Source organism: Pseudacidovorax sp. NFM-22, assembly GCF_021401245.1.
Classification (GTDB): Bacteria; Pseudomonadota; Gammaproteobacteria; order Burkholderiales; family Burkholderiaceae_C; genus Xenophilus.
This window is the reverse complement of record NZ_JACBFY010000002.1, coordinates 1,118,754-1,169,932: the sequence shown is the minus strand read 5'-3', so window position 1 is coordinate 1,169,932 and position 51,179 is coordinate 1,118,754. Positions and strand designations below refer to the sequence as shown.

39 protein-coding genes (1 of these 39 only partly in view) are annotated in these 51,179 nt (G+C 71.4%); 19 read left to right on the top strand and 20 right to left on the bottom strand.

Translation table 11 applies throughout. The annotated features are described in order from the left end of the window. Positions 1-419: 419 nt before the first annotated feature. Entirely contained in the window at positions 420-2,666 is a 2,247-nt protein-coding gene (locus L0984_RS10915; RefSeq protein ID WP_234193699.1) for a TonB-dependent siderophore receptor, read from the bottom strand. A 195-nt stretch (positions 2,667-2,861) separates the two neighbouring features. On the opposite strand from L0984_RS10915, the gene L0984_RS10910 reads away from it, so the two are divergent. Further along, entirely contained in the window at positions 2,862-3,875 is a 1,014-nt protein-coding gene (locus L0984_RS10910; protein ID WP_234193698.1) for an LLM class flavin-dependent oxidoreductase, read from the top strand. Positions 3,876-3,925: 50 nt separating this feature from the next. Here the strand turns inward: L0984_RS10910 and L0984_RS10905 are convergent, their stop codons facing one another. From L0984_RS10905 to leuS, 5 genes are all read right to left on the bottom strand, one after another. After that, positions 3,926-4,837, bottom strand: coding sequence for a hypothetical protein (locus L0984_RS10905; protein WP_234193697.1), 912 nt, complete (start codon positions 4,835-4,837; stop codon positions 3,926-3,928). Between the two features lie 211 nt (positions 4,838-5,048). Further along, on the bottom strand, positions 5,049-5,774 hold the full coding sequence (locus L0984_RS10900; protein WP_234193750.1) for a 5'-methylthioadenosine/adenosylhomocysteine nucleosidase: 726 nt from the start codon (positions 5,772-5,774) through the stop codon (positions 5,049-5,051). A gap of 38 nt (positions 5,775-5,812) precedes the next feature. Beyond that, entirely contained in the window at positions 5,813-6,859 is a 1,047-nt protein-coding gene (holA, locus tag L0984_RS10895) for a DNA polymerase III subunit delta (protein WP_234193696.1), read from the bottom strand. 13 nt (positions 6,860-6,872) lie between these two features. Continuing rightward, positions 6,873-7,436 carry an LPS-assembly lipoprotein LptE gene (locus L0984_RS10890; RefSeq protein WP_234193695.1) on the bottom strand — a complete coding sequence of 188 codons (564 nt, stop codon included), beginning with the start codon at positions 7,434-7,436 and terminating at the stop codon, positions 6,873-6,875. Continuing rightward, complete coding sequence (gene leuS, locus L0984_RS10885) at positions 7,433-10,087, bottom strand: leucine--tRNA ligase (RefSeq protein ID WP_234193694.1); 2,655 nt, start codon at positions 10,085-10,087, stop codon at positions 7,433-7,435. The genes L0984_RS10890 and leuS overlap by 4 nt, the downstream gene beginning before the upstream one ends. Before the next feature lie 206 nt (positions 10,088-10,293). Here leuS and glgB point away from each other — a divergent pair, with 206 nt between their 5' ends. Genes glgB through L0984_RS10850 form a run of 7 tightly spaced genes read left to right on the top strand, consistent with a single transcriptional unit; the run spans position 10,294 to position 20,343 of the window. After that, positions 10,294-12,462 carry a 1,4-alpha-glucan branching protein GlgB gene (glgB, locus tag L0984_RS10880; RefSeq protein ID WP_234193693.1) on the top strand — a complete coding sequence of 723 codons (2,169 nt, stop codon included), beginning with the start codon at positions 10,294-10,296 and terminating at the stop codon, positions 12,460-12,462. Then, complete coding sequence (locus L0984_RS10875) at positions 12,455-12,733, top strand: hypothetical protein (RefSeq protein ID WP_234193692.1); 279 nt, start codon at positions 12,455-12,457, stop codon at positions 12,731-12,733. The genes glgB and L0984_RS10875 overlap by 8 nt, the downstream gene beginning before the upstream one ends. Then, positions 12,730-12,915, top strand: coding sequence for a hypothetical protein (locus L0984_RS10870; protein WP_234193691.1), 186 nt, complete (start codon positions 12,730-12,732; stop codon positions 12,913-12,915). Before L0984_RS10875 ends, L0984_RS10870 begins: the two co-directional genes overlap by 4 nt. 8 nt (positions 12,916-12,923) lie before the next feature. Continuing rightward, positions 12,924-14,963, top strand: coding sequence for a glycogen debranching protein GlgX (gene glgX / locus L0984_RS10865; RefSeq protein WP_234193690.1), 2,040 nt, complete (start codon positions 12,924-12,926; stop codon positions 14,961-14,963). 57 nt (positions 14,964-15,020) lie between these two features. After that, positions 15,021-16,340, top strand: coding sequence for a glucose-1-phosphate adenylyltransferase (gene glgC / locus L0984_RS10860; protein WP_234193689.1), 1,320 nt, complete (start codon positions 15,021-15,023; stop codon positions 16,338-16,340). Further along, positions 16,340-17,815 (top strand): glycogen synthase GlgA, encoded by a 1,476-nt coding sequence (glgA, locus tag L0984_RS10855; RefSeq protein WP_234193688.1) that lies wholly within the window; start codon positions 16,340-16,342, stop codon positions 17,813-17,815. The genes glgC and glgA overlap by 1 nt, the downstream gene beginning before the upstream one ends. A 59-nt stretch (positions 17,816-17,874) precedes the next feature. Then, entirely contained in the window at positions 17,875-20,343 is a 2,469-nt protein-coding gene (locus tag L0984_RS10850; RefSeq protein ID WP_234193687.1) for a glycogen/starch/alpha-glucan phosphorylase, read from the top strand. A 21-nt stretch (positions 20,344-20,364) separates the two neighbouring features. Here the strand turns inward: L0984_RS10850 and L0984_RS10845 are convergent, their stop codons facing one another. The 4 genes from L0984_RS10845 to L0984_RS10830 all read right to left on the bottom strand — a co-directional run bounded on the left by L0984_RS10845 (position 20,365) and on the right by L0984_RS10830 (position 23,124). Further along, a complete protein-coding gene (locus tag L0984_RS10845) occupies positions 20,365-20,829 on the bottom strand; it encodes an ExbD/TolR family protein (protein WP_234193686.1) in 465 nt (154 codons plus the stop codon). A gap of 66 nt (positions 20,830-20,895) precedes the next feature. Further along, complete coding sequence (locus tag L0984_RS10840; RefSeq protein ID WP_234193685.1) at positions 20,896-21,597, bottom strand: MotA/TolQ/ExbB proton channel family protein; 702 nt, start codon at positions 21,595-21,597, stop codon at positions 20,896-20,898. A gap of 38 nt (positions 21,598-21,635) precedes the next feature. After that, positions 21,636-22,475: a 4-hydroxy-tetrahydrodipicolinate reductase gene (dapB, locus tag L0984_RS10835; protein WP_234193684.1), complete on the bottom strand. Its 840-nt coding sequence runs from the start codon at positions 22,473-22,475 to the stop codon at positions 21,636-21,638. Between the two features lie 94 nt (positions 22,476-22,569). Next, on the bottom strand, positions 22,570-23,124 hold the full coding sequence (locus L0984_RS10830; RefSeq protein WP_234193683.1) for an outer membrane protein assembly factor BamE: 555 nt from the start codon (positions 23,122-23,124) through the stop codon (positions 22,570-22,572). Positions 23,125-23,240: 116 nt separating this feature from the next. Here L0984_RS10830 and fur point away from each other — a divergent pair, with 116 nt between their 5' ends. Next, complete coding sequence (gene fur, locus L0984_RS10825; protein ID WP_076505370.1) at positions 23,241-23,657, top strand: ferric iron uptake transcriptional regulator; 417 nt, start codon at positions 23,241-23,243, stop codon at positions 23,655-23,657. A 317-nt stretch (positions 23,658-23,974) separates the two neighbouring features. On the opposite strand, the gene hprK is transcribed toward fur, so the two are convergent. The 3 genes from hprK to hpf form a co-directional block, all read right to left on the bottom strand. Then, entirely contained in the window at positions 23,975-24,928 is a 954-nt protein-coding gene (gene hprK, locus L0984_RS10820) for an HPr(Ser) kinase/phosphatase (RefSeq protein ID WP_234193682.1), read from the bottom strand. 94 nt (positions 24,929-25,022) lie between these two features. Further along, entirely contained in the window at positions 25,023-25,490 is a 468-nt protein-coding gene (locus tag L0984_RS10815) for a PTS sugar transporter subunit IIA (protein WP_043119112.1), read from the bottom strand. Between the two features lie 144 nt (positions 25,491-25,634). Further along, positions 25,635-25,964 carry a ribosome hibernation-promoting factor, HPF/YfiA family gene (hpf, locus tag L0984_RS10810; RefSeq protein ID WP_017757964.1) on the bottom strand — a complete coding sequence of 110 codons (330 nt, stop codon included), beginning with the start codon at positions 25,962-25,964 and terminating at the stop codon, positions 25,635-25,637. Between hpf and L0984_RS10805 the strand changes: the two genes are divergently transcribed. Beyond that, positions 25,963-26,115, top strand: coding sequence for a hypothetical protein (locus tag L0984_RS10805; RefSeq protein ID WP_234193681.1), 153 nt, complete (start codon positions 25,963-25,965; stop codon positions 26,113-26,115). The two genes, hpf and L0984_RS10805, sit on opposite strands and share 2 nt — an antisense overlap. Before the next feature lie 103 nt (positions 26,116-26,218). Here the strand turns inward: L0984_RS10805 and L0984_RS10800 are convergent, their stop codons facing one another. Continuing rightward, entirely contained in the window at positions 26,219-28,339 is a 2,121-nt protein-coding gene (locus tag L0984_RS10800) for an ATP-dependent helicase (protein WP_234193680.1), read from the bottom strand. A 250-nt stretch (positions 28,340-28,589) separates the two neighbouring features. On the opposite strand from L0984_RS10800, the gene corA reads away from it, so the two are divergent. Further along, the gene (gene corA, locus L0984_RS10795; protein WP_234193679.1) at positions 28,590-29,576 is read left to right on the top strand and encodes a magnesium/cobalt transporter CorA; all 987 of its coding nucleotides are present in this window, start codon (positions 28,590-28,592) and stop codon (positions 29,574-29,576) included. A 305-nt stretch (positions 29,577-29,881) separates the two neighbouring features. On the opposite strand, the gene L0984_RS10790 is transcribed toward corA, so the two are convergent. Continuing rightward, entirely contained in the window at positions 29,882-30,949 is a 1,068-nt protein-coding gene (locus L0984_RS10790; protein ID WP_234193678.1) for a homocysteine S-methyltransferase family protein, read from the bottom strand. A 64-nt stretch (positions 30,950-31,013) separates the two neighbouring features. On the opposite strand from L0984_RS10790, the gene recC reads away from it, so the two are divergent. From recC to L0984_RS10750, 8 genes are all read left to right on the top strand, one after another. Beyond that, entirely contained in the window at positions 31,014-34,706 is a 3,693-nt protein-coding gene (recC, locus tag L0984_RS10785; RefSeq protein WP_234193677.1) for an exodeoxyribonuclease V subunit gamma, read from the top strand. Positions 34,707-34,875: 169 nt separating this feature from the next. Next, the gene (gene recB / locus L0984_RS10780) at positions 34,876-38,688 is read left to right on the top strand and encodes an exodeoxyribonuclease V subunit beta (protein WP_234193676.1); all 3,813 of its coding nucleotides are present in this window, start codon (positions 34,876-34,878) and stop codon (positions 38,686-38,688) included. Then, positions 38,685-40,958, top strand: coding sequence for an exodeoxyribonuclease V subunit alpha (gene recD, locus L0984_RS10775; RefSeq protein ID WP_234193675.1), 2,274 nt, complete (start codon positions 38,685-38,687; stop codon positions 40,956-40,958). Before recB ends, recD begins: the two co-directional genes overlap by 4 nt. A gap of 161 nt (positions 40,959-41,119) precedes the next feature. Further along, a complete protein-coding gene (locus L0984_RS10770) occupies positions 41,120-41,308 on the top strand; it encodes a hypothetical protein (protein WP_234193674.1) in 189 nt (62 codons plus the stop codon). Next, entirely contained in the window at positions 41,305-42,027 is a 723-nt protein-coding gene (locus tag L0984_RS10765) for a response regulator transcription factor (protein ID WP_234193673.1), read from the top strand. The genes L0984_RS10770 and L0984_RS10765 overlap by 4 nt, the downstream gene beginning before the upstream one ends. A 10-nt stretch (positions 42,028-42,037) precedes the next feature. After that, on the top strand, positions 42,038-43,885 hold the full coding sequence (locus L0984_RS10760; protein WP_234193672.1) for a sensor histidine kinase: 1,848 nt from the start codon (positions 42,038-42,040) through the stop codon (positions 43,883-43,885). A 140-nt stretch (positions 43,886-44,025) separates the two neighbouring features. Further along, a complete protein-coding gene (locus tag L0984_RS10755) occupies positions 44,026-45,222 on the top strand; it encodes an AAA family ATPase (RefSeq protein ID WP_234193671.1) in 1,197 nt (398 codons plus the stop codon). After that, positions 45,222-45,797 carry a DUF4276 family protein gene (locus L0984_RS10750; protein ID WP_234193670.1) on the top strand — a complete coding sequence of 192 codons (576 nt, stop codon included), beginning with the start codon at positions 45,222-45,224 and terminating at the stop codon, positions 45,795-45,797. The genes L0984_RS10755 and L0984_RS10750 overlap by 1 nt, the downstream gene beginning before the upstream one ends. A 20-nt stretch (positions 45,798-45,817) precedes the next feature. On the opposite strand, the gene L0984_RS10745 is transcribed toward L0984_RS10750, so the two are convergent. From L0984_RS10745 to L0984_RS10725, 5 genes are all read right to left on the bottom strand, one after another. Continuing rightward, positions 45,818-47,218, bottom strand: a complete 1,401-nt coding sequence (locus L0984_RS10745; RefSeq protein WP_370645928.1) for an FAD-binding oxidoreductase — start codon at positions 47,216-47,218, stop codon at positions 45,818-45,820. After that, entirely contained in the window at positions 47,215-48,039 is an 825-nt protein-coding gene (hutG, locus tag L0984_RS10740) for an N-formylglutamate deformylase (protein WP_234193669.1), read from the bottom strand. Before hutG ends, L0984_RS10745 begins: the two co-directional genes overlap by 4 nt. Positions 48,040-48,310: 271 nt before the next feature. Next, complete coding sequence (locus L0984_RS10735) at positions 48,311-49,780, bottom strand: formimidoylglutamate deiminase (RefSeq protein WP_234193668.1); 1,470 nt, start codon at positions 49,778-49,780, stop codon at positions 48,311-48,313. Beyond that, complete coding sequence (hutI, locus tag L0984_RS10730; RefSeq protein ID WP_234193667.1) at positions 49,777-51,003, bottom strand: imidazolonepropionase; 1,227 nt, start codon at positions 51,001-51,003, stop codon at positions 49,777-49,779. Before hutI ends, L0984_RS10735 begins: the two co-directional genes overlap by 4 nt. A gap of 65 nt (positions 51,004-51,068) precedes the next feature. After that, positions 51,069-51,179, bottom strand: partial view of a HutD/Ves family protein gene (locus tag L0984_RS10725; RefSeq protein ID WP_234193666.1) — the end only. 465 nt of this gene lie beyond the right edge of the window; only the last 111 of its 576 coding nucleotides appear in the window; the start codon falls outside the window, past its right edge; its stop codon occupies positions 51,069-51,071.

Below are 51,179 nucleotides of genomic sequence, written 5' to 3'. Positions count from 1 at the left end.
AGGCCCTGGTGCCGGTGAGGGCGTGGCGGCGCGCCTGTGGGGCGCCGAGGAGCGCAGGGCGGACGGGCTGCGGGCCTGCCGAAGGACAGGCCCGCTTCGTGAACTGACTCGCGGCGTTTGTCTGAGCGCAGCGCGAAGCGCGTAGCGAGTTATGCCGCGGCCCGTCTGCCCGAGCACCGCAGGGAAGTCGGCGCGCAGCGCCGACCGCCCCACTGAAGCGCCGCCACGCCCTCACCGGCACCAGGGGCGGACCACCGGGCACTTGCACTTGCGCAGCGCGCAGGCACAAGGCACAAGGCACAAGGCACAAGGCACAAGGCACAAGGCACAAGGCACAGAACAGAGAGAGCCCCTGAGCCCGGAGTTCAAGGGCTCAGGGCTCAGGGCTCAGGGCTCAACAACTCGGCCCCAACAAGCCCTCAGAACTTCGCCCGCAAGGTCAGCATGATGTTGCGCGGATCTGCATAGTTGGCGTAGTCCAGGTTGGCCCAGTACTTCTTGTTCGTCGCGTTGTTGATGTTCAGCGTCGCGCTCAGCCGCTCGTTGAACTTCCACGTCGCCCGCAGGTTCAGCACCGCCACCGGCGGATCGGTCACCGTCACCGTGCCCAGGATCGGGTGCGGGATGTTGAAGCCCTCGATCTTGGTCTGCCACTGCAGCCCACCGCCCACCGACAGTGGCGCCAGCGCCCCGCTCAGCTGGTAATCCGTCGACAACTGCAGCAGATATTCCGGGAAGTTGGCGTAGATCAGGTCGCTCGCGTTGCGCTCCACCTTCGTGCGCGTCAGGCCCGCACTCACGCGCCAGCGCGGCGTCACGAAGCCGGCCAGCTCGGCCTCGAAGCCGTACGAGCGCGTGCCGTCGACCGCGCGGTAGGCCGAGCCGCCATCGGGCAGCGTTCCGGCCGGCACGCTCGTGTCGCGCACGCCGAAGTTGTCCTGCTTGGTCTCGTAGAGGGCGAAGCTGCCCGTCAGGCGCCCGTCCAGCAGGTTGCCCTTGATGCCGAGCTCGGCATTGCTGCCCGTCACCGGCGCCAGCGGGTTGTTGTTGGCGTCGCGGTAGTTCTGCGGATTGAAGATGCGGCCGTAGCTCGCGTAGATGGACGCATCAGGCGTCACGTCGTACATCAGGCCCACGAAGGGCGTGCTCTTGCGCTCCACCTTCTGCACGCCGGTGGTGCTGACGTACTGGCCCGCGGTGTTGAAGCTGCTCGTCGCCCGCTCCCAGTTCGTCAGGCGCACGCCGGTCATCAGCGACAGCGCATCGGTCAGCCGCCAGCGGCCCGAGGCATACAGGCCGGTCTGGTCGGTGGTCTGCTCGTTCCAGGCGCCCGTCTTGCGGTAGTAGGGCTGCGGCGCATAGCCATTCCAGGCATAGATGTTGGGAATGTCGTAGCGCCAGCTCGACAGCGAGGTGTAGCCATCGGTGCGTGTCACCGTGTGGTAGTCGGCAATGCCCAGCACCACATCGTGCGTGCGGCCGCCGATGTGCAGCTTGCCCGACAGGTAGGTGTCGATGGCGTTCTGCGTCTCGGTGCCGCCGCCCACGGCGCCGTACAGCGTGATGCCAGCGCCGGTCAGGCGGTTGATGAAGGGCGCCGACAAGGTGGTGCGTCCGTAACCATAGGTGCGCAGGCTGAAGGTTTCGCCCTCGGTGCGGGCGATGCTCGCGCGCAGGCTCCAGTCGTCGTTGAACTGGTGCTCCAGGTTGGCATACAGCGTCTCGGACTCGCGGCTCCAGCGCGTCCACGATGGCGAGAAGCTGGTGGAGACCGGCAGGTCGATCTTGCCGCCGTCCGTGGCAAAGCGGGGGATCGTCCCCCAGATGGGCGCCTTGGGGTCGTTCTTCTGCCGCTGGTAGCCGATGGAGGCAACCGTGCTGCTGCCCAGGTCGGCCTCGACCACGGCCAGCATGGCGTTCTTGTCTTCCGAGTAGCGATCGCGGAAGGAATCCTTCTTCTGCGGCGCGATGACGAAGCGGCTGCGCACGCTGCCGTCGGCGTTGAGCGGCACGTTCAGGTCCAGCTCGGCGCGCTTGAAGTCCCACGAGCCGGCCGACAGCGACACCGAGCCGGCGAACTGCCGTTGCGGCCGCTTGCGCGTCAGGCTCACCGTGGCCGAAGGCGTGCCCACGCCGGTCAGGATGCCGTTGGCACCGCGCACGACGTCGATGCGCTCGTACAGCGCGGTGTCGAACTCCTGGTTGGTGGTGCTGCTGTAGCTGGGCAGGCCGTCGATCTGGAAGTCGGTGATCTGGAAGCCGCGCGCAAAGTACAGCGGCCGCTGCGTGTCATAGAAGCTCACGGCCACGCCGTTCACGTTGCGCAGCACGGCGTCGATGCTGGTGAGCGACTGGCGCTCGATCTGCTCGCGCGTGACGCTGGTGACGGACTGCGGCGTCTCGCGCGCCGTCAGCGGCAGGCGGGTGGTGGCGCTTTCACGTGCGCCCTGCACCGTGACCGCGTCCAGCGACTTCTGCGCCGAACGCCGCGCCGCAGGTGCCTCGGCGGCTTCGGCGGCCGGTTCCGCGGTCTCCGCGGTCGTCTGCGACCAGGCCGGCAACGCACCCAGCGCGAACACGGCCAGGGCCAGCGGGCGCAGCGGGAGACGCGGGGAGAAGCAGGAAGAAGAAGGGACGGCCGAGCGCGACCGGCGGCAAGCAGGCATGCAGATGCTCCTGGGGCAGGAATGAAAGGGCTGGCTGGCAGCGCTTTCCCCACAGGGACGCACAGCTTGCTATGGCGAAAAACGGCAGATTGTAAGAAGCCGTGCCAAGCCCCCACGGCGGGGCCGGTGGGCCGGCCTCCGACGCGCAAGGGCCCACGCCGGCAGGATCAATCCGATCGGTTCATGATCGGCGCCATGTCCGATTCGCAGCCGTTGCCCCTGTCCATCCTCGACCTGTCCCCGATCCGCGACGACGGCGATGCGGGACAGTCCTTCCGCCACTCGCTCTCGCTCGCCCAGCATGGCGAGGCGCTGGGCTTTCGCCGCTACTGGCTGGCCGAGCACCACGGCATGCCGGGCATCGCCAGCGCGGCCACCTCGACCCTGCTGGCCTACATCGGCGCCGGCACCCGGTCGATCCGCATCGGTGCCGGCGGCGTGATGCTGCCCAACCATTCACCGCTGGTCATCGCCGAGCAGTTCGGCACGCTGGAGTCGCTGTACCCCGGCCGCATCGACCTGGGCCTGGGCCGCGCACCGGGCTCGGACCAGCGCACCTCGCGCGCGCTGCGGCGCGACCTTGCCAGCGATGCCGACCAGTTTCCGCAGGACGTGCTGGAGCTGATGGATTTCATGAGCCCCGAGCCGCGCCAGCCCGTGCTGGCGGTGCCAGGCCGCGGTCTGCAGGTGCCCGTGTGGATCCTGGGCAGCAGCACCTTCGGCGCGCAACTGGCGGCGCACCTGGGCCTGCCCTATGCCTTCGCCTCGCACTTCGCGCCGCAGCAGCTGATGCCCGCATTGCGCATCTACCGCGAGACCTTCAAGCCCTCGGCCCAACTGGCCAAGCCCTATGCGATGGCCGGCTTCAACATCTTCGCGGCCGACGACGAAGCCCAGGCGCATCTGCTGGCCAGCTCGTGGCAGCAGTCCTTCGTCAATCTGCGCAGCGGCCGGCCGGGACGGCTGCCGCCGCCCGTGGCGGGCTACCGCGAGCGCATCGGCCCGTCCGAGAACATGCTGCTCGACAGCGTGCTCTCCTGCGCCGCCATCGGCACGAAGGAGACGGTGCGCGCAGGCCTGCAGGACTTCATGGACCGCACCGGCGTGCAGGAAGTGATCGTCGCCAGCGGCATCTACGACCATGCCGCACGGCTGCGCTCGTACGAGATCGCGGCCGAGGCCGCGCGCGAACTGCGCCGGCCCGCCTGAGGCAGACCGCGAAAGGCGGCGGCGCCTTGTGGAGCCGCCGCCGCGCCCGATCAGAAGCGGGCCTTGACCGCCGCGACCGGGCCCTGGAACTTGATGCGCAGCCCCTGCAGGCCGGGGTCGTCGCGCTTCAGGTCCACGTCGGTGACGGCATAGGCCAGCGACACGCCCACGTTGCGCCACGGGAACCATTCCGCACCCAGCTGCGCGTTGTAGATGCTGCCGTGCACACCGCTGCTGCCGCCCTTGCGGATGCCCGAGGCATCGAAGAACAGGCGCAGGTCGGGCGAGATGGCATGGCGCACACCCACTTCCAGCATCGGCGCCACGGCGTCGTCGCTGTCCTGGCGGCTGTAGTTGCCATTGCTGCCGTAGAAGCCCAGGCCCGGCAGGTTGGCGCTGGCGGCCGCGAAGGCGTTGGTCTCCAGCTTGACCTTGTAGTAGCCGATGCCGGCGCCGATGCCGAACACCGTGTTGCCCGAGCCGAACCAGTAGCGGTAGCCCAGGCGGGCCACGTCCAGGTCGAAGTTCAGGTTCGGGCCGGCCGTGCCGGTGACGCCGAAGGGGCCACTGGTGTAGCCCGCGGTGCCGGCGTTGGCGTAGTTCTGGCTGTAGCGGAAGGCCTCGAAGGAGATGCCGTGGTTGTCGCCCAGCAGGATCTCGCCGGCGATGCGCGGCAGCGCCTTGCGGTCGGCGGTCACGTCGCCGGTATTGAAGGAAGCGAAGGAATTGCCCACGGTCGCGCTGACCTTGGGCTCGGCATAGAAGGCACCAACCGACAGGCTGATGCGGTCCAGCGCGGGCGAGACCGTCGGGCGCAGGGCCGGATCGGTGGCCATCGTCGCCGTCTGCTGCTGGGCCAGGGCGGACAGGGGCAGCAACACGGAGCCGGCCGCCAGGGCCAGGGGCACGCCGGCGCGGCGCAGCGGACGGGGCGAGGGAGTGGAGGGCGAGAAGCGGGGCATGGTGCCGGTTCCTTCGACGGAAAGGGAAGACGAGCGCGGAGGTGCGGAAAGAAGGAGCGGACGGAAGCCGCCCGACCCCCGCGGTGCCAGCAGGGCCGGGACATGCAAGCCGTCCACTCGAATGCAGCCTATCGGTCGCGAGGCCGTGGCCAAGCGGAACGCGTCTTTCCTCGGTGTAGGACGGCCGCTGAGCCGCGTCCGTCCGGCGCGGTCAGAGCCTGGCGAGCGCCCGCCGCACGATGGCCGCGCTGAAGGGGCTGGCGACGCGTGCGACGAAGCGGCCGAAGTCCGCGTGGGCCGCGTCGTCGGCCCGGTCGGAGATGGTGCGCACGGCCGCGAAGGGCACGCCCCAGTCGTGGCAGACCTGGGCCACGGCGGCGCCTTCCATTTCCACGGCCAGCGCGTCGGGCAGCGCGGCGCGCAACGCGGCACTTTCGGCCGCTGTGGCGACGAAGCGGTCGCCGCTCACGATCAGGCCGCGGTGCAGCCGCGCCTGCGTCAGCGCGAACTCGGCCTGCACCTCGGCCGGCAGGTGCGTGGGCAGCGCGGCCAACACCTCCTGCGCTGCGGCGGCCAGGGCGTCGGCCAGCGCGGCGTTGGCGGGAAAGCGGGCGATGCCGGTCAGTGGCACCTCGTGGCGCGGAAAGAGCGGCGAGGCGTCCATGTCGTGCTGCAGCAGCTCGCGCGCCACCACCACGTCGCCCACCGCCACGCCGTCGCCCAGGCCGCCGGCCACGCCGGTGAAGAGCACGGCCCGCACGCCGTAGCGCGCCAGCAGCACGGCGGCCGTGGTGGCGGCGGCGACCTTGCCGATGCGCGAGAGCACCACGACCACCGGCCGGCCCTCCAGGTGGCCACGCCAGAACTGGCGGCCGGCGACCGTCTCGGCCTGTTCGTCGGGCATGGCGGCAAGCAGGGCCGCCAGCTCCTCGTGCATGGCGCCGACGATGGCGATGGGGGCGTCTTCTGCGGCGCTCACGCGCACAGCTTCGCCGTCATCAGCCCCAGCCGCTGCAGCGCCTGCCAGGGATCGGCGGGCCAGTCGGGCTGCTTGAGGCCCTTGACGATGCCGTCGGTGACATGCGCGGCGCGCAGCAGGCGGGCCAGCGCGCGCGGCGTGAGGCGCGGCAGCACGCGTTCGAAGGCGCGCTCGCGCGGGCCCCAGATGCGGTTCTCGCGCAGGGCCATGGGCAGGGGGCGGCCCGCGTCCATGGCGTCGCGCACGCGCTTGAGGGCGCGGATGTCCTCGGCCAGCGTGTAATGCACCAGCACCGCCGCCTCGCCCTCGGCCTGCAGGCCACCGAGCATGCGGGCGACGCGCGTCGCATTGCCCGAGAGCACCGCGTCGGACAGCTTGAACACGTCGTAGCGGGCCACGTTGTTGACGGCGGCCTCGACCTGTTCCCAGCCCAGCTCGCCGGGCGGGTGCAGCAGCGCCAGCTTCTGGATCTCCTGGTGGGCGGCGAGCAGGTTGCCCTCCACCCGGTCGGCGAAGAACTGCAGCGTGCGCTGGCCTTCCTCGCCGGCCTTCACGCGCTGGCCCTGACGCGCCAGGCGCTGGGCGATCCACTGCGGCAGCGCGCCGCGCTCCACCGGGTCGACCTGCAGCGTGACGCCATGCGACTCCAGGGCGCCGAACCAGGCGCCGCTCCTGGTCATCTTGTCCAGCCGCGGCAGGAAGACCAGCGTGAGCGTGCCGTCGCTGGCCGATGCGCCCTCGGCGATCTGCTGCAGGGCGGTGCTGCCGTCCTTGCCGGGCTTGCCCGACGGGATGCGGATCTCGATCAGCTGCCGGTCGGCGAAGAGGCTGAGCGAGCCGCCCGCGGCCAGCACGCTGCTCCAGTCGAAGTGGGCGCCGGCCACGGTGAAGCTGCTGCGCTCGGTGTAGCCGGCCGCGCGGCCGGCGGCGCGGATGGCATCGGCCGCCTCCTGCACCAGCAGCGGCTCGTCGCCGTGCACGGTGTAGAGGGTGCGCAGGCCCTTGGCCAGGTGCGCGTCGAGCTGGGCGGCGGCCAGTTGCATCGGGACGACGGACTCAGGACGCGGCGGGTGGCTTGGCCGCCGCCAGGCGGCGCACCAGCTGCTGGGCCATGTCCTGCATCATGTCGCGGTACAGGAAGTTCTGTTCCGCTTCCTTGGCCAGCACGGTGTTCTCGTTGTAGCTGATGTCGCGCGACAGCGTGATCGAGGTCTTGGGGATCAGCTCGCGGCCGTCCTTGGTGCGCAGCCGGTAGCTGATCTGCAGCGTGATCGACAGGTCGCGGGCCTGGCCCGTGGAATTGGTCGACAGGATGGCGCTGTTGCGGGATTCGTCGCTGAGCTCACAGATGGCCTCGGCCTCGGCCACCGGGTCGGTGTTGGCCAGCACCTTCAGGTCGCCCTGGCCGCGCAGCGCGCGGCGCAGCTCGGCGGCCACGCCCGGCACGCCGGTCACGGCGATGGAGCGGAAGGGAAACTGCGCGGCCCCGCGCAGCCGGAAGCCGCAGCCGCCCAGCAGCGCGGCCACGGGCAGCATGGCCGCGCCCGCCAGCAGGCCACGGCGCGAGACGCGCTGCGCCGTGTCCGACGGCCGCCCGGCAAGGCGCGCGCCCGTCGTCATGCCACCACCACGTTGACCAGGCGGCCCGGCACCACGATCACGCGCTTCACGGCCTGGCCGTTCGCATGCTTGGTGAAGGCCTCGCTGGCCACGGCCAGGGCCTCGATCTCGGCCTTGTCGGCACTGGCCGGCACCACCACGGCGCCGCGCAGCTTGCCGTTGATCTGCAGCATGAGTTCGACCTCGTCCTGCGCCAGCGCGCCTTCGTCCACCACGGGCCAGGGGGCGTCGAGCAGCACGCCCTGCGCCTCGGCATAGCCCAGCTGCTTCCACAGCTGGTGCGTCAGGTGCGGCGTGACCGGGTAGAGCACGCGCAGCAGGATGCCGAAGCCCTCGCGCAGCGCAGCCACGCCGCCTTCCTCGCCCTCGGCCTTGAAGCCTTCGAGCGCATTGAGCAGCTTCATCGCGCCGGAGACGACGGTGTTGTACTGCATGCGCTGGTAGTCGTAGTCGACCTGGCGCAGCACGGTGTGCACCTCGCGGCGCAGGGCCTTGGCGGCCTTGCCGGGCGCGGCGCCATCGGCGGCGGGCATCGCGGCCAGCGCCTGGCCGAAGTTCCACACGCGGCGCAGGAAGCGGAAGCTGCCTTCCACCGCCGCGTCGTTCCACTCCAGCGTGGCCTCGGGCGGGGCGGTGAACATGGTGTACAGGCGCGCGGTGTCGGCGCCGTACTTCTCGATCAGCTCCTGCGGATCGACGCCGTTGCGCTCGCTCTTGCCCATCTTGCCGACGCCGCCGTACTCGACCACCGTGCCGTCGGCCGTGGTGCCGCCGGTGATGCGGCCCTGGGCGTCCAGGGTGGGCGTGACCTCGGCGGGCGGGAAGTAGTCCTTGCCGCCCTTGGCATTGCGCTTGTAGTAGATGTGGTTGAGCACCATGCCCTGCGTGAGCAGGCGGGTGAAGGGCTCGTCGATCGTCACCAGGCCCAGATCGCGCATCACCTTGGTCCAGAAGCGCGCGTACAGCAGGTGCAGGATGGCGTGCTCGATGCCACCGATGTACTGGTCCATGCCGCTGCCGCCGGCGGCATCGCCCTGGCCACGCATCCAGTAGCGCGCGCCGTCGGCCACCATGGCCTGATCGTTGGCCGGGTCGCAGTAGCGCATGAAGTACCACGAGCTGTCCACGAAGGTGTCCATCGTGTCCGTCTCGCGGCGGGCCGGCTTGCCGCAGGTGGGGCAGGTACAGGCCAGGAAGTCCTCGCGCTTGTTCAGCGGATTGCCGCTGCCGTCGGGCACGCAGTCGGTGGGCAGCACCACGGGCAGGTCCTGCTCGGGCACCGGCACCGGGCCGCAGTCGGGGCAGTGGATGATCGGGATCGGCGTGCCCCAGTAGCGCTGGCGGCTGATGCCCCAGTCGCGCAGGCGCCAGGTGGTCTTCTTGGCGCCCAGGCCCTTTTCTTCCAGCACCTGCGCCACGGCGTCCACGGCCTCGTGATGGCGCATGCCGCTGAAGTTGTCGGAGTTGATGGTGACGCCGCGTTCCTTGTCGGCGTACCAGTCCTGCCAGTGGTGGAAGTCGAAGTGCGGCTCGTCGTCCACCAGCACCACCTGCACGATCGGGATGCCGTACTTGTTGGCGAAGGCGAAGTCGCGCTCGTCGTGCGCCGGCACGCCCATGACGGCGCCGTCGCCGTAGCTCATGAGCACGTAGTTGCCGACCCAGACGGGCACCTGCTCGTCGGTGATCGGGTGCGTGACGGTGAGGCCCGTGGGCACGCCCTTCTTCTCCTGCGTGGCCAGCTCGGCCTCGGTCACGCCGCCGGCCTTGCATTCGGCGATGAAGGCGGCGACCTCCGGGTTCGACGCCGCTGCGTGGGCGGCCAGCGGATGCTCCGGCGCCACGGCGCAGAAGGTCACGCCCATGATGGTGTCGGCGCGCGTCGTGAAGACGTACATGCGCCCGTCCTGGATCGGCGCGCCGTCCGCGCCGCGGATGCCGTGCGTGAAGGCGAAGCGCACGCCGCTGCTCTTGCCGATCCAGTTCTCCTGCATCAGCCGCACGCGCTCGGGCCAGCCGGGCAGCTTGTGCTGCACATGGTCGAGCAACTCTTCGGCGTAGTCGGTGATCTTGAGGTAATAGCCGGGGATCTCGCGCTTCTCGACCGGGGCGCCGGTGCGCCAGCCGCGGCCGTCGATCACCTGCTCGTTGGCCAGCACGGTCTGGTCCACCGGGTCCCAGTTGACGACCTGGGTCTTGCGGTAGGCGATGCCCTTCTCGAGCATCTTGAGGAACAGCCACTGGTTCCACTTGTAGTAGCTGGGGTCGCAGGTGGCGACCTCGCGGCTCCAGTCGATGGCCAGGCCCATGGCCTGCAGCTGGCCCTTCATGTACGCGATGTTCTCGTACGTCCACTTGGCCGGCGGCACGCCGTTCTTGAGCGCCGCGTTCTCGGCCGGCAGGCCGAAGGCGTCCCAGCCCATGGGCATGAGCACGTTGTAGCCGCTCATGCGCAGGTAGCGCGCCAGCATGTCGTTGATGGTGTAGTTGCGCACATGGCCCATGTGCAGCTTGCCGCTGGGATACGGCAGCATGGAGCAGGCGTAGTACTTCTTCTTGCCCGCGACTTCGGTCACGCGGTAGACATCGGCGGCGGTCCAGTCGGCCTGGGCGGCGGACTCGACTTCACTCGGTTGGTAGGTGGGATTCATGGGCTTGGCACAGGCACCCGGCGCAGGGCGGGCCGGGGACCGGCGATTATCAGGGCTCGGCGCAGGCCGCACGGGGTGGCCCGTTTCTCGCTTGCGGCGCGGGCGACCACCGGGACCGGCCTGGCCTCCAGTCCCGCCGGACGGCCCAGGGTATTCGCTACATTTGGAACCCCTGCGGCGTCCTCTTCGCCATCCCCCTTTTCCGAATGCTTTCCGACGGCGAAATCCAGTCCCTCATGCGGACCGAGCATGGCGACCCCTTCGCCGTGCTCGGCCCGCACCGCGTGGCCGGCGGGCTGCGCATCGCGGCCCTGCTGCCGGGGGCACGCCAGGTCGCGGTGCTGCATGCGGCCTCGGGCGATCCGCTGGCGGTGCTGCAGCGCCAGGGCGACTCGGATGTCTTCGCCGCCCTGGTGCCCGCCGCCCCGGCCGAGCTGGGCTACCTGCTGCAGGTGCAGTGGGACGACGGCCATGCCTCCCGCCTGCACGACCCCTACCGCTTCGGACCCGTGCTGTCCGACCTGGACGTGTGGCTGCTGGCCGAAGGCACGCACCTGCGGCCCTTCGAGGTGCTGGGCGCGCATCCGCGCGTGCAGGCCGGCGTGCACGGCGTGGCCTTTGCCGTCTGGGCGCCGCATGCGCACCGCGTGTCGGTGGTGGGCGACTTCAACACCTGGGACGGCCGCCGCCACCTGATGCGGCGTCGGCCCGAATGCGGCGTGTGGGAGATCTTCGCGCCGCATGTGCAGCCCGGCGATGCCTACGAATTCGAGATCCTGGCCGCGGACGGGGCGCTGCTGCGCAAGGCCGACCCCTACGCCTTCGGCGCCCGCCTGCGGCCCGGGACCGCCAGCGTGGTGCGCGAATTGCCGCCGCCCCTGCCGCTGCCGCCCGAGCGCGCCGCCGCCAACCGGCGCGACGCGCCCATCAGCATCTACGAGGTGCACCTGGGCTCCTGGCGCCGCAAGAACGGCCACGAATGGCTCAGCTACCGCGAGCTGGCCGAGACGCTGGTGCCCTATGCCGCCGGGCTTGGCTTCACCCACCTGGAGCTGCTGCCGATCAGCGAGCACCCCTTCGACGGCTCCTGGGGCTACCAGCCGATCGGGCTGTATGCGCCGACCTCGCGCTTCGGCACGCCGGAGGACTTCCGCCATTTCGTGCAGGCCGCCCATGCCGCCGGGCTGGGCGTGATCCTGGACTGGGTGCCGGCGCACTTTCCCACCGACGCGCATGGCCTGGCGCGCTTCGACGGCACCGCCCTGTACGAGTACGAAGACCGGCGCGAGGGCTTCCACCGCGACTGGAACACGCTCATCTTCAACTGGAAGCGCACCGAGGTCTGCAACTACCTGGTCGGCAATGCCCTGTACTGGCTGGAGCGCTTCGGCATCGACGGCCTGCGGGTGGACGCCGTGGCCTCCATGCTCTACCGCGACTACAGCCGCCCGCACGGCGAGTGGCTGCCCAACGAACACGGCGGCCGCGAGAACCTGGAAGCCATCGCCTTCCTGCGCCGCATGAACCAGGTGGTGGGCACCGAGCGACCCGGCGCCGTCACCTTCGCCGAGGAATCGACCAGCTTCCCGCGCGTCACCCAGCCGCCCGAAGCCGGCGGCCTGGGCTTCCACTACAAATGGAACATGGGCTGGATGAACGACACCCTGGCCTACGTTCACACCGATCCGCTGCACCGCCGCCACCAGCACCGGCAGATCACCTTCGGCCTGATGTACGCCCACAGCGAGAACTTCGTGCTGCCGCTCTCGCACGACGAGGTGGTGCACGGCAAGGGCCCGCTCATCGACAAGATGGCCGGCGGCGACGACTGGCAGCGCTTTGCCGGGCTGCGGCTGCTGTACGGCTGGCAATGGGCCTATCCGGGCAAGAAGCTGCTGTTCATGGGCGGCGAGTTCGCCCAGACGCGCGAATGGAGCCACGACCGCAGCCTCGACTGGCAGCTGCTCGACCACGCGCCGCACCAGGGCGTGCAGCGCCTGGTGCGCGAACTCAACCGCCTGTACCGCCACTTTCCGGCCCTGTTCGAGCAGGACTGCGAACCCCAGGGCTTCGAATGGATGGTGCACGACGACGAGGCGCAGTCCGTTTTCGCCTTCGTGCGCCGCGCACCCGACGGCGCCCTGCTGCTGGCGGTGGCCAACTTCACGCCCGTCGTGCGCCACGACTACCGCGTGGGCGTGCCCCGGGCCGGTGCCTGGCGCGAGGTGCTCAACACCGACAGCGAGCTGTTCGGCGGCAGCGGCGTGGTCAACGGCATGGCCAACACGGTGCCCGAGCCGATGCACGGCCAGGCCCAGCACCTGGCGATCACCGTGCCGCCGCTGGCGGTGACGTGGTGGGTGGCCCATGGCTGAGCCCAAGATCGTCATCATTGCCGGCCCGAACGGAGCGGGAAAAACCACTTTCGCCCGCGCCTTCCTGCCACAGGAAGCGCAAGTGCTGCGTTTCATCAACGCGGACCTGATCGCAGCGGGGCTGTCGCCCTTCGCCCCTGAAGCCGCGGCCATCCTTCAGGCCGGCCGTGACAATTTTGATCGGCGCTATCGTCAGGCGGTCGATGCCTGGGCGCTGTATGACAACTCGGGCGACGAGCCCACGCTGATCGACTGGGGAGAAGCACCATGAGCGCCAGACCCATTTCCCAAGCCAAGGACCGGGACCTGCCCGCCTCGCTGGCAGCCTTGCGGCGGGCTGCCGCAGCGGCGCGCGAGACCGCTGCGCGGACCGGAACCGCCGTGGTCGTGGTGCGCAACCAGAAGGTCGTGCGCCTGAGCGGCCCCGCACTGAGCCCTACCCGCGAGCACTGACCGGCCACATGCTGGCTGACGGCCGTCCCTTTCCCCTCGGCGCCACGCTCCTGCCCGGCGGCGGCGTCAACTTCGCCCTGGTCGCGCCGCGGGCCGAGGCGGTGGAGCTGTGCCTCTTCGACGCCACGGGCCGGCAGGAGCAGCAGCGCCTGGCGCTCACGCACTGCACCGACGGCATCTGGCATGGCCTGCTGCCGGCGGCGCGCGCCGGGCTGGTCTACGGCTGGCGCGTGCATGGCCCCTGGGCGCCGCACGAAGGCCATCGCTTCAACCCGGCCAAGCTGCTGCTCGACCCCTACGCCCGCGAGGTGGTCGGCCAGTACCGCGGCGAAGACCTCTTCCTGGGCCATGTCCCGGGCCAGCCCGGGGTGCGCGACACGCGCGACAACGCCGCCATCGCCCTCAAGGCCCGCGTGACCGCCCCGCTGCCGCCCCTGGCCATGCCGCGGCCGCGCATCGCTGCGGGCGAACGGGTGCTCTACGAGCTGCATCCCAAGGGCCACACGATGCTGCACCCGGCCGTGCCGCCGGAGCACCGCGGCCGCTATGCCGGCCTGGCCCAACCCGCGGTGCTCGACCATCTGCATCGCCTGGGCGTGACCACGCTGAGCCTGATGCCCGTGCAGCACCGCGCCGACGAAGAGCGCCTGCAGAAGCTGGGCCTGGCCAACTACTGGGGCTACAGCCCCATCGGCTGGTTCGCGCCCGAGGCGCGCTATGCCAGCGAAGGCGGCAGTCCCGTGGCCGAGTTCCGCGCCCTCGCCGAGGCGGTGCATGCGCGCGGCATGGAGCTGGTGATCGACGTGGTGTTCAACCACAGCGCCGAGACCGACGAGCTGGGCCCGACGCTCTCGCTGCGCGGCATCGACAACGCCCTCTACTACCGCCTGCGTGCCGACGACCCCGCCTTCTACGAGAACTGGAGCGGCTGCGGCAACTGCCTGGACTTCTCCGAGCCGCGCGTGGTGCAGCTGGCCATGGACGCCCTGCGCCACTGGGTCACCGAACTGGGCGTGGACGGCTTCCGCTTCGACCTGGGCCCGATGCTGGGCCGCGGCGCGGATGGCGGCTTCGACGCCCGTGCCCCCTTCCTCGCCGCCTGCCTGCAGGACCCGGTGCTGTCGCAGGCCCTGCTGATCGCCGAGCCCTGGGACATCGGCCCCGGCGGCTACCAGCTGGGAGCCTTCCCGCCCGGCTGGCTGGAGTGGAACGACCGCTTCCGCGACACGCACCGCGCCTTCTGGCTGCACCGCGCCGTGGGCCGGGGCGAGTTCGCGCACCGGCTCGCCGGCTCCAGCGGCGAGTTCCACCACGACGGCCGGGCGCCCACGGCCAGCGTCAACTTCATCACCGCGCACGACGGCTTCAACCTGCGCGACCTGCTCAGCTACAACGAGCGCCACAACCTGGCCAACGGCGAGCAGGGCCGCGACGGCCACGCCCACAACCTCAGCCACAACCAGGGCGTGGAAGGCGACACCGACGACGCGGCCGTGCTGGCCCGCCGCCAGCGCCTGGCGCGCACCCTGCTGGCCGCGCTGATGTGCGCCCAGGGCACGCCCATGCTGCTGGCGGGCGACGAGCTGGGCCACAGCCAGGGCGGCAACAACAACGCCTACTGCCAGGACAACGAGACCACCTGGATCGACTGGACCCGCGCCGACGCCGCGCTGGTGGACTTCACGGCACGCCTCACGGCCCTGCGCCGCCGGGCCGCGCCGCTGCGACGCGCCCGCTGGTGGTCGGCCGAGCCGGCCGCGGGCGAGCCCCGCCTGCGCTGGCTGTCGCCCGAGGGCCGCGCCATGGAGCCGGCCGACTGGGAACGGGGCCAGGCCCACGCCATGGCCGTGCGCTTCGAGGGCGAGGCCGGCGACGGCGACTGGCTGCTGCTGGTCAACGCCGAGGAGGCCCCGGCACCGTTCGTGCTACCTCCCGGCGACTGGCACCTGCACCTGGCCACGAACGACGAGACACCCACCGCGCCGCGGCGCCTGTCGGTCCACGAGACGCTGCCGCCCGGCACGCTCTGGCTGGCAGGGCCCGCCTGACGACTGCCGACTTTGCCTTCCACAAGACCGACACCGACCCCACAGGAGACTCACGGGATGGACCATTCCCTCGAAACCCATCAGCTGGTGCGCCGAAGCATCGCCCTGGTCCTGGCCGGCGGCCGGGGCTCGCGGCTCAAGCAGCTGACCGACCGCCGCGCCAAGCCGGCCGTCTTCTTCGGCGGCAAGTTCCGCATCATCGATTTCGCCCTGTCCAACTGCATCAATTCCGGCATCCGCCGCGTGGCGGTGGTCACCCAGTACAAGTCGCATTCGCTCATGCGCCACCTGCAGAGCGGCTGGAACTTCCTGCGCGCCGAGTTCGGCGAGATGGTCGAGGTGCTGCCCGCCCAGCAGCGGGTGAGCGAAGACCACTGGTACCGCGGCACGGCCGACGCCGTCTACCAGAACGCCGACATCATCCGCTCGCGCTCGCACCGGCACGACTACGTGGTGGTGCTGGCCGGCGACCACATCTACAAGATGGACTACTCCCTCATGCTGCGCGACCACGTGGCCAACGGCGGCGGCTGCACCGTCGGCTGCATCGAGGTGCCGCGCGAGGAGGCCACCGCCTTCGGCGTGATGGCCGTGGACGAGGCCCGCCGCGTCACCGCCTTCATCGAGAAGCCCGCCGACCCGCCCCCGATGCCCGGCAAGCCCGACGTGGCGCTGGCCAGCATGGGCATCTACATCTTCGATGCCGAATACCTCTACCGGCTGCTGGAGGAGGATGCCGACAACCCCGCTTCGGAGCACGACTTCGGCAAGGACATCATCCCGCGCGCCGTGGCCGAAGGCCGGGCGCTGGCGCATCCCTTCGGCATGTCCTGCGTCAGCCGCGTGCAGGACGCCGTGCCCTACTGGCGCGACGTGGGCACCATCGACGCCTTCTGGTCCGCCAACCTCGACCTGGCCTCCATCACGCCCGAGCTGGACATCTACGACGACGACTGGCCGATCTGGACCTACCAGCGCCAACTGCCGCCGGCCAAGTTCGTGCCCGACCGCGACGGCAACCCGGGGCAGGCGGTGAACATCATCGTCTCGGGTGGCTGCATCGTCTCGGGCTCCGGCGTGCGCAATTCGGTGCTGTTCTCGGGCGTGCGCGTGCACTCCTTCTGCGACATCGAGGAGGCGGTGATCCTGCCCGACGTGACCATCGGCCGCGGCTGCAAGCTGCGCAAGGTGGTGATCGACCGCGCCTGCGTGCTGCCCGACGGGCTGATCGTGGGCGAGGACCCGGTGGCCGACGCCGAGCGCTTCGAGCGCACGGCCGGTGGCGTGGTGCTGATCACGCGCGAGATGCTGCGCCGCCTGGGCCTGCAGCAGCCCGTGGAGAACCTCGCCAGCTACGGCAAGGGCGGCTCGGCCTGATGCGCATCCTGCAAGTGAGCGCGGAGCTCTTCCCGCTGCTCAAGACCGGCGGCCTCGCCGACGTGACCGGCGCCCTGCCCCTGGCCCTGGCGGCCGCGGGCGCCGACGCCCGGGTGCTGCTGCCCGCCTTTCCGGCCATCGCGGCCGGCGTGGCCGATGCACGGCCGGTGGCGTCCTTCCATGCGCCCTGGGGCGAGCCCGCCCTGCTGCGCTTCGGCTACATCGATGGCGGTGCGGGGCGGCTGCTGCCCACCTACCTGATCGATTCGCCCGCCCTGTACGACCGCCCGGGCAATCCCTACGAAGGCCCCGGCAAGCAGCCCTACGGCGACAACCACCGCCGCTTCGCCATGCTGGGCTGGGCCGCCGCGCTGCTGGCCCAGGGGCTGGACCCGCTGTGGCGCCCCGAGCTGCTGCATGCGCACGACTGGCACGCCGGCCTGGCGCCGGCCTACCTGGCTTTCGCGCGCCAGCGCGGCCAGGGCGCGGACGTGCGCAGCGTCTTCACCATCCACAACCTGGCCTACCAGGGCCAGTTCGGCGGCTGGGCCTTCGCCGAGCTGGGCCTGCCGCCCGAGGCCTTCCAGGTCGAGGGGCTGGAATACCACGGCGACGTCTCCTTCATGAAGGCGGGCCTGTTCTACGCCGACCGCATCACCACCGTCAGCCCCACCTATGCCCAGGAGATCCAGACGCCCGAGCAGGGCTTCGGCCTCGACGGCCTGCTGCGCGCGCGCAGCGGTGCGCTGCACGGCATCCTCAACGCCGTGGACGAGACGGTGTGGAACCCCGCCACCGACAGCCACCTGGCGCAGCGCTTTTCCATGCCCGAGGGCCGGCGCATGGCGGGCAAGGCCCGCTGCAAGGCGGCGCTGCAGCATGAGCTGGGCCTGGCGGTGGACGAGCGCGCACCGCTGTTCATCGTCGTCAGCCGGCTGACCGAGCAGAAGGGCCTGCATCTGGTGCTGGGCGGCATCGACGCCCTGCTCGAACGCGGCGGCCAGCTGGCCGTGCTGGGCAGCGGCGACGCCTGGATGGAACAGGCCTTCCGCGAGCGCGCGGCCGCGCAGCCCAAGCGCATCGCCGCGCGCATCGGCTACGACGAGCCGTTGGCCCACCGCCTCTTCGGCGGCGCCGACGTGGTGCTGGTGCCCTCGCGCTTCGAGCCCTGCGGCCTGACGCAGATGTACGGCCTGCGCTACGGCGCCCTGCCGCTGGTGCACCGCGTGGGCGGCCTGGCCGACACGGTGGTGGACTGCGCGCTGGAGAACATGGCCGAGGGCACGGCCACCGGCTTCGTGTTCGAGCGCTTCGAGGGCGAGGACTACGCCCGCGCCCTGCGCCGGGCCTTCGCCCTGTACGAGCGACCCGCCGACTGGCGCCGCGTGCGGGCCACCGCCATGCGCCGGCCGGCCGACTGGGGCACCGCCGCCGAGCACTATCTCACGGTCTACCGGGAGGCCCTGGCCCATTAAATGCTGGGGAACCTTCGGCGCCGGGCCCCTTCCCATCCACGAAAGCTTTCAAGAACGCCATGACTCCAGCCGACTTCGAATACGACCATCCCGATCGTGACGTTGCCGCCTTCAAGCGCTCCGTGGCGACCAAGCTCATGTACGCCGTCGGCAAGGACCCGGTGGCCGCCAGCCAGGACGACTGGCTCGCCGCCACCGCCCTGGCCGTGCGCGACCAGCTGGTCGAGCGCTGGATGGCCACCACCCGCGCCAGCTATGCGCAGGACGTCAAGCGCGTGTACTACCTGTCGATGGAATTCCTCATCGGCCGCACCTTCACCAATGCGCTGCTGGCAGTCGACCTGTACGACACCGTCAAAGCCGCCCTGGCCGACTTCGACATCGACGTCAGCGCCCTGGCCGAGCGCGAGCCCGATGCGGCCCTGGGCAACGGCGGCCTGGGCCGGCTGGCGGCCTGCTTCCTGGATTCGATGGCCACGCTGGGCGTGCCGGGCATGGGCTACGGCATCCGCTACGAATACGGCATGTTCCGCCAGCGCATCATCGACGGCCAGCAGGTGGAGACGCCCGACTACTGGCTCACGCGCGGCAACCCGTGGGAGTTCCAGCGGCCCGAGGTCAAGTACCGGGTGCGCTTCGGCGGCCATGTGGAAGGCCGCCAGGCCTACGGCGCCGCCAAATGGGTCGGCACGCACGACGTGCTGGCCATCGCCTACGACACCATCATCCCGGGCTACGGCACCCAGGCCACCAACACGCTGCGTCTGTGGTCCGCCCGCGCGACCGAAGAGATCGACCTCTCGGCCTTCAACCGCGGCAACTACTTCGAGGCGGTGGAGACCAAGAACCACTCCGAGAACGTGTCGCGCGTGCTCTACCCCGACGACTCCACGCTCTCGGGCAAGGAGCTGCGCCTGCACCAGGAATACTTCTTCTGCAGCGCCAGCGTGCAGGATCTGGTGCGCCGCTACCTGCGCACGCACACCGGCTTCGACCAGCTGCACGAGAAGGTCAGCATCCACCTGAACGACACGCACCCCGTGCTGGCCGTGCCCGAGCTGATGCGCCTGCTGGTGGACGAGTACAACGTCGGCTGGGACGAAGCCTGGGCCCAGACGCAGAAGGTCTTCAGCTACACCAACCACACGCTGATGCACGAGGCGCTGGAGACCTGGCCGGTGGAGATGCTCGGCCGCGTGCTGCCGCGCCACCTGCAGATCATCTTCGACATCAACGCGCGCTTCCTGGGCGAGGTGGCCGCCGAGGTCGGCCAGGACACCGACCTGATGCGCCGCCTCTCGCTGGTGGACGAATCGGGCGAGCGCCGCGTGCGCATGGCCTACCTGGCGGTGCTGGCCAGCCATTCGGTCAACGGCGTGTCGGCGCTGCATTCCGAGCTGATGAAGCAGTCGATCTTCGCGGACTTCGCGCGGCTCTTCCCCGATCGCTTCAACAACAAGACCAACGGCGTCACGCCGCGGCGCTGGCTGGCGCAGGCCAACCCGCCGCTGGCCGCGCTGCTGGACAAGCGGATCGGCCGCGGCTGGCGGCGCGACCTGTCGCAGCTGGAGGCGCTCAAGCCCATGGCCGAGCAGCCCACCTTCGTGCGCGCCTTCCGCCATGCCAAGCGCGAGAACAAGCTGCGCCTGGCCAACTGGATCGAGCAGCACATGGGCGTGGTGGTGGACACCGACGCCATGTTCGACGTGCAGGTCAAGCGCATCCACGAGTACAAGCGCCAGCTGCTGAACGTGCTGCACGTCATCACACGCTACCACCGCATCCTGGACGATCCGCATGGCCACCACGTGCCGCGCGTCGTCATCTTCGCGGGCAAGGCGGCCTCGGCCTACTTCACGGCCAAGCAGGTGATCCGGCTCATCAACGACGTGGCCGCGGTGGTCAACGCCGACGAGCGCGTGGGCAAGCTGCTGAAGGTGGTCTTCCTGCCCAACTACTCGGTGAGCCTGGCCGAGATCATCATGCCGGCGGCCGACCTGTCGGAGCAGATCTCCACCGCCGGCACCGAGGCCTCCGGCACCGGCAACATGAAGTTCGCCATCAACGGCGCGCTGACCATCGGCACGCTGGACGGCGCCAACGTGGAGATGAAGGAGAACGTCGGCGACGACAACATCTTCATCTTCGGCAACACCACGCCGCAGGTGGCCGAGATCCGCGCCAAGGGCTACCGGCCGCGCGAGTTCTACGAAGGCGATGCCGAGCTCAAGCGCACGCTGGACGCGATCCAGTCGGGCGCCTTCTCGCCCGGCGAGCCGGGCCGCTACCAGGGCCTGTTCGACACGCTGGTGAACTGGGGCGACCACTACCTGCTGCTGGCCGACTACGCGGCCTACGTGGCCAAGCAGGCCGAGGTGGACGCGCTTTACCGCGACGCCGATGCCTGGGCACGCAAGGCCATCCTGAACGTGGCGGGCATGGGCGTGTTCTCGTCGGACCGCACCATCGCCGAATACGCGCACGACATCTGGCGCACCAAGCCGGTGGTGCTGGGCAAGGCGGGCTGAGGCCGCGGGTCGGGCCCGCGTTCAGCGGGGCGCGGTGGCGGGCGTCGGTCCGGCCGCCGGTTCGGCCACGAAGCCGATGCGCTGGATGCCAGCCTCACGCGCGGCGTCCATTAGCGTGACGATCTCGCCATAGGGCCGGCTGCGGTCGGCACGCAGTTGCAGTTCGATGTCCGGCACACCCGCGGCGGCGGTGCGCAGGCGCTGCGCCAGGGCCTGCGTGTCGGCCACGGGCTGGTCGTCGACGAACAGGCGGCCCTGCGCATCCAGTGCCACGCTGATGGCGCGGGGCTGCTCCACGGGCGCAGCGGCCCCGGCGGTAGGCAGGTCGAGACGGATCGAACTGGCCATCAGCGGCGCCGTCACGATGAAGATCACCAGCAGCACCAGCATCACGTCCACCAGCGGCGTGACGTTGATGTCGGCCATCGGCCGCGCGGCGGGGCCGGTGCGCGGGTTCAGGCGGTCGGTGCTGCGGCCGAAGGCCATGGCGGATGGTCGTCCTGGTGAGGGTGATAAGAGCGCGCCGGGCTGTCGGAAGCGGCCGCCCAACGATCAGGCTGTGACCGGCATCGGCCGAGCGGGCGGCAGCGGTGCCGTGGCCGGATCAGGGGCGAACACGGCCAGCAGGTCGTGCGCGAAGCCTTCGAGTTCGGCCTCCATGTGGCCGATGATGCGGCCGAAGACGTTGTAGGCCGCCACGGCCGGCAGGGCCACGGCCAGGCCGAAGGCGGTCATGATCAGCGCCTCGCCCACCGGGCCGGCCACCTTGTCGATGGTGAAGCCGCCCGCCTGGCCCGCGATGCTGACCAGCGCGCCATGGATGCCCCACACGGTGCCCAGCAGGCCCACGAAGGGCGCCGTGGCACCGATGGTGGCCAGCAGGATCTGCCCCGCCTGCAGCTGCCGCAGCACGGCCTGCAGCGCATCGCGCAACGCGCGGGTGAGCGGCGCCTGCGGCTGGCCCAGGGCCTGCAACGTGTCGGGTACGGTGCGCGCGGGCAGCGACTGCACCGCCTGCGCCAGCGGCAGCACATGGCGGCGCGGGTCGAGTCCTGCCAGTCGGGCCACGCCCTCGCCCACGTTCGGCGCCTGCCAGAAGAGCGCCACCGCACGGGCCAGCCGGCCGGCTCCGCCGCGAAGCGCCCACGCTTTCCACAGCAGCGTGACCCAGCTGGCCACCGACATCAGCAGCAGAAACAAGGCGACGCCGCGGCCGACGGCGTCGGCCTGGTCCAGCAGCGAAAGGGCGCCCATCGTCTGCTCGCGCGGTCGCGGTGAAGGGAATGGCGTGCTCAGCGCAGGCCGAGCACGTCGAACATGTCGAACAGGCCGTTCTTCTTGCCGGCCAGGAAGCGCACCGCGCGCAGGCTGCCCTGGGCATAGCCGGCGCGGCTGCTCGACTTGTGCGAGATCTCGATGCGCTCGCCCGTGCCGGCGAACAGCACCGTGTGGTCGCCCACGATGTCGCCGCCGCGGATGGTGGCGAAGCCGATGGTGGAGGGGTCGCGCTCGCCGGTCACGCCTTCGCGGCCGTAGACGGCGCATTCCTTCAGGTCGCGGCCCAGCGCGTCGGCGATCACCTCGCCCATCTTGAGCGCGGTGCCCGACGGCGCGTCCACCTTGTGGCGGTGGTGCGCCTCGATGACCTCGATGTCGTAGCCGGTGGAAAGCGCCTTGGCCGCCATCTCCAGCAGCTTGAAGGTGACGTTGACGCCGACGCTCATGTTGGGCGCCATGACGATGGCGATGTCCTTGGCGATCTCGGCGATCTCGGCCTTCTGCGCATCGCTGAAGCCGGTGGTGCCGATCACGGCCTGCACACCCAGTTCGCGGCAGACGGCCAGATGGGCCATCGTGCCTTCGGGGCGGGTGAAGTCGATCAGCACCTGCGCACCGGCGAGGCCAGCCCGCAGGTCGGCCGTCACGGCCACGCCGGAGGCAAAGCCCAGGAAGGCGCCCGCATCGCCGCCCAGCGTGGGGCTGCCTTCGCGGTCGAGGGCGCCGGCCAGCTGGCAGTCGTCCGCGGCGCGCACCGCCTCGATCAGCATGTGGCCCATGCGGCCGGAGGCGCCCGCGACGGCGATGCGGTGCGAGGCGGAAGACGGAGAGGAGGCGACGGGAGCGGCGGTCATGCGCGTTCGCTTTCGGTGCGGGAGGGCAAGAACAACGAAGGCCGCCGGGCCGGCCGCGTTGCGACGGCGGCGACCGGCGGCCTTGGGAGAAGGCTCAGCGGGTTTCGAGCGGGGGGTAGCTCGGCGGCAGCGGCTGGGTGCTGCGCGGCAGGTCCTGCGTGGGCGACGCGGACACGGCCGGTTTGAATTTCTTGAGTTCGTCTTCCGAGGCCTGCAGCTCGGGCACCTTGCCGCTGCGCTTGCGGGTGTCCAGCGTGGCGACGAACTCCTCTTCGGAAGGCATGGTGTCGCCCTCGAAGCGGGCCAGCGTGTCGCCGTCGAAGAACACCGTCAGGCGGCGTTGCTGCGGCTCGACGCCCTGGCGGCGGATGGTGAAGACGTAGTCCCAGCGGTTGGCATGGAAGACGTCGGTGAGCAGTGGCGTGCCCAGGATCTCGCGCACCTGCTGGCGCGACATGCCGGTCTTGAGGGCGTCCACCTGCTCCTTGGAGACGAAGTTGCCCTGCACCACCTCGACCTTGTACGGCGTGATCGCGTTGAGGGCGCCGCGCACACGATCACCGGTGCTGCTGCAGCCGGCGATGCCGACGCCGACCAGCAGGACGGCCGCCAGACGAAAGCCGCTCGGGCGGAGAAGTTGTCCAGGCATGGGGAAAAAGCGTGGCGATATGATCCGGGCATTGTAGCGGCCGGCCTCTGCCAGGGCGGCTCCGACCCACAGGCAGCGCGGGCATGCCACCCGCCTCGCCAATGCCGGAATCCACCATGGGCAACATCGAAGAACTCAAGAGCACCGGCCTCAAAGCCACCCTTCCCCGCCTGAAGATCCTGGAGATCTTCCAGACCGGCGGCCAGCGCCACATGACGGCCGAAGACGTGTTCCGCGTGCTGCTGAACGAGCGCTCCGACATCGGCCTGGCCACCGTGTACCGTGTGCTGACCCAGTTCGAGCAGGCCGGCATCCTGGAGCGCAGCCACTTCGAGAGCGGCAAGGCGGTCTACGAACTCAACGAGGGCACGCACCACGACCACCTGGTGTGCACCGTCTGCGGCAAGGTCGAGGAGTTCTACGACGCCGAGATCGAGCGCCGCCAGCAGATGATCGCCAAGGACAAGGGCTGGGAACTGCAGGATCACGCCATGTCGCTCTACGGCGTGTGCAACGACTGCAGGAATCGGTAGCACCCCCCATGCCGCTTCGCGGCTCCGGGCGGCCGCCAGAGGCGGCTGCTCTTCGGGCACGTCCAAGCCTGCACTGGCAGGCTTGGAGCCGCGGCCCTCAGCCCCTCTCTTGCGCCTTCGGCTTGGAGGGGGGCGCACCCAGAGGCCTGGCAAAGCCGGTTCCTCGGGTACCCTGACATGGCCTGCTCCGCGGCCTTTTGATCAGGGGAAGCAGGAGCCAGCCGATGCCCTCTAAAGACGGCCAGCGTGCCGCTGAACAACGGCTCATCAATGAACGAAGCCCCTTCCGGGGCTTTGTTCATTCGGGGGACTGCAGCTCACGCGCCGCCGCTCTCCATGGCCTTGTGGTGGCGGGCGACGAAGTCGGCATAGGTGTCGATGCCGCGCAGCTGCAGGATGGAATTGCGCACGGCAGCTTCGACCAGCACGGCGATGTTGCGGCCGGCCACCACCTGGATGACCACCTTGCGGATCGGCACGCCCAGCACGTCCTGCGTGAGCGGCTCGGCGGGCATGCGCTCGTAGTCGCGCTCGAAGGAGTCGCGCCGCACGAGGTGAACGATGAGCTTGAGCCGCATCTTCCGGCGCACGGCCGTCTCGCCGAAGATGGCCTTGATGTCCAGCAGGCCGATGCCGCGCACCTCCAGCAGGTTCTGCAGCAGGTCAGGGCAGCGGCCCTCGATGGTGGCCTGGTTGATGCGGAACAGGTCCACCGCGTCGTCGGCCACCAGGCCGTTGCCGCGCGAGATCAGCTCCAGGCCCAGTTCGCTTTTGCCCAGGCCCGATTCGCCGGTGATCATCACGCCCATGCCCAGGATGTCCATGAACACGCCGTGCATCGAAGTGCGCTCGGCAAAGTGCTTGGACAGGTAGGCCCGCAGCACGTCGATCACGAAGGCCGAGGATTCGCGGGTGGCGAAGAGCGGCAGTTGCGCCCGCTCGCAGATGGACAGCAGCTCGTCCGGCGCGGCCTGGCCATCGGCCAGCACCAGCATGGGCGGCTCCAGCGTGACGATGCGGGCCACGCGCCGGGCGCAGTCCTCGGGCGATCCGCGCGTGAGGTACGCGACCTCCCGGGCGCCCATGATCTGCACGCGGTAGGGATGGATGTAGTTCAGGTAGCCGACCAGGTCGGCGGCCGAGCGGGCATTGCTGATGACCTCGGGGTCGAACTGCCGCTCCGAGGCGCCGAGGCCCGCCAGCCACTCCCAGCGCAGGGAGCCGCGGAAATCCTCGAACATCGCATCGGCACTGATGACGGTGGGCTTCATGCGGCCATTGTCCACAGAGGCGAGCCCCCGTCGGGGCACCCGCGCGACGTCATGAGAAAGCAGGAAAGGGCGCGAACCCCGGGGCGTGCGCCCCTCAGACCACCTGGGCCGAGCGCCAGCCCGCGATCAGGGCATGCAGCTCGCCGGCGTCGGCGCTGCTCTTGATCTTCTCGCGCAGGGGCGCGTCGCTCAGCATCTCGGCGATCTCGGACAGGATCTCCAGGTGCTTCTGCGTGGCCGTCTCCGGCACCAGCAGGAAGATGAGCAGCGCCACGGGCTGCTCGTCGGGCGCGTCGAAACCGATGGGATGGGCCAGCTGGAAGACCGCCGCCATCGGCGACTTCAGGCCCTTGATGCGCCCGTGCGGGATGGCAACGCCGTGGCCCAGGCCGGTGGAACCGAGTCGCTCGCGGGCGAACAGGCTGTCGGTGATGAGCGCGCGGCCGAGGCCGTGCAGGTTCTCGAACAGCAGGCCCGCTTCCTCGAAAGCACGCTTCTTGCTGGTGGCGTCCACGCTCACGAGCACTTGAGCGGACGGCAGGATGGATGCGAGTCGGTTCATGGTGGGGGGCGAATCGGGGCGCGATTATGCACCCGGGCTAACCCTTGTACCAGACATGGAAAAGCCGCCCGGAGGCGGCTTTTCAAGAGGATTTGCCCCGAGCAGGGGCTCGGCGGCATGGCAGGCGGTGTCGCCTGCGGGACTTCACATCAGGCGCTTGGGCGAGGGATGACCATGGTCCTGAAGGCGGTCCTTGTGACGGACGACCTGGCGGTCGAGCTTGTCCATGAGTTCGTCCACCGCCGCATACAGGTCGGCATGGCTGGACTCGGCGAACATGTCGTTGCCCTTCACGTGGATGCTGCATTCGGCGCGTTGCCGGCGTTCCTTTTCCTTCTGCTTCTCCACGGTAAGGATCACCTTGACGTCCACCACGCGGTCGAAGTGCCGCGTGATGCGGTCGAGCTTGGTGGTGACGTAGCTGCGCAGCGAAGGCGTGACGTCGAGGTGATGGCCGCTGATCGTCAAATTCATGAATGACCTCCTGGAATTGACGGTTGGGGAAATGGCCGGTTCTTCGAAAGGAAGGCGCCGGCCGGCGGAACTCAAGCGGATGCGCGAGGCAATGCGGGATGTCGGCGGGGACGATGTGCAGGGGTGGGAAGAAGGCGTGTCGGTGCGTTGAATTCACTATGCGCGCGGCGTCATCGAATTGCAATGGAGGAATGTTTGAGCGCCGTCAGGAGATGTTCGCGCCGCTGCATCTTCGATAGCGCAGGGGCCCACATTCAAGAGCCCGGGCGCCAGGCTGCACGCAGACGCTGGCGCAGGTCCAAGACCTCGGGCGGGACAGGGGCATGGGGCACGACGGGCGGCGGTGGCGGCCAGGTCACGCGGTCGAAATGGCGCAGGTCCGCATCGGGGATGAAGCGGGTGCGGCCGGCATACAGATGCCGGTCGCCGAAGCGCGACTGCTGCGTGACATGGAAGCGCTGCGGCACCAGCAGGTGCAGGTGCTCGCGGGCGCGTGTCATGGCGACGTAGAGCAGGCGGCGCTCTTCCTCCAGCTCGTGCGCGCCCTGCGCCACGTCGGCGGGCATGCAGCCGTCGACCACGTTCAGCACATGCACCGAATTCCATTCCTGGCCCTTGGCGGAATGGATGGTCGAGAGGATGAGGCAGTCCTCGTCGAGCAGCGGCGGGCCGGGCCGGTCGCTGGTGGCGTCGGGCGGATCGAGGGTCAGCTCGGTCAGGAAGCGCTGGCGCGAGGCATAGCCGCGCGCCAGTTCGGCCAGCTGCTGCAGGTCGCCCAGGCGCAGGGGCGCGGCCTCGTACAGCCGCTCCAGGTGCGGCGCGTACCAGTCGATGGCGATGGCGAGCTCCTGCGGCCAGCCCTCGCCGCCGGCCTTGAGCGCCTGCCAGGCGCGGGCGAAGTCCTGCCAGGCCTCGCGCACCATGGGCGGCGGCACGAAGGCGGCCAGCGCGGCGGCCGGGTCGGCGGCGGCCTGCATGGCGTCCATCAGCCGGCCGGCGGTGGCAGGGCCGACGCCGGGAATGAGCTGCACGGTACGAAAGCCCGCCAGCCGGCTGCGCGGGTTGTGGACGAAGCGCATCAGCGCGAGCAGGTCCTTGACGTGCGCCGCCTCCAGGAATTTGAGGCCGCCGAACTTCACGAAGGGGATGTTGCGGCGCACCAGTTCCAGCTCCAGCGCCGCGCTGTGGCTGGCCGTGCGGAACAGCACCGCCTGCCGCTTGAGCGCCAAGCCGCCCTCGCGGTGGGCCAGCACGCGGTCGGCCACCCAGGTGGCCTGGTGGGCCTCGTCGGGCACCAGCACCAGTTGCGGCCGGCCAGCGCTGGGACGATCGGTCCACAGGCGCTTGGCATGGCGCTCCTGCGCATGGTCCATGACGGCATTGGCGGCGTCGAGGATGGGCGGCGTGCTGCGGTAGTTGCGCTCCAGCATGAGCACGCGCGCTGGCGGATCGAAGGCCGCCGGAAAGTCCAGGATGTTGCGCACGGTCGCGCCGCGGAAGCCGTAGATGGCCTGGGCGTCGTCGCCCACCGCCGTGACGCCGCGGCCGTCGGGCTTGAGGCGGCGCAGGATCTCGTCCTGCAGGCGGTTGGTGTCCTGGTATTCGTCGACCAGCACATGGTCGAAGCGGGCACTCACCTGTGCGGCAAGGGCTGGCTCTTCCATCATCGTGGCCCAGGCGAGCAGCAGGTCGTCGAAGTCCAGCGCGTTCTGCTGGGCCTTGGCGTCGACGTAGTCGGCGAACAGCGCGGGCAGCTGTTCCTGCCATTCGGCGCACCAGGGAAAGGACTGACGCAGCACCTCGGCCAGCGGCAGCCGCGTGTTGACCACCCGCGAGTAGATGCCGAGGCAGGTGCCCTTGAGCGGAAAGCGCCTTGCCGTCTGCGACAGGCCGCGCGCATGGCGCACCCAGCCCATCAGGTCCTCGGCATCGCCGCGGTCGTGGACGGTGAAGTCCGGGTCCAGCCCGAGCTGGGCCGCGTGGTCGCGCAGCAGCCGTGCGCCGACGCCGTGGAAGGTGCCGGCCCAGGGCAGCGCCGGCAGGCTGCCTTCGGCGAGGCCGAGCACGCGGGCGGCGACCAGGCCGGCGCGGCGGGTCAGCTCCTGCGCGGCGCGGCGCGAGAAGGTCAGCAGCAGGATGCGCTGAGGGTCGGCGCCCGCTGCCAGCAGGTGGGCGACGCGGTGGGCCAGCGTGCTGGTCTTGCCGGCGCCCGCCCCCGCGATGACCAGCAGTGGCCCGCCCGGTGCCGCGCGCTCGCCGACGCCGTGCAATACAGCCGCGCGCTGGTCGTCGTTGAGCCCGGCGAGGGCCGCTTCCAGGCGCCCGGCCCCGGTGTCGGCGGCGGCCGTGGATGCTTCGTTCACAAGGGTGGACATGACGCCACAAATGTACTGGATGTCCATCCAGATCGGCCCGGTGGATGCCCTGCTGCGGTGCATAATCGCGCCCGCTGCTTTACCGGAGTACCGACCTTGGACACCTCCCCGTCTCGGCAGCTTTCAGCTCCCTTCTGACCTTCGCGTCGCGCGTGCCGGCTGGTGCGCGGGTGGCGGGCTGAAAGCGCCAACCACCCCCTTCCTGCCCGCCCTTCGTCCCGCAACGCCTTCGCTTTCAGGGGAGCACGCCATGCTCAACATCTTCACGCTCGCCAACGGCCGCCTCGTCCAGGAGGAAATCGAGTCGCTGGAGGAGCTGTCCCGCTTCCAGCCGATCTGGGTCGACTTGGAGTCGCCCAGCCCGGACGAGAAGCGCTGGGTCAAGCAGTACTACGGCCTGTCGATTCCCGAGGACGTGACCGACGAGGACATCGAGGAATCGGCCCGCTTCTACGAAGAGGACAACGGCGACCTTCATGTGCGCAGCGACTTCTTGATCGCCGACGCCGACGAGCCCCGCAGCGTGCGCGTGGCCTTCATCCTCAACCAGCACAACGCCGAACTGAAGAGCCGCGGCGTGCTGTTCTCGATCCATGATGAGGACGTGCCGGTGTTCCGCCTGCTGCGCATGCGCGCGCGCCGGGCACCGGGGCTGATCGAGGACGCCAAGGAAGTGCTGCTCAAGCTCTTCGACGCCGACGCCGAATACTCGGCCGACACGCTGGAAGGCATCTACGACGAGCTGGAAGCCGCCGGCAACCTGGTGCTCAAGGGCAACGTGAGCGACGAGATCGCCGGCGAGGTGCTGGGCCTGATCGCCCGCCAGGAAGACCTGAACGGCCGCATCCGCCGCAACGTGATGGACACCCGCCGCGCGGTGAGCTTCATGATGCGCAGCCGCATGCTCAATGCCGACCAGTTCGAGGAGGCGCGGCAGATCCTGCGCGACATCGAATCGCTGGACAGCCACACCGCCTTCCTGTTCGACAAGATCAACTTCCTGATGGACGCCACGGTCGGCTTCATCAACATCAACCAGAACAAGATCATCAAGATCTTCTCGGTGGCCAGCGTCGCCCTGCTGCCGCCGACGCTGATCGCCAGCATCTACGGCATGAACTTCAAGTACATGCCGGAGCTGGAGTGGGGGCTGGGCTATCCGTACGTGCTGGCGCTGATGGTGGCCAGTGCGGTTGGACCGATGCTGTATTTCCGCAAAAGAGGCTGGTTGAAATAGGCCCACCCCCGTGGCGCCTGCGGCGCCTCCCCCTCAAGGGGGCGCACCCAGCGGCCCGGCAAAGCCGGTTCCGCGGGTGCTCCCGCGTGGCCTGCTCCGCAGGCGGTTGATTTCAGTTTTCCACGGCGCTGCGCGCCGCCCACGCCCCATAAAACCGGCGCAGCAAGAGTGATCGAACGGCCGCGGAGCAGGCCATGCCAGGGCACCCACGGAACTGGCTTTGCCAGGCCGTGGGGTGCGCCCCCCTCCAAGCCGAAGGCGCCAGAGAGGGGGGAGCCGCGAAGCGGCATGGGGGGTGTTTCACTTCAGCGATAAAAGCGCGCGCCCTGCACGCCGCGCGGAGCGACGGGGCCCACGGCAGCGCCGATGGCGGCGATGTGGTCGGGGGTGGTGCCGCAGCAGCCGCCGACGATGTTGACCAGGCCTTCGGCCGCGAACTCGTGCACCAGGCGCGAGGTGACGTCGGGCGTCTCGTCGAAGCCGGTCTCGCTCATCGGGTTGGGCAGGCCGGCGTTCGGGTAGCAGCTGATGAAGGTGTCGGTCGCCACGCGGTTGAGCTCCTGCACGTAGGGCCGCATCAGCGCAGCGCCCAGGGCGCAGTTCAGGCCGACGGCCAGCGGGCGCGCATGGCGCACGCTGTGCCAGAAGGCGGTGACCGTCTGGCCGCTCAGGATGCGGCCCGAGGCGTCGGTGACGGTGCCGCTGATGATGATCGGCAGGCATTCGCCGCTGGCCTCGAAGTATTCGTCGATGGCGAAGAGCGCGGCCTTGGCGTTGAGCGTGTCGAAGATGGTCTCGACCAGCAGCACGTCCGAGCCGCCTTCCACCAGCGCGGCCGTCTGCTCGTAGTAGGCGGCGCGCAGCGTCTCGAAATCGATGTTGCGCGCGCCGGGGTCGTTCACGTCGGGGCTGATGCTGGCGGTGCGCGGCGTCGGGCCCAGGGCGCCGGCCACGAAGCGCGGCTTGTCGGGCGTGCTGAACTTGTCGCAGGCCTCGCGCGCCAGCCGGGCACTGGCCAGGTTCATCTCGCGCGCCAGCGCGGCCATGTCGTAGTCCTCCTGCGCGATGGTGGTGGCGCCGAAGGTGTTGGTCTCGATCAGGTCCGCCCCGGCCGCGAGATAGCCCTCGTGGATGTCGCGGATCACGTCGGGGCGGGTGAGGGACAGCAGCTCGTTGTTGCCCTTCACGTCCTTGTGGAAGTCCTTGAAGCGATCGCCCACGGCCCCGGGGCCGGTGTAGCCCTCGCCGCGGTACTGCGCTTCGCTGAGCTTGAAGCGCTGGATCATGGTGCCCATGGCCCCGTCGAGGATGGCAATGCGCTGGGCCAGGATGGCCGGCAGCTGCTGGGCGCGGGTGTAGGTGGGCAGATTCATGGGGGCGCGATTGTAAAAACCCGTGCCTGCCCCGGCCGCTAACATGGCCGACCGCTGCCCCGCCATGACCGATTCCTTCGCCCCGCCCCCCCTGCAGCCCGGCCTCATGGTCCTGCACGGCAACCGGCCGGAGGACCTGCGGCAGCTGCTCGTGGCCTGGCTGGCGCGGCATCCGCTGGCGCCGCTGGAGGACGAGGTGGTGCTGGTGCAGAGCAACGGCATCGCCCAGTGGCTCAAGCTGGCGCTGGCGGCCGATCCGGCGCGCGGCGGGCTGGGCATCACGGCGGCCTTCGACGTGCAGCTGCCGGCGCAATTCCTGTGGCGGGCCTACCGCGCGGTGCTGGGCGCGGACACGGTGCCCGAGCGCTCGCCGCTCGACGAGGCGCCGCTCGCCTGGCGGCTGATGCGCCTGCTGCCCGCGCTCACCGCCCGCGCGGCCGAGGCGGACCCGCGTTTCGCACCGCTGGCGCGCTTCCTCGCCCACGATCCCGAATCCCGCAAGTGCCACCAGCTGGCACTGCGGCTGGCCGACCTGTTCGACCAGTACCAGGTCTACCGCGCCGACTGGCTGCAGGACTGGGCCGCCGGCCACGACCAGCTGCAGACGCTGCGCGGCGGCACCCGCCCCCTGCCCGAGGACCAGCAGTGGCAGGCCCGCCTGTGGCGCGCCCTGCTCGACGACCTGGGCGCCGGGGAACAGGCCGACGCCGCGCAGGGCCTGGCCGGCAGCCGCGCCGGCGTGCACCAGCGCTTCATCGACGCCCTGGCCGCGCACGAGGGCCCGCCGCCCGTGGGCCTGCCGCGGCGGGTGATCGTCTTCGGCATCTCCGCCCTGCCCGCGCAGACGCTGCAGGCCCTGGCCGCCCTGGCGCGGCATGCGCAGGTGATGCTCTTCGTGCACAACCCCTGCCGCCACCACTGGACCGACATCGTGGCCGACCAGGACCTGCTGCGCGGCGCCTACCGCCGCCAGGCGCGCCGCCCCGGCATGCCCGCCGTGCTGGACGAGGCCGCGCTGCACCAGCATGCCCATCCGCTGCTGGCCGCCTGGGGCAAGCAGGGCCGCGACTACCTGCACCTGATCGACGGCTTCGACGAACCCGACCGCTACCGCGGCGCCTGGGCCGGCATCGGCAGCGGCCGCATCGACCTCTTCAGCGACGACGCGCCGCCCGGCCACAGCCTGCTGCGCCAGTTGCAGGACGACATCCTGGAGCTGCGCCCGCTGGCTGAGACCCGCGCCCGCTGGCCCGCCGTCGACCCGGCACGCGACACCTCGCTGCGCTTCCACGCCGCGCATTCGCCGCAGCGCGAGGTGGAGGTGCTGCACGACCAGCTGCTGGCCCGCTTCGACGCCGATCCCAGCCTGCAGCCGCGCGACGTGATCGTGATGCTGCCCGACGTGGATGCCTATGCCCCGCACATCGAAGCCGTCTTCGGCCGCCTGACGCGCAGCGACCCGCGGCACATTCCCTTCACCGTCGCCGACCAGGGCCAGCGTGGGCGCGAGCCGCTGCTGGTGGCCCTCGAGGCGCTGCTGGCCCTGCCCGACAGCCGCTTCGCCGCCAGCGACGTGCTGGACCTGCTCGAAGTGCAGGCCGTGCGCGAGCGCTTCGGCCTGACGGAAGACGCCCTGCCCGTGCTCAAACGCTGGATCGAAGGCGCCGGCGTGCGCTGGGGCCTGGATGCCGACCAGCGCGCGCAGCAGGGCCTGGGCGCTGCGGGCGAGGCCAACAGCTGGCGCTTCGGCCTCGCGCGCATGCTGCTGGGCTATGCCGCCGGCGACGGCGAGGCCTTCGACGGCATCGCGCCCTTCGACGAGGTGGGCGGGCTGGACGCCGCCGCCCTCGGCCCGCTGGCCGCGCTGCTGCGTGCCATGGAAGTCACGCTGGACACGCTGGCCCAGGACGCCACGCCCACCGCCTGGGCCGAGCGCCTGCGCGCCCTGCTGCAGCGCTTCTTCGCGCCCGCCACGCCGCGCGAGCAGGTGCGCGTGCAGGAGTTGCTGCAGGGCCTGGACCGCTGGCTGGACGACTGCGCCGCGGCCGGCTTCGACGAGAAGCTGCCGCTGTCGGTGGTGCGCGAGACCTGGCTCGGCCAGCTGGGCGGTGGCGGGCTGGCGCAGCGCTTCCTGTCGGGCGGCGTCAGCTTCTGCACGCTGATGCCGATGCGCGCCATTCCCTTCCGCGTGGTCTGCCTGCTGGGCATGAACGACGGCGACTTCCCGCGCCCGGTGATGCGCGCCGACTTCGACCTGATGCGGGACGACTGGCGCCCCGGCGACCGCTCGCGCCGCGACGACGACCGCTACCTGCTGCTGGAGGCGCTGCTGTCCGCGCGCGAGCAGCTCTACCTGAGCTGGGTGGGCCGCGACGTGCGCGACCACAGCGCCCGCGCGCCCAGCGTGCTGGTCGGCCAACTGCGCGACCACCTGGCCGCCGGCTGGCGCCTGCAGGGCCACGAGGACGACCGTGAGGCGCTGCTGGCCGCGCTGACCACCGAACATCCGCTGCAGCCCTTCAGTCCGCGCTACTTCGCGCCCGATGCGCCGCGCGCGCCGGCCGTGGACGGCCTCTACACCTATGGCCGCGAGTGGCAGGCGGCGCAGTCCGCGCAAGCGCCCGACCGCGACGATGGGGCCCTGCCCGCATGGCAGCCCGAGGAGCCCATCGCCCTGCGCCCGCTGGAGGACTTCCTGGCCCAGCCCATCGAGGCCTTCTTCGCCCAGCGCCTGCATGTGCGCTTCGGCCCCGGCGCCGACGGCAGCGAGGACGCGCTGGACGACGAGCTCTTCGCCCTGGGCGGCCTGGAGAACTGGGCGCTGGAGCAGCAGCTGCGCCAGGCGCTACAGCCCTGGTGCGACGAACAGCCCGGCCCGGCCGCCGCACGCGCGGCGCTGGGTTCGACGCTCACGCAGCAGATCGACCGGCTCGCCAGCGAAGGCCGCCTGCCGCTGCAGGCCTTCGGCACCCTGGCCGGCCAGGGCCTGCGCCAGCGCGTGGCTCGCACCTTCGACCATTACCTCAAGGCCTGCGAGGCCTGGCCCGAGGTGGAGGCCGAGCCCGTGCTGCTGCACTGGCGGCATGCAGCCAGCGGCGTGGCGATCGAGGACGCCCTGCCGCCGCGGCGGCTGGCGGCTGGCAGTGGTGCAGGTGCAGGTGCAGGTGCAGGTGCAGGTGCAGGTGCAGGTGCAGGTGCAGGTGCAGGTGCAGGTGCGGGTGAAGGCTCGGCCTCCGGTTCCGCCACCGCCGAGCCCGCGCGTCTCGTGCTGGCCCAGGGCCGGCTGCACAAGGGCAAGGAGCTGTCGTGGCACCACGTGGTGCGCCACTGGCCGGCGCACCTGGCGCTCAACTGGGCGGCCGGCCCCACGCGCACCGTGCTGGTCAGTGAATCGGGCACCCTGGTGCTGCCAGCCCTGACCCGGGCCGATGCCGACGAAGCGCTGGCTCAGCTCGTCGACGCCTGGCTCGCCGGCCTGCGCCAACCGTTGCCGCTGGCCTGCCGCACCGGCTTCGCCGCGCTGGCCGAGGACATGGCGGGGCCTGCCGCACGGATGGCCTACGACGGCGGCATGCAGCGCCAGGGCGAAGGCGAACGTCCGGCCCTGGCCCGTGCCTATCCCGACTTCGCCGCCCTGGACAGCGCCCGCACCGACGACGGCCGCGGTCTGTTCGACTGGGCCCAGGCGCTCTACGGCCCACTATGGCGCCAGGTGCCCGCCGCCCGCCGCGGCGCCACGAACGAGGCCGAGTCGTGAGAGTCGTGAGCATGACCGGCAGCCACGCCAAACCCGTTCGCCCTGAGCCTGTCGAAGGGCAGAGCGGCGCGCACGCCCTGATCGACCCAGGGCTTCGACAAGCTCAGCCCGAACGGTGGGTGGCTCGGCCCATACGGTCTTCAGCGCTTCAACAGGCAGGGGCGGCTTCATGAGCGCCACCCTTCCCCCCGTCCAGCCCCTGGACCCGCTGCGCTTCCCCCTGCACGGCCTGCGCCTCATCGAGGCCAGCGCCGGCACCGGCAAGACCTACACCATCGCCCTGCTCTACCTGCGCCTGGTGCTGGGCCATGGCGGGCACGGCAGCGCCTTCGCCCGACCGCTCACGCCGCCCGAGATCCTGGTCGTGACCTTCACCGAGGCCGCCACGCAGGAGCTGCGCGAGCGCATCCGCGCCCGGCTGGACGAGGCCGCTCGCGTCTTCGCCGGCGAGGCCGAGGCACCGGCCGGCGATGCGCTGGCCGCCCTGCTCGCCGACTACGCGCCCGAGGCCCGCCCCGGCTGCGCCCACCGCCTGCGCGTGGCTGCGCAGTGGATGGACGAATCGGCCATCGCCACCATCCACGGCTGGGCCTGGCGCATGCTGCGCGAGCACGCCATGGGCAGCGGCAGCCTGTTCGCCCAGACCCTGCAGACCGACCTGCAGGCGCTGCAGCAGCAGGTGCTGCACGACCACTGGCGGCGCCACTACTACCCGCTGGACGCCGCCGCCTCGCGCGCGCTGCTGGGCTGCTTCGCCAACCCCGAGGCCCTGTGGCAGGCCGTGCGCCCGCTGCTCGCCCAGGGCGATGCGCAGCTGCGGCTGCAGGGCAGCGCCTTCGACGGCGAGGCCGATGCGCTGGACGCCCTGCGCCAGCTGGGCCGCAGCATGGCCGAGGCCGACGCCCTGCAGGAGCAGGCCCGCGCCGCCTGGCGCGCCGACCGCGCCACGCTGGAACGCCTGTGGCACGCCGCCCGCCCGCACCTCAACGGCAACAGCTACCGCGGCAAGGACGAGGACGCCACCTTCGACGGCTGGCTGCAGGCCCTGGCCGACTGGAGCGCCGGCGCCGAGGCGCCCGACAACATCGCCCGCTTCGGCCGCGCAGGCGCCAAGCTCAAGAAGGGCCAGGCCCTGCCCGACCACCCCGCGCTGGACGCCATCGACGCCTGGCAGCAGGCGCAGATCGCGGCCCAGCCCGCGGGCCTGCGTGCGCACCTGGCCGTGCATGCTGCCCGCGCCCTGCGCGAAGCCCTGGCGGCCGAGAAGCTGCGCCGCGCCGAGCTGGGCTTCGACGACCTGCTGCTGCAGCTGGACCGCGCCCTGGCCGGCGCGGGCGGTGAGGCGCTGGCGGCGCGCATCCGCACCCGCTTTCCGCTGCCGCTGATCGACGAGTTCCAGGACACGGACCCGGTGCAGTACCGCATCTTCCGGCGCATCTATGGCGAGGCGGGGGATGGCGGCCTGATCCTCATCGGCGACCCCAAGCAGGCCATCTACGCCTTCCGCGGCGCCGACATCCGCACCTACCTGCGCGCCCGGCGCGACACGGCCGCGCAGGCCGATGCGGCCGGTGGCGCCATCTACGCGCTGGACACCAACTTCCGCTCCACCTCCGCCGTGGTGCAGGCCGTCAACCGCGTCTTCGCACAGGCCAGCCGCCATCCGCGCGGCGCCTTCCGCTTCGCGCAGGCGGACGGCGACCCGGTGCCCTTCGTGCCGGTGCGCGCCCGCGGCCGGAACGAGACGCTGTGGCTCGAAGGCGCACCCGCGGCCGCCCTCACCCTCTGGTCGCAGGAGCCCGAGCCCGACGCGGGCCGCGACAGCGTCGGCACCGCCGACTACCGCGCGCAGATGGCCGAAGTCTTCGCCAGCGCCGCCGTGCGCTGGCTGGCCGACACCGGCGAGGGCCGCAGCGGCTTCCGTCAGGCCGATGGCCGCTGGCAGCCGCTGCGGCCGGCCGACATCGCCGTGCTGGTGCGCAGCGGCACCGAGGCCGCCGCCATCCGCGCCGCACTGGCCGCCCGCGGGCTGCGCAGCGTCTACCTGTCGGACCGCGAATCGGTCTTCGCCACGCCCGAGGCGCAGGACATGCTGCGCTGGCTGCGCGCCGCCGCCGAGCCGGGCGACGACCGGCTGCTGCGCACCGCCCTGGCCAGCCGCAGCCTGGGCCTGCCGCTGGCCGGACTGGCCCGATTGGAAGAGGACGAACTGGCCTGGGAAGAGACCGCCCTGCGCTGGCAGTCCTTCAACGCCTGCTGGCTGCGCCATGGTGTGCTGCCGATGGTGCATGCGCTGCTGCATGCCTACGACCTGCCCGCGCGCTGGCTGGCGGCGCCGGCCGACGCATCGGGCCCCATGACCCTCGGCGGCGAACGCCGGCTCACCAACGTGCTGCACCTGGCCGAATGGCTGCAGCGCCGCGCCGTCGACCTGGACGGCCCGCATGCGCTGATCCGCGCCCTCGCCCAGCGCCTGGCCGAGCCCGGCGGCGAGGAAGAGATCCTGCGGCTGGAGAGCGACGCCGCCCTGCTCAAGGTCGTGACCATCCACAAGTCCAAGGGCCTGGAATACCCGCTGGTGCTGCTGCCCTTCATCGCCGCCTGGCGCGAGGAGAAGGCCTCGGCCAGCCGGTCCATCGGCTTCCACGATGCCGAAGCCGATGCCCGCGTGATCGAGCTGGACGGCAGGCACGAGGAAGCCGCCGCCCTGGCCGACGAGGAGCGGCTGGCCGAGGACATGCGGCTGCTCTACGTGGCCCTCACCCGCGCCCGGCATGCGCTGTGGCTGGGCGTGGCGCCCCTGTCCGCAGGCAGCGGCAAGAAGGTAGCGCTGGACCGCGGCGCGCTCGGCCAAATGCTGGGAGCGGGGGCGGCCATCGACAGCCTGGCGGGCTACCGGGCGGCGCTGCAAGCGCTGGCGGGCGCGTCTGACCCATCCAGCCCGCCCACCCTCGTCGTCGAACCCGCGCCCTCCCCCGACACCCGCGTCTGGCACCCGCCCGCGCCGCCGCCGCCCGGCATCGCCCGCACGCCGCTGCGCCACGGCCATGCGCCATGGTGGATCGCCAGCTATTCCGCCCTCGTGCAGCAACTGGGCGGCAGCGGCGGCGCGCTGACGCAGGACGCCCCGGCGCCCGCCGCCGAGCCCGAGGACGCCCGCCAGGACCAGGCGTTGGAAGAAGCCATCGCGCCCGCCGACGTCGCGCCGGAGGAGCGCCCCGCCACCGCCCCGCGCGGCGGCAGCTGGCATGCCTTCCCGCAGGGCGCCGAGGCGGGCAGCTTCCTGCACGGCCTGCTCGACTGGTGCGCGCGGCAGGGCTTCGCCCGCGTGCTCGAAAGCCCCGAGGCCCTGCGCGACCTGGTCGCCCGCCGCTGCACCGTGCGCGGCTGGGAGGCCTGGATCGAGCCGCTGTGCGACTGGCTGCCGCGCTGGCTGCGCACGCCCTGGCCGCTGCCCGATGCCGCCCCCGCCACGCTGGCTGGCCTGGCGCAGCCGAAGTCCGAGATGGAGTTCTGGATGCCGGTGCACCGCGCCGACGCCCGCAGCATCGACGCGCTGGTGAGGGCGCACATCCTGCCCAGAATGAACCGTCCCGAGCTGCCGCCCACGCAACTCGCCGGCATGCTCAAGGGCTTCATGGACCTGGTCTTCGAGCACGACGGCCGCTGGTGGGTGGCCGACTACAAGTCCAACTGGCTGGGCCCGGACGACGCGGCCTACGGCGATGCGGCGATCCAGGCCTCGCTGCTGGCGCACCGTTACGACGTGCAGGCCGCCCTCTACGCCCTGGCCCTGCACCGCCTGCTGCGCAGCCGCCTGCCCGGCTACGACCCAGACACGCACCTGGGCGGCGCCCTCACCGTCTACCTGCGCGGGGCCGATGCGCCCGGCCACGGCCTATGGGCCGTGCGGCCGCCGCGCGAACTGGTCGAGCAACTCGACGCCCTGCTGCGCGGCCCCGAGGAAGGCGACGCCGAATGACCCGCCGCACCGACGCCGCGCAGACCGCGCCCGTGCCCCCCACCGCCGACCTCTTCGACGCCGCGCCCGCCGAAGCCGCCGCCGACCAGCGGCGCGACGCCCTGCTGGCCGACCTGGACCGCTGGGTGCAGCAGGGCTGGCTGCGCGAGCTGGACCGCAGCTTCGCCCTCTTCTGCCTGCAGCGCGATCCCGAAGCCGGCGCCGAGCTGCTGCTGGCCGCCGCCCTGGCCAGCCACCAGCTCGGCCGAGGCCATGTCTGCCTGGACCTGCAGGCCACGCTGGCCGATGGGCGCCACAGCCTTTCGCTGCCGCCCGACACCGCCAGCGCCGCCGCGATGGGCGAGGGCCCGCAGCGCTGGCTGCAGCCGCTGCGCCTGGCCGCCTGGCGCGAGGCCCTGGCCGCCAGCCGCCTGTGCGGCCGCGGCGACCCGGCCGAAGGCGCCACGCCGCTGGTGCTGCAGGGTCCGCGCCTGTACCTGCGGCGCTACTGGCAGTACGAGCAGCAGGTGCGCGCCCGCGTCGAGGACCGCCTGGCACCCGCGCCCGTCGCGCCGGCCGACCGCATCCGCCCGGTGCTCGACCGGCTCTTCGGCAACGGCGACGGCACGCCCGATTGGCAGAAGATGGCCTGCGCCCTCGCCCTGCGCCAGCGCTTCGCCGTCATCACCGGAGGGCCGGGCACCGGCAAGACGACCACCGTGGTGCGGCTGCTGGCGCTGCTGCAGTCGATGGCGATGCATGGCGGCGACGCGTCCCGAGCTGGCGCAACGGGAATGCTGGATGCCGGAGCCGATGCTGCTTTCGATGCGGCCGCCGGCACCGGCGGCCGGCCGGGCGCCCCGAGCCGGCCGCTGCGCATCCAGCTGGCCGCGCCCACCGGCAAGGCCGCTGCGCGGCTCACCGAGTCCATCCGCGGCGCCCTGGACGCGCTGCCCTGGCACCAGCTGCCCGGCGGCGCCGACCTGCGCAGCCACGTGCCGGCCGAGGCCCGCACCCTGCACCGCCTGCTGGGCAGCCGCCCCGACACCCGCCACCTGCGTCACAACGCGGGCCATCCCCTGCCGCTGGACGTGCTGGTGGTCGACGAGGCCTCCATGGTCGACCTGGAGATGATGGCCGCCCTGCTCGACGCCCTGCCCCCGCAGGCCCGGCTGGTGCTGCTGGGCGACAAGGACCAGCTCGCCTCCGTCGAGGCCGGCGCGGTGCTGGGCGAGCTGTGCAGCCGCGCCGAGGCCGGCCACTACGCCCCGGACACCCTCGCCTGGCTGCAGGCCGCCACCGGCCAGACACCGCCCGCCGATCTGCACGACCCGCGCGGCCAGCCGCTGGACCAGGCCATCGCCATGCTGCGCGTGAGCCGGCGCTTCCATGCCGGCAGCGGCATCGGCCGGCTGGCGACGGCCGTCAATGCGGGCCGGGCGGCCGAGGCGCTGGCGCTGTTCGACGACGGCCCCGCCGACCTGCGCCGTTGCCGCCTCAGCGCTGCGCCGGGCCATCTGGCGCAGGACGCCGCCCTGCGCGACCTGCTGCTGGCCGACGACGGCATCGACCAAACCTCGGCGGCGGGCGTGCAGTCCGACGGCCGGCAGCCTGTCGGTCCGGCCCACTGGCTGCGCCGCATCCACGAGGCGCGCCCCGACTCCGACGCGCCCCGCGCGGAATGGGACGCCTGGGCCGCGGCCCTGCTGCAGGCCAGTGGCCGCTTCCAGCTGCTGTGCGCGCTGCGCGAAGGTCCGTGGGGCGTGGCGGGCCTCAATGCCGCCATCGCCGAACTGCTGCATGCCGAAGGCTGGATCGCCGCCACCCAGGGCTGGTACGCCGGCCGGCCGGTGCTGGTCACCCGCAACGATTCGGCCCTGGGCCTGATGAACGGCGACGTGGGCCTGACGCTGCAGCTGCCCGCGCGCTTCGACGATGCCACCGGCCGGCCGGTGCCCGAGGCCGGCACCGCGCTGCGCGTGGCCTTCGCCGCGGCCGACGGCTCGGGCGGCGTGCGCTGGACCCTGCCCGCGCGCCTGCAGGCCGTGGAGACCGTCTTCGCCATGACGGTGCACAAGTCGCAGGGCTCGGAGTTCGAGCACACCGCCCTGCTGCTGCCGCCCACCGCCAGCCCGGTGCTCACGCGCGAGCTGGTCTACACCGGCATCACCCGTGCGCGGCGCTGGTTCACGCTGGTGGCGCCGGCCGGGCGTGGGCAGCGGGTGCTGGAGGCCGCGATCGGCCGGCGCGTGCTGCGCGCCAGCGGGCTGATGGCGCCGCCGGGCGGCTGAGAAGCCGCAGGCGCCCCGCGGCGAACCGCCGCCCTCGCGCAGGCCGCCGCCGCGCCGGTTGCTCGCGTGGCCGAACGGCGCGCCAGTCCCCCATTCATGTGACGGCGGCCGGCGCTCCAGAATCGACACTCGCCGCGGCCCCATCCCCCCGCGGAGTCCCCATGCCCACCCCCCTGAAGATCGCCTTCACCTCGTGCGCCGAGGCCACGCAGTTCCCCCGCCCGCCGGTGTGGACGCGCATCGCCGACGCCTGGCCCGCCCCCCTGGTGCCGCACCTCGTCGCGGGGGACGTCTGCCCTTCGGGCGGCCTGGCCCGGCCCCACACCCTCCCACGCGACGACCGGCAATGAGCACCCCAGCGACGAGCACTTCCGGCAGGCCGGCCCGCGTCGCCCTGGTCGAGGACGACGCCGGCATGCGCCAGCGCATCGCCCATGCGGTGGCGGGCGACGCCGGCCTGGCGCTGGTGTTCGAGGCCGCCACCGCGCAGCAGATCCTCGACTGGCTGCCCCGGCAGCCGCTGGACGTGCTGCTGGTGGACCTGGGCCTGCCCGACCGCTCGGGTCTGGAGGTGATCCGCGCCGCGCGCCGGCTGCAGCCCGACTGCGCGGTGATGGTCATCACCATCTTCGGCGACGAGGCCAACATGGTGCAGGCCTTCGAGGCGGGCGCCAGCGGCTACCTGCTCAAGGACGGCACCGAGCACGACCTGGGCCTGCACATCCGCTCGCTGCGTGCGGGCGGCTCGCCCATGTCGCCCATCATTGCGCGGCAGCTGCTGCGGCGCTGGCAACAGGCGGGCGGCACGGCCGTCCCGGATGGGCGCGGCGCCGCGCCGGCCAGCCCGGCGCAGGTCGGTGCGGCGCCCGCGGCCGAGCGGCTGTCGCCGCGCGAATTCGAGGTGCTGGACCTCATCTCCCGCGGCTTCACCTATGCCGAGAGCGCCGCCCGCATCGGCGTGTCGGTCAGCACGGTGCAGACCCATGTGCGCAACATCTACGGCAAGCTGGACGTGCACAACAAGTCCGAGGCCGTCTACGAGGCCCGCAACCTTGGCCTGCTGCCCTGACAGCCCCGCCATGGGACTGCGTCTTCGCCTGCTCGGCGGCGTGGTGGGCGTGCTCCTGCTCCTGCTTGTGTGGCGGCCCGCCACGGCCGCGGCGCCCTTGCCGGACGCCCAGGGCGTCTACCTGCTGGACGAGGCCCACGCCGTGCTGCGCGCGGACGACCGGCCGGTCGTGGCGCAGCGGGTCCTCCTGCCCTGGCGATGGGGAAGCCACGCGCCCAGCGCGGCAGGTTCCGCCACCTTGACGCTGACCCTGCCGCCGATGCCGGATGGCGAACGCGAGAGCCAGGCCCTGCTGATCGAGGCGGTCGGCAACCAAGTCCAACTGTTCGTGGATGGCCAGCCCGTCGACGGATGGGACGCACCGCACGACCCGGACTTCGACACGGGCCGCCTGCCGCATCTGATCGCGCTGCCGGCGCATGGCGGCGCACGGCCGCCAGCCGGATTGCGCATCGAGCTGCAGTTCCAGCGACAGCGCATGGGCGGCCTGTCGCGCATCCTGTATGGCCCGCTGCGCGTGCTCAAGCCGCGCTACGAGCAGCGCCGGCTCTGGCGCAACGGCGCCGCGCTGATCTACACCGTCGGCCTGCTGCTCATGGGCGGCCTCTCCGCCGGCCTGTGGTGGCACCAGCGGGTTCCGCTGTATGGCTGCTTCAGCTTGGCGGCCCTCTCGGGCACGATCCGCACCCTGGACCAGACGGGCATGCCGCAACCGCTTCCATGGCCCTGGTGGGGCGTGGTGATGGGCATGAGCTATGCGCTGCACCTGGCGCTGATCATCCGCTTTGTCCTCCTGGCGCTCGGCGCTCCTCCTGCGCGGCTGCTGCGCCTCCAGGGCATCGTCCTGTGGCTTTCGCCCCTGCTGGTGCTGATGTCCTTCGTGCTGCACTTCTATCCGCTTTGGACATGTGCGCTCGTGCTGCTGTGTATCGCCGGCGCCGCCTGCCTGCCGGCCCTCTGGCGCGATGCGGTGGTCCAGCGCCGCCGCACCTCGATGGCCCTGCTGATCGCTGGTGTGCTGACCCTGGCGGCGGGCGTGCACGACCTGCTGCGGGTGCGCATCCCCGCCATGACCTGGGAGGCCCTCACCCCGCACGCCATGTTCGGCTTCGTGCTGATCCTGGCCGGCATGGTGGTCGAGCGCTACAGCCGCTCGGTGCGCGAATACCGCGACCTGGCCCGCTCGCTCGACGCGCGGGTGGCCGAGCGCGAGCGCCAGCTCACCGCCGCCATGCACGCGCTGCAGGCCGAGCGCGAGCAGCAGGCGGTGCTGCTGGAGCGCCAGCGCCTGATGCGCGAGATCCACGACGGCGTGGGCTCGCAGCTGGTGGGCCTGCTCAACCTGGTGGGCCGCCCGGGCGCCGACCCGGCGTTGATGGAAGCGCAGGTCAAGCTGGCGCTGGACGAGCTGCGCGTGGCGGTCGATTCGCTGCAGCCGCTGGAGGGCGACCTCACCGTGGTGCTCGCCACGCTGCGCTACCGGCTGCAGCCGCGCCTGGAGGCGGCCGGCCTGACGCTGGAGTGGGAGGTGGACCCCCTGCCCCCGCGCGCCGACGTCACGCCGCAGACGGCCATGCAGATCCAGCGCATCCTGCTGGAGGGTTTCACCAACGTGCTGCGCCATGCGCAGGCGCGGCGCATCCGCCTCGAAGCGCACTGGCATGCCGGCCCGCCCGAGCGCATGGAGATCGTGCTGGCCGACGACGGCCGCGGCTTCGTGGCGGACGGTCCGCCCGCGGGCGGCCAGGGCCTGGCCAGCATGCGCAGCCGCGCCGCCGCCATCGGGGCGACGCTCACCGTGGTTTCGGCGCCGGGGGAGGGCACCGCGCTGCGACTGGATTGGCCGGTGCGGCGCTGAGGTTGAGGTCGGGCAACGCTCCTTCCATCCGGCGGGAGCCCGAGCAGCCCGACAGGCGTGCGGCGATCCCCTGAACATGCGCATATGGCACGATGCGCGACTGCTCCGGCCACGCCGTGCCGGGGCGTTCAGGACGCGCCATGCAGATCGAATCCATCGCCATCAAGAACTACCGGCTGTTCCGGGACGCCAAGCTGACCCACATTCCCCGTCTTTGCGTGCTGGTGGGCGCCAACGGAACAGGCAAATCCACACTGTTCGATGTGCTCTCCTTCCTCAAGGACGCGCTGTCGATGAACGTCGGCAAGGCCATCGCCAAGCGCGGCGGCTACCGCGAAGTCGCGAGCCGCGGCTTTGCGCACGAGGCCATCGAGATCACCCTGCAGTTCCGCATGGAGATCACCGGCAAGGAGCGCCTGGTGACCTACCTGCTGCGCATGGCGCCCGGCGCGGAGGGCCGGCCCTTCGTGGAGCGCGAGGTCCTGCGCTACAAGCGGGGCGCCTACGGCGCACCGTTCCGCTTCCTGGATTTTTCTTCCGGTCGCGGCTACGCCATCACCAACGAAGAGGATTTCTCCAAGGCGGACGAGGACCTCACCCGGGAGGAACAGGAACTGGATTCCCCGGACATCCTCGCCATCAAGGGCCTGGGTCAGTTCGAGCGCTTCAAGGCCGCCAGCGCCTTCCGGCTGATGATCGAGAACTGGCACATCTCGGATTTCCACGTGTCCGAAGCGCGGCCAAGCCAGGAGGAGGGCTTTGCCGAGCACCTCTCTACACGGGGCGACAACCTGCCTCTGGTGGCCAACTACCTGTACGAGCACCACCCCGACCGCTTTGCCCATGTGCTGGAGGCGATGCGCCGCAGAGTGCCGGGCATCTCGGTGGTGGAGCCGCGGCAGACCGAAGACGGACGTCTCGTCCTGCGCTTTCAGGACGGCAGCTTCAAGGACCCGTTCATCGCGCGGCACGTGTCCGACGGCACGATCAAGATGTTCGCGTACCTCGTGCTTCTGAACGACCCCAAGCCCTATCCGATGCTGGCCGTGGAAGAGCCCGAGAACCAGCTCTATCCCGAGCTGCTGCCCGAGCTTGCGGAGGAATTCCGCAGCTATGCGGAGCGGGGCGGCCAGGTCTTCATCTCCACCCACTCGCCCGATTTCCTCAATGCCTTGTCGCTGGACGAGATCTACTGCCTGCGCAAACAGGACGGCTTCAGCCATGTATCGCGGGCTGGGGATTCGGAAAACCTGCGCGCGCTGTTCGAAGCCGGGGACTTGCCCGGCTACCTGTGGAAGCAGGGACTTTTCGAAGGCCTCAACCGGGACGTGCGCTGATGGCGGGCCGGCTGGTGTTCCTGCTGGAGGAGCCCTCGATGCGGGTATTGCTGGAAGGCTGGCTGCCTCGGCTGTTCCCCGGCTGGGTGAGTGGTGAGCATTTCTTGTGTGTGCCGCACGAGGGGAAGTCGGATCTGGACCGCAGCATTGCGCGCAAGCTCGCGGCATGGCGCTACCCCGGGGACCGCTTCGTCATCGTCCGAGACAACGACAACGCGGACTGCATCGACCTGAAGGCACGGCTGCGCCGACTGTGCGAGGACGCGGGACGTCCAGACAGCCTCATCCGGCTGGTCTGCCAGGAACTGGAGAGCTGGTATCTCGGCGACCTCGCCGCGCTGGCGGCGGCCTTCGATACGCCGCGGATCGATTCGCCCGCCAACCGCAAGCGCTTCGATGCGCCGGACAGCTGGCAGAAGCCTTCGGTCGAGGTCAAGCGCCTGATCCCGGCATTCCAGAAGATCGGCGGCGCCCGCGCGATGGCCGCCCATCTGGAGGCGCAGCGCAATCGCTCGCCCAGCCTGCGCGCCTTCGTGGCAGCCGTCCGGCGGCTGAATGCCGAAGCCGCCGGCTGACCCGGCCGGCCCATCGGACGTCAGCCGAACACCTTCCCCGGATTCATCAACCCCAGCGGATCCAGCGCGGCCTTGATGGCGCGCATGGCGGCCAGCTCCTCGGGGGTGCGGCTGGCGCCCAGGTAGGGCTTCTTGTGCAGGCCGATGCCGTGCTCGGCCGAGACGCTGCCGGCGAAGCGGCCGACCATGCCGTAGACCAGCTGCTCGGCGGCCTCGGCATCGCGGCCGATGCTGACGCCATCGACGGACACGTGCAGGTTGCTGTCGCCGATGTGGCCGAAGAACACGCTGAGGTGGCCGGGCCAGCGGGCTTCCAGCGCGGCGCGGCACTCCTGCACGAAGCGGCCGATCTGCGCCATGGGCAGGCTGACGTCGAAGTTGACCGGCGGATGCATGTTGGCCGGCAGCTCGGCCGTGGCCTCGCGGATCTTCCACAGCGCGGCGGCCTGGGCTTGCGACTGGGCCAGCACCGCATCGACCACCAGGCCGGCCTCCATGGCGTCGGCCAGGGCTTCTTCCACCTCGGCCTGCAGCGCGGCCTCGCTGCTGCCGTCCAGGTCGACCAGGGCCAGCAGCGGATGGGCGGTGTCGAAGGGCTCGCGCAGGTGCTGCCAGGCCAGGGAGGCGGCCACGAAGTCGCGCCACATCAGCTCGAAGGCGGCGACGCCGCCGGCGAAGCGGGACTGCAGCCGGCCGAGCAGCGCGAGGGCGGCGTCGTAGTCGGGCAGGGCGGCCAGCAGCGTGGCGCGGGCGCGGGGCGCCGGATGCAGGCGGAAGAGGGCGCGGGTGATCACGCCCAGCGTGCCTTCCGCGCCGACGAAGAACTGCTTGAGGTCGTAGCCGGTGTTGTTCTTCTGCATGGGTCGCAGCATGGGCAGCACGCGGCCGTCGGGCAGCACGGCCTCCAGGCCCAGCAGCTGCTCGCGCATCATGCCGAACTGCAGCACGCCGTTGCCGCCCGCGTTGGTGGCCAGCGCGCCGCCCACCTGGGCCGAGCCGCGGGCGCCGAAGTCCACGCCGAAACGCAGGCCGGCCCCGGCGGCGGCCTCCTGCACGGCCTGGACGGTGGCGCCGGCCTGGGCGGTGAGGGTGCGGGTGGCGGCATCGACCGACTCCACGGCGTTCATGCGCTCCAGCGACAGCGCGACTGCGCCTTCGATGGGCATGGCGGCGCCCGCCAGGCCGGAGAGGCCGCCCTGGGGCACCACCGGCACGCGGTACTCGGTGCACAGCCGCAGCGCGGCCGACACGGCCTCGGTGCTGCGCGGGCGCAGCAGGGCCAGCGGGCGCACGGGCGGCAGGCCGCTCCAGTCGGCGAGGTGGCGTTCGGGCACGGCCTCGCCGGGCGTGACGGCGTCGGCACCGAGGGCCTCGGCTAGGGCGGCCAGGAAGGCCGGTGCTGCGGCGGTGCCCGCGCTCACGGCTGCTGCCCGTCGGCGAAGGCCAGCACGGCCTCCAGCATGCGGCGCACGGTGGGCTGCACGCGCGCGGCCACGTCGGGAAGGTAGTCGAAGGGAAGCTGTTCCTGCATGTAGCTGCTCTGGGTCATTTCGAGCTGCACCGCATGCACGCCCCGTGCCGGCTGGCCGTGGTGGCGGGTGATGTAGCCACCCGTGAAACGACGGTTGAGCACGCTGGTGTGGCCCGCGTCGGCACGGGCGATGGCCAGCAGCTGTTCGGCCAGTTGCGGGTCGCAGGCCGCGCCCTTGGCGGTGCCCAGGTTGAGGTCGGGCAGGGTGCCCTCGAAGAAGCGCGGCAGCACGGAACGGATGGAATGCGCGTCCCACAGCATGGCGATGCCGTGGGCGGCGCGGATGCGTTCGAGTTCCTCGGCCAGCCGGGCGTGGTAGGGCACCCAGATCGCCTCGCGGCGGGCGGCGATCTCGGCCTCGGTGGGCAGGTCGGCCGGGTCGGCATAGAGCGGCGTGTCGTCGAAGGTGTCGACGGGGCACAGGCCCGTGACGCTCTGGCCGGGATACAGGCTGGCGCCGTCCGGCGGGCGGTTGAGGTCGATGACGTAGCGCGAATGCGTGGCCACCAGCACCGAGGCGCCCAGTTCGTCAGCAAAGTCGTAGAGCCGCTCCAGGTGCCAGTCGGTGTCAGGCACCTGGCGGGCCTCGTCGGTCAGGCGCGCGGCCAGCGCGGGTGGCACATGCGTGCCGACGTGCGGCATGGAGATCAGCAGCGGCCGCGTGCCCTGGCGGAAGCGGAAGGGGGGTTCGGTGGTGGTGAAGGCGGTCATGGCGGGGCTTTCAGGGGTCTGCGTTCATGCAAGGGGCGGCAAGCGAGGGCGGACTTGCGGGCCAGGCGCAAGGGACGGATGCGCATCGGGCCGCGGGCATCGGGCCGCGTGCATCCCGCGCGCCGCAGGGTCTTGCTCCCTCTCCCCTCGCGGGAGAGGGCCGGGGGAGAGGGGGCGGCGGCGCATCCACGGCCAGCGCACGTTGCGGTGCGTCGGCCCCCTCTCCCCAACCCCTCTCCCGCGAGGGGAGAGGGGCTCTGGCAAGGGTCGATCATGCCCCACCGGCCAGCAGTTCGCGCCGGGCCTGGACGAACGCCCGCTGGGCCTCGGCGCGCAGCGGATGGTGGCCGGCATCGACCGTCTTGCGGCCGGCCACGTAGGCGTGCGCGAGCGGGCGCTGGCGGCCGGCGGCGAAGACATGGGCCGAGAGCATCTGCGGCGCCTCCAGCCCGGCCAGCACCGGATGGGCCGCATCGAGCACGAGCATGTCCGCCTGCTGGCCCACGGCCAGTCCGCCGAGCGCGCGGCCCGACGCCTGCGCGCCGCCGCCCACGGCCGACAGCCATAGGGCGGTGGCCACCTCGGGCTGCGCCGCGGTGGCGGCCACGTTGCGCTGGCGACGCACCAGGCGCTGGCCGTATTCCAGCATCAACAGTTCCTCGGCCGCATCGACGCAGGCATGGCTGTCGGAGCCGATGCCCCAGGCGCCGCCGCCGCGCCGCCTGCCCGCGCCGGAGGCCGCCGAGGACGCACCGTGTCGGGCAGCGGGGTCCGCTTCTCCGTCGCCGTCACCAGCGGTCCACCGCGGCAGGTCGAACAGACCATCGCCCAGGTTGGCTTCGGTGGTGGGGCACAGGCCCGCCACGGCACCGGTGGCGGCGGCGCGGCGGTATTCGTCGGCGTCCATGTGCGTGGCATGCACCAGGCACCAGCGGGCATCGACCGGGGCATGGTCCAGCAGCCAGGCGACCGGGCGCTGGCCACTCCAGGCGAGGCAGTCGTCCACCTCCTTGGTCTGCTCGGCGATGTGGATGTGGATGGGCGCCGTCGCGTCCTGCGCAGCCAGACCGGCCAGCGCGTCGCGCAGCGCCTCGGGCGGCACGGCGCGCAGCGAATGCGGCGCCAGGCCCAGGCGCGCGCCCTGGGCCTCGCAGGCCGGACGCAGGGTTTCGAGCAAGCGCAGCATCGACGCGGTGCTGCGGATGAAGCGGCGCTGGCCCTCGGCCGGCGCGGCGCCGCCGAAGCCGCTGGTCTGGTAGAGCACCGGCAGCAGCGTCAGGCCGATGCCGGCACGCTGGGCGGCGCGCAGCAGGGCGCGGGCCAGCTCGGCATCGTCGGCGTAGGGGTGGCCGTCGGTGTCGTGGTGCACGTAGTGGAACTCGCACACCGCCGTGTAGCCGGCCTCCAGCATGTCGACGTAGAGGCCGAAGGCGATGGCCTCCAGCTGCGCGGGGCGCAGCCGCAGCGCGAAGCGGTACATGAGGCTGCGCCAGCTCCAGAAGCTGTCCTGCGCCTCGGCGCGGTACTCGGTCAGGCCGGCCATTCCGCGCTGGAAGGCGTGCGAATGCAGGTTGGGCATGCCGGGCAGCAGCGGGCCTTCGGCACGCGGCATGCCGGGCTCGGGCGTGGCGCCGGGCTGCACGGCGGTGAGGCGGCCGGTGGCGTCCCAGTCCAGGCGCACGTCGCGCGCCCAGCCGCCGGGCAGCAGGGCGTGGTCGGCGAAAAGGCTCCCGGCGCTCACAGCGCGCCCTCCGCCACACGGCCTTGTCGCACGACACAGCGCACCGGCCGCTGGCCGAACCAGTAGGCCAGCTCCGCAACCTCGTGCACGTTCCACAGCACGAAGTCGGCGGCGCGGCCCACGGCCAGTTCGCCATGCGTGGCCGAAAGGCCCAGGGCGCGGGCGGCATGGGTGGTGACGCCGGCCAGCGCCTCGGGCACCGTCAGGCGGAACAGCGTGCAGGCCATGTTCATCATTAGGAGCAGGCTCAGGCAGGGCGAAGTGCCCGGGTTGTGGTCGGTGGAGACGGCCATCGGCACGCCGGCCGCGCGCAGGCCGGCGATGGGCGGCAGCTGCGTGTCGCGCAGCGTGTAGTAGGCGCCGGGCAGCAGCACGGCCACGGTGCCGGCCTCGGCCATGGCGGCGATGCCGGCGGGCGACAGGTGCTCGATGTGGTCGCAGGAGAGCGCGCCGTAGCGCGCCGCCAGCGCCGCGCCGCCCATGTCGCTGAGCTGCTCGGCATGCAGCTTGACCGGCAGGCCCAGCGCCTGCGCGGCCTGGAACACGCGCTCGGTCTCTTCCAGCGAGAAGGCGATGCGCTCGCAGAACACGTCCACCGCATCCACCAGGCCTTCGGCATGCAGGGCGGGCAGCATCTCGCGACAGACGAGGTCGATGTAGTCGCTGCTGCGGCCCGCGTATTCGGGCGGCAGCGCGTGGGCGCCGAGGAAGGTGGTGCGCACGGTGACGCCATGGGCCGCGGCCAGGCGGCGCGCCACGCGCAGCTGCTTGCGCTCGTGCTCGAGCGCCAGGCCGTAGCCGGACTTGATCTCGATGGCGCACACGCCCTCGGCCAGCAGCGGCGCGAGGCGGGCGCTGGCGGCATCGAACAGCGCGTCTTCGCTGGCCTCGCGCGTGGCCCGCACCGTGGAGACGATGCCGCCGCCCGCGCGCGCCACCTCTTCGTAGCTGGCGCCGGCCAGGCGCATGGCGAATTCGTTGGCCCGCTGGCCGCCGTAGACCAGGTGCGTGTGGCAGTCGATGAGGCCGGGCGTGATGAGCGCGCCGCCGCCCTCATGGCGGGGCAGGGCATCCGCGCCGGGCGGCAGCGCATCGGGCGCGCCCAGCCAGGCGATGCGGCCGTCGGCCACGGTCAGCGCCAGCGGCTGGCCGTCGCTGCCGCGCAGGCCGGTCCACAGGCCGTCGGCGCTGGGGCGTTGATGGAAGGGCAGGGCGAGGGTCATGCGGGCGCTCCGGCGAGAGGGGCTCGATGCTGGCATGCGGGCGGGGAAAGGAGAGGCCCGGGCGATCAGACGGGCAGCAGGCGGATGGCGATCAGCCGCGGCTCGCCGCCCTCCGCATCGGGCACCGCCTCCGCGGGGCCCGCGGCATCGGCCCACCACAGGCCCTGGCCGGCCGC

What these genes read in the sequence shown, in the direction of transcription:
- L0984_RS10830 (WP_234193683.1), bottom strand. Translation starts at nt 23,124, where the DNA reads ATGCCTGGACAACTTCTCCGCCCGAGCGGCTTTCGTCTGGCGGCCGTC.
- L0984_RS10755 (WP_234193671.1), top strand. Translation starts at nt 44,026, where the DNA reads ATGCAGATCGAATCCATCGCCATCAAGAACTACCGGCTGTTCCGGGAC.
- glgB (WP_234193693.1), top strand. Translation starts at nt 10,294, where the DNA reads ATGCTTTCCGACGGCGAAATCCAGTCCCTCATGCGGACCGAGCATGGC.
- L0984_RS10875 (WP_234193692.1), top strand. Translation starts at nt 12,455, where the DNA reads ATGGCTGAGCCCAAGATCGTCATCATTGCCGGCCCGAACGGAGCGGGA.
- hpf (WP_017757964.1), bottom strand. Translation starts at nt 25,964, where the DNA reads ATGAATTTGACGATCAGCGGCCATCACCTCGACGTCACGCCTTCGCTG.
- leuS (WP_234193694.1), bottom strand. Translation starts at nt 10,087, where the DNA reads ATGAATCCCACCTACCAACCGAGTGAAGTCGAGTCCGCCGCCCAGGCC.
- corA (WP_234193679.1), top strand. Translation starts at nt 28,590, where the DNA reads ATGCTCAACATCTTCACGCTCGCCAACGGCCGCCTCGTCCAGGAGGAA.
- recC (WP_234193677.1), top strand. Translation starts at nt 31,014, where the DNA reads ATGACCGATTCCTTCGCCCCGCCCCCCCTGCAGCCCGGCCTCATGGTC.
- L0984_RS10890 (WP_234193695.1), bottom strand. Translation starts at nt 7,436, where the DNA reads ATGACGACGGGCGCGCGCCTTGCCGGGCGGCCGTCGGACACGGCGCAG.
- L0984_RS10840 (WP_234193685.1), bottom strand. Translation starts at nt 21,597, where the DNA reads ATGGGCGCCCTTTCGCTGCTGGACCAGGCCGACGCCGTCGGCCGCGGC.
- hutG (WP_234193669.1), bottom strand. Translation starts at nt 48,039, where the DNA reads ATGACCGCCTTCACCACCACCGAACCCCCCTTCCGCTTCCGCCAGGGC.
- hutI (WP_234193667.1), bottom strand. Translation starts at nt 51,003, where the DNA reads ATGACCCTCGCCCTGCCCTTCCATCAACGCCCCAGCGCCGACGGCCTG.
- hprK (WP_234193682.1), bottom strand. Translation starts at nt 24,928, where the DNA reads ATGAAGCCCACCGTCATCAGTGCCGATGCGATGTTCGAGGATTTCCGC.
- L0984_RS10900 (WP_234193750.1), bottom strand. Translation starts at nt 5,774, where the DNA reads ATGCACGAGGAGCTGGCGGCCCTGCTTGCCGCCATGCCCGACGAACAG.
- L0984_RS10805 (WP_234193681.1), top strand. Translation starts at nt 25,963, where the DNA reads ATGAATGACCTCCTGGAATTGACGGTTGGGGAAATGGCCGGTTCTTCG.
- L0984_RS10765 (WP_234193673.1), top strand. Translation starts at nt 41,305, where the DNA reads ATGAGCACCCCAGCGACGAGCACTTCCGGCAGGCCGGCCCGCGTCGCC.
- holA (WP_234193696.1), bottom strand. Translation starts at nt 6,859, where the DNA reads ATGCAACTGGCCGCCGCCCAGCTCGACGCGCACCTGGCCAAGGGCCTG.
- L0984_RS10850 (WP_234193687.1), top strand. Translation starts at nt 17,875, where the DNA reads ATGACTCCAGCCGACTTCGAATACGACCATCCCGATCGTGACGTTGCC.
- dapB (WP_234193684.1), bottom strand. Translation starts at nt 22,475, where the DNA reads ATGACCGCCGCTCCCGTCGCCTCCTCTCCGTCTTCCGCCTCGCACCGC.
- fur (WP_076505370.1), top strand. Translation starts at nt 23,241, where the DNA reads ATGGGCAACATCGAAGAACTCAAGAGCACCGGCCTCAAAGCCACCCTT.
- L0984_RS10910 (WP_234193698.1), top strand. Translation starts at nt 2,862, where the DNA reads ATGTCCGATTCGCAGCCGTTGCCCCTGTCCATCCTCGACCTGTCCCCG.
- recB (WP_234193676.1), top strand. Translation starts at nt 34,876, where the DNA reads ATGAGCGCCACCCTTCCCCCCGTCCAGCCCCTGGACCCGCTGCGCTTC.
- L0984_RS10760 (WP_234193672.1), top strand. Translation starts at nt 42,038, where the DNA reads ATGGGACTGCGTCTTCGCCTGCTCGGCGGCGTGGTGGGCGTGCTCCTG.
- glgA (WP_234193688.1), top strand. Translation starts at nt 16,340, where the DNA reads ATGCGCATCCTGCAAGTGAGCGCGGAGCTCTTCCCGCTGCTCAAGACC.
- recD (WP_234193675.1), top strand. Translation starts at nt 38,685, where the DNA reads ATGACCCGCCGCACCGACGCCGCGCAGACCGCGCCCGTGCCCCCCACC.
- L0984_RS10800 (WP_234193680.1), bottom strand. Translation starts at nt 28,339, where the DNA reads ATGTCCACCCTTGTGAACGAAGCATCCACGGCCGCCGCCGACACCGGG.
- L0984_RS10905 (WP_234193697.1), bottom strand. Translation starts at nt 4,837, where the DNA reads ATGCCCCGCTTCTCGCCCTCCACTCCCTCGCCCCGTCCGCTGCGCCGC.
- L0984_RS10870 (WP_234193691.1), top strand. Translation starts at nt 12,730, where the DNA reads ATGAGCGCCAGACCCATTTCCCAAGCCAAGGACCGGGACCTGCCCGCC.
- L0984_RS10845 (WP_234193686.1), bottom strand. Translation starts at nt 20,829, where the DNA reads ATGGCCTTCGGCCGCAGCACCGACCGCCTGAACCCGCGCACCGGCCCC.
- L0984_RS10815 (WP_043119112.1), bottom strand. Translation starts at nt 25,490, where the DNA reads ATGAACCGACTCGCATCCATCCTGCCGTCCGCTCAAGTGCTCGTGAGC.
- L0984_RS10750 (WP_234193670.1), top strand. Translation starts at nt 45,222, where the DNA reads ATGGCGGGCCGGCTGGTGTTCCTGCTGGAGGAGCCCTCGATGCGGGTA.
- L0984_RS10790 (WP_234193678.1), bottom strand. Translation starts at nt 30,949, where the DNA reads ATGAATCTGCCCACCTACACCCGCGCCCAGCAGCTGCCGGCCATCCTG.
- L0984_RS10770 (WP_234193674.1), top strand. Translation starts at nt 41,120, where the DNA reads ATGCCCACCCCCCTGAAGATCGCCTTCACCTCGTGCGCCGAGGCCACG.
- L0984_RS10915 (WP_234193699.1), bottom strand. Translation starts at nt 2,666, where the DNA reads ATGCCTGCTTGCCGCCGGTCGCGCTCGGCCGTCCCTTCTTCTTCCTGC.
- glgX (WP_234193690.1), top strand. Translation starts at nt 12,924, where the DNA reads ATGCTGGCTGACGGCCGTCCCTTTCCCCTCGGCGCCACGCTCCTGCCC.
- glgC (WP_234193689.1), top strand. Translation starts at nt 15,021, where the DNA reads ATGGACCATTCCCTCGAAACCCATCAGCTGGTGCGCCGAAGCATCGCC.